The 57671-nt window shown below is 45.5% G+C and carries 42 protein-coding genes and 2 pseudogenes (2 of these 44 cut by a window edge); 23 read left to right on the forward strand and 21 right to left on the reverse strand.

Annotated features, from left to right (window positions below):
• From HRI96_RS09170 to ispF, 3 genes and pseudogenes are all read left to right on the forward strand, one after another.
• Positions 1-416, forward strand: partial view of a CarD family transcriptional regulator gene (locus HRI96_RS09170; RefSeq protein WP_210117072.1) — the 3' portion only. It extends 259 nt beyond the left edge of the window; the window shows 416 of its 675 coding nt (coding positions 260-675); the start codon falls outside the window, past its left edge; it ends in the stop codon at positions 414-416.
• Positions 388-1086 (forward strand): annotated as a pseudogene (locus HRI96_RS11875) (IspD/TarI family cytidylyltransferase); the annotation flags it as partial. The gene HRI96_RS09170 and the pseudogene HRI96_RS11875, both read left to right, overlap by 29 nt.
• Before the next feature lie 42 nt (positions 1087-1128).
• On the forward strand, positions 1129-1641 hold the full coding sequence (gene ispF, locus HRI96_RS11880) for a 2-C-methyl-D-erythritol 2,4-cyclodiphosphate synthase (RefSeq protein ID WP_346267175.1): 513 nt from the start codon (positions 1129-1131) through the stop codon (positions 1639-1641).
• On the opposite strand, the gene HRI96_RS09180 is transcribed toward ispF, so the two are convergent.
• Both HRI96_RS09180 and HRI96_RS09185 read right to left on the reverse strand, forming a co-directional pair.
• Positions 1593-5021 (reverse strand): SpiroCoCo family coiled-coil protein, encoded by a 3429-nt coding sequence (locus tag HRI96_RS09180; RefSeq protein ID WP_210117074.1) that lies wholly within the window; start codon positions 5019-5021, stop codon positions 1593-1595. The two genes, ispF and HRI96_RS09180, sit on opposite strands and share 49 nt — an antisense overlap.
• 82 nt (positions 5022-5103) lie before the next feature.
• Positions 5104-5787: an HAD family hydrolase gene (locus HRI96_RS09185; protein WP_210117075.1), complete on the reverse strand. Its 684-nt coding sequence runs from the start codon at positions 5785-5787 to the stop codon at positions 5104-5106.
• A 111-nt stretch (positions 5788-5898) separates the two neighbouring features.
• Between HRI96_RS09185 and HRI96_RS09190 the strand changes: the two genes are divergently transcribed.
• Positions 5899-6120, forward strand: coding sequence for a helix-turn-helix domain-containing protein (locus HRI96_RS09190; protein WP_430741161.1), 222 nt, complete (start codon positions 5899-5901; stop codon positions 6118-6120).
• 32 nt (positions 6121-6152) lie between these two features.
• Here the strand turns inward: HRI96_RS09190 and HRI96_RS09195 are convergent, their stop codons facing one another.
• From HRI96_RS09195 to HRI96_RS09225, 7 genes are all read right to left on the reverse strand, one after another.
• Positions 6153-7265, reverse strand: a complete 1113-nt coding sequence (locus HRI96_RS09195; protein ID WP_210117076.1) for a hypothetical protein — start codon at positions 7263-7265, stop codon at positions 6153-6155.
• A complete protein-coding gene (locus HRI96_RS09200) occupies positions 7262-7669 on the reverse strand; it encodes an ExbD/TolR family protein (RefSeq protein ID WP_210117077.1) in 408 nt (135 codons plus the stop codon). The genes HRI96_RS09195 and HRI96_RS09200 overlap by 4 nt, the downstream gene beginning before the upstream one ends.
• The gene (locus HRI96_RS09205) at positions 7670-8281 is read right to left on the reverse strand and encodes a MotA/TolQ/ExbB proton channel family protein (RefSeq protein WP_210117078.1); all 612 of its coding nucleotides are present in this window, start codon (positions 8279-8281) and stop codon (positions 7670-7672) included.
• A 23-nt stretch (positions 8282-8304) separates the two neighbouring features.
• Positions 8305-10023, reverse strand: a complete 1719-nt coding sequence (locus HRI96_RS09210; RefSeq protein WP_210117079.1) for a hypothetical protein — start codon at positions 10021-10023, stop codon at positions 8305-8307.
• The gene (locus tag HRI96_RS09215; protein WP_210117080.1) at positions 10020-13262 is read right to left on the reverse strand and encodes a tetratricopeptide repeat protein; all 3243 of its coding nucleotides are present in this window, start codon (positions 13260-13262) and stop codon (positions 10020-10022) included. Before HRI96_RS09215 ends, HRI96_RS09210 begins: the two co-directional genes overlap by 4 nt.
• A 64-nt stretch (positions 13263-13326) precedes the next feature.
• Positions 13327-14688 carry a hypothetical protein gene (locus HRI96_RS09220; protein WP_210117081.1) on the reverse strand — a complete coding sequence of 454 codons (1362 nt, stop codon included), beginning with the start codon at positions 14686-14688 and terminating at the stop codon, positions 13327-13329.
• A 218-nt stretch (positions 14689-14906) separates the two neighbouring features.
• A complete protein-coding gene (locus HRI96_RS09225; protein ID WP_210117082.1) occupies positions 14907-19544 on the reverse strand; it encodes a 2-hydroxyacyl-CoA dehydratase in 4638 nt (1545 codons plus the stop codon).
• 503 nt (positions 19545-20047) lie between these two features.
• Here HRI96_RS09225 and HRI96_RS09230 point away from each other — a divergent pair.
• The 5 genes and pseudogenes from HRI96_RS09230 (at position 20048) to HRI96_RS09250 (ending at position 25916) form a co-directional block, all read left to right on the forward strand.
• A pseudogene (locus HRI96_RS09230) lies at positions 20048-20936 on the forward strand (Rpn family recombination-promoting nuclease/putative transposase).
• A 23-nt stretch (positions 20937-20959) separates the two neighbouring features.
• A complete protein-coding gene (locus tag HRI96_RS09235; RefSeq protein WP_210117083.1) occupies positions 20960-21583 on the forward strand; it encodes a hypothetical protein in 624 nt (207 codons plus the stop codon).
• 362 nt (positions 21584-21945) lie between these two features.
• The gene (locus tag HRI96_RS09240; protein ID WP_210117084.1) at positions 21946-23079 is read left to right on the forward strand and encodes a formylglycine-generating enzyme family protein; all 1134 of its coding nucleotides are present in this window, start codon (positions 21946-21948) and stop codon (positions 23077-23079) included.
• 99 nt (positions 23080-23178) lie between these two features.
• Positions 23179-24774 carry a murein biosynthesis integral membrane protein MurJ gene (gene murJ / locus HRI96_RS09245; protein ID WP_210117085.1) on the forward strand — a complete coding sequence of 532 codons (1596 nt, stop codon included), beginning with the start codon at positions 23179-23181 and terminating at the stop codon, positions 24772-24774.
• Positions 24771-25916 (forward strand): M24 family metallopeptidase, encoded by a 1146-nt coding sequence (locus HRI96_RS09250; protein WP_210117086.1) that lies wholly within the window; start codon positions 24771-24773, stop codon positions 25914-25916. Before murJ ends, HRI96_RS09250 begins: the two co-directional genes overlap by 4 nt.
• 233 nt (positions 25917-26149) lie before the next feature.
• On the opposite strand, the gene HRI96_RS09255 is transcribed toward HRI96_RS09250, so the two are convergent.
• Entirely contained in the window at positions 26150-29548 is a 3399-nt protein-coding gene (locus HRI96_RS09255; protein WP_210117087.1) for a tetratricopeptide repeat protein, read from the reverse strand.
• A gap of 16 nt (positions 29549-29564) precedes the next feature.
• Entirely contained in the window at positions 29565-31067 is a 1503-nt protein-coding gene (locus tag HRI96_RS09260) for a fibronectin type III domain-containing protein (RefSeq protein WP_210117088.1), read from the reverse strand.
• 10 nt (positions 31068-31077) lie between these two features.
• On the opposite strand from HRI96_RS09260, the gene uvrC reads away from it, so the two are divergent.
• Entirely contained in the window at positions 31078-33039 is a 1962-nt protein-coding gene (uvrC, locus tag HRI96_RS09265) for an excinuclease ABC subunit UvrC (protein ID WP_210117089.1), read from the forward strand.
• A 4-nt stretch (positions 33040-33043) separates the two neighbouring features.
• Here uvrC and HRI96_RS09270 read toward each other — a convergent pair whose 3' ends face one another.
• Entirely contained in the window at positions 33044-33808 is a 765-nt protein-coding gene (locus HRI96_RS09270; protein ID WP_210117090.1) for a DeoR/GlpR family DNA-binding transcription regulator, read from the reverse strand.
• Between the two features lie 346 nt (positions 33809-34154).
• On the reverse strand, positions 34155-35303 hold the full coding sequence (gene dgoD, locus HRI96_RS09275) for a galactonate dehydratase (protein WP_256729206.1): 1149 nt from the start codon (positions 35301-35303) through the stop codon (positions 34155-34157).
• A gap of 333 nt (positions 35304-35636) precedes the next feature.
• Between dgoD and HRI96_RS09280 the strand changes: the two genes are divergently transcribed.
• Entirely contained in the window at positions 35637-36422 is a 786-nt protein-coding gene (locus HRI96_RS09280; RefSeq protein ID WP_210117092.1) for a class I SAM-dependent methyltransferase, read from the forward strand.
• A gap of 83 nt (positions 36423-36505) precedes the next feature.
• Positions 36506-37156 carry an HAD family hydrolase gene (locus HRI96_RS09285; protein ID WP_210117093.1) on the forward strand — a complete coding sequence of 217 codons (651 nt, stop codon included), beginning with the start codon at positions 36506-36508 and terminating at the stop codon, positions 37154-37156.
• Between the two features lie 153 nt (positions 37157-37309).
• Here HRI96_RS09285 and groL read toward each other — a convergent pair whose 3' ends face one another.
• Positions 37310-38941, reverse strand: coding sequence for a chaperonin GroEL (groL, locus tag HRI96_RS09290; protein WP_210117094.1), 1632 nt, complete (start codon positions 38939-38941; stop codon positions 37310-37312).
• Between the two features lie 421 nt (positions 38942-39362).
• Here groL and HRI96_RS09295 point away from each other — a divergent pair, with 421 nt between their 5' ends.
• Positions 39363-40178, forward strand: a complete 816-nt coding sequence (locus tag HRI96_RS09295) for an NYN domain-containing protein (RefSeq protein ID WP_210117095.1) — start codon at positions 39363-39365, stop codon at positions 40176-40178.
• Between the two features lie 102 nt (positions 40179-40280).
• On the opposite strand, the gene HRI96_RS09300 is transcribed toward HRI96_RS09295, so the two are convergent.
• The 3 genes from HRI96_RS09300 to HRI96_RS09310 all read right to left on the reverse strand — a co-directional run bounded on the left by HRI96_RS09300 (position 40281) and on the right by HRI96_RS09310 (position 42438).
• The gene (locus HRI96_RS09300; RefSeq protein WP_210117096.1) at positions 40281-41354 is read right to left on the reverse strand and encodes an endo alpha-1,4 polygalactosaminidase; all 1074 of its coding nucleotides are present in this window, start codon (positions 41352-41354) and stop codon (positions 40281-40283) included.
• Positions 41355-41459: 105 nt separating this feature from the next.
• Positions 41460-41873, reverse strand: coding sequence for a bacteriohemerythrin (locus HRI96_RS09305; RefSeq protein ID WP_210117097.1), 414 nt, complete (start codon positions 41871-41873; stop codon positions 41460-41462).
• 160 nt (positions 41874-42033) lie between these two features.
• On the reverse strand, positions 42034-42438 hold the full coding sequence (locus HRI96_RS09310) for a rhodanese-like domain-containing protein (protein ID WP_210117098.1): 405 nt from the start codon (positions 42436-42438) through the stop codon (positions 42034-42036).
• Between the two features lie 339 nt (positions 42439-42777).
• On the opposite strand from HRI96_RS09310, the gene HRI96_RS09315 reads away from it, so the two are divergent.
• Both HRI96_RS09315 and HRI96_RS09320 read left to right on the forward strand, forming a co-directional pair.
• Entirely contained in the window at positions 42778-43656 is an 879-nt protein-coding gene (locus HRI96_RS09315; protein WP_210117099.1) for a hypothetical protein, read from the forward strand.
• A 161-nt stretch (positions 43657-43817) separates the two neighbouring features.
• The gene (locus HRI96_RS09320) at positions 43818-44348 is read left to right on the forward strand and encodes an Rrf2 family transcriptional regulator (RefSeq protein ID WP_256729207.1); all 531 of its coding nucleotides are present in this window, start codon (positions 43818-43820) and stop codon (positions 44346-44348) included.
• 78 nt (positions 44349-44426) lie between these two features.
• Here HRI96_RS09320 and HRI96_RS09325 read toward each other — a convergent pair whose 3' ends face one another.
• Positions 44427-44795 (reverse strand): MliC family protein, encoded by a 369-nt coding sequence (locus tag HRI96_RS09325; RefSeq protein ID WP_210117100.1) that lies wholly within the window; start codon positions 44793-44795, stop codon positions 44427-44429.
• Positions 44796-45515: 720 nt separating this feature from the next.
• Here HRI96_RS09325 and HRI96_RS09330 point away from each other — a divergent pair.
• From HRI96_RS09330 to mazG, 8 genes are all read left to right on the forward strand, one after another.
• Positions 45516-46568, forward strand: a complete 1053-nt coding sequence (locus tag HRI96_RS09330) for an ABC transporter ATP-binding protein (RefSeq protein ID WP_210117101.1) — start codon at positions 45516-45518, stop codon at positions 46566-46568.
• Position 46569: 1 nt separating this feature from the next.
• A complete protein-coding gene (locus tag HRI96_RS09335; RefSeq protein WP_210117102.1) occupies positions 46570-47418 on the forward strand; it encodes an ABC transporter permease subunit in 849 nt (282 codons plus the stop codon).
• A 9-nt stretch (positions 47419-47427) separates the two neighbouring features.
• Positions 47428-49509, forward strand: coding sequence for a GldG family protein (locus tag HRI96_RS09340; protein WP_210117103.1), 2082 nt, complete (start codon positions 47428-47430; stop codon positions 49507-49509).
• Positions 49502-50572: a DUF4340 domain-containing protein gene (locus HRI96_RS09345; RefSeq protein ID WP_210117104.1), complete on the forward strand. Its 1071-nt coding sequence runs from the start codon at positions 49502-49504 to the stop codon at positions 50570-50572. Before HRI96_RS09340 ends, HRI96_RS09345 begins: the two co-directional genes overlap by 8 nt.
• Positions 50573-50902: 330 nt before the next feature.
• The gene (locus HRI96_RS09350; RefSeq protein ID WP_210117105.1) at positions 50903-51193 is read left to right on the forward strand and encodes an ArsR/SmtB family transcription factor; all 291 of its coding nucleotides are present in this window, start codon (positions 50903-50905) and stop codon (positions 51191-51193) included.
• Positions 51194-51216: 23 nt separating this feature from the next.
• Positions 51217-53313 (forward strand): heavy metal translocating P-type ATPase, encoded by a 2097-nt coding sequence (locus HRI96_RS09355; protein WP_210117106.1) that lies wholly within the window; start codon positions 51217-51219, stop codon positions 53311-53313.
• A 179-nt stretch (positions 53314-53492) separates the two neighbouring features.
• Positions 53493-54302, forward strand: coding sequence for an aminoacyl-tRNA hydrolase (pth, locus tag HRI96_RS09360; protein ID WP_210117107.1), 810 nt, complete (start codon positions 53493-53495; stop codon positions 54300-54302).
• Positions 54303-54461: 159 nt separating this feature from the next.
• Positions 54462-55385, forward strand: a complete 924-nt coding sequence (mazG, locus tag HRI96_RS09365; protein ID WP_210117108.1) for a nucleoside triphosphate pyrophosphohydrolase — start codon at positions 54462-54464, stop codon at positions 55383-55385.
• 330 nt (positions 55386-55715) lie between these two features.
• On the opposite strand, the gene HRI96_RS09370 is transcribed toward mazG, so the two are convergent.
• The 3 genes in view from HRI96_RS09370 to HRI96_RS09380 are tightly spaced (at most 52 nt apart) and all read right to left on the reverse strand, a layout consistent with a single transcriptional unit that may run on beyond the window.
• Positions 55716-56099 carry a PIN domain-containing protein gene (locus HRI96_RS09370; protein WP_210117109.1) on the reverse strand — a complete coding sequence of 128 codons (384 nt, stop codon included), beginning with the start codon at positions 56097-56099 and terminating at the stop codon, positions 55716-55718.
• A 1-nt stretch (position 56100) separates the two neighbouring features.
• Complete coding sequence (locus HRI96_RS09375; protein WP_210117110.1) at positions 56101-56295, reverse strand: type II toxin-antitoxin system VapB family antitoxin; 195 nt, start codon at positions 56293-56295, stop codon at positions 56101-56103.
• Between the two features lie 52 nt (positions 56296-56347).
• Positions 56348-57671, reverse strand: the 3' portion of a protein-coding gene (locus tag HRI96_RS09380; RefSeq protein ID WP_210117111.1) for an excinuclease ABC subunit UvrA. 1205 nt of this gene lie beyond the right edge of the window; only the last 1324 of its 2529 coding nucleotides appear in the window; its start codon lies beyond the right edge, outside the window; its stop codon occupies positions 56348-56350.

Consider the following 57671-nt stretch of genomic DNA (forward strand, 5'->3'; position numbering starts at 1 on the left):
CGGATTGGAAATTGCGCTACCAAATGAATCTCGACCTGCTCAAAAAAGGCAGCATCGGCGACATCGCCGTAATAGTCCGCTGTCTATACAACCGAAGCAAGATCAAAGAGCTGCCCATTTTGGAACGAAAGCTTTACGACAACGCAAAAAAACTTCTTGAAGACGAAATTTCATTTGCAATGGGAATCCCCGTCAAAGAAGCGGAATCCCTTCTCCACGAAAAACTCGAACCGCCCGGTCTTGCTCACGAAACCAAACGAATTATCGACAACATGGACGACGACGACGAAGTTTTTGACGACGATGCGGAAGATTCCTCCGATGAAGAAAACGACGATTCCGATGAAAAACCGATGACAGATTCCGTTGACGACGATGAAGAAGACGATGATTCGGACGACGGCTTTGAGGACTGAAATACAGGCGGATTTAATCATCCTTGCGGCCGGAAATTCAAGCCGCATGGGCGGAATAAAAAAAGAATTCCTTCCGATGAAAGACGGCACGGTATTATCACAAGCCGCCCGCGCCTTTTTAGAAGCCTATGATTTTGAGCGCATTGTGATTTCGTTCCCGCCCGGAAATTACGACGGCGCAAAGGCTGCATTTTTTGCGGACCCTGTGATAAATTCCTTATTAAAAAAAACTGAACTGTTTTTTGTCGAGGGCGGTTCTACAAGACAGGCTTCGGTTTTGAATTCCCTTGAAAAACTTGCAGAAGAAAACGCCTCCCCCGATTCCATCGTGCTCATACACGACGGAGCGCGTCCCTTCGTAAGCAAAAAGCTCATACTCGACACTATCGCCGCTGCCAAAAAGACCGGAGCCGCAGTCCCCGCCGTACGTCCCGTGGATACGCAAAAAGAAATCGGCAAGGACAAACTTATAAAAAGGCATTTGATACGTGAAGATTTGGCGGCCGTACAGACGCCGCAGGCCTTTTTGTTTGCGCCGATGCTTAAAGCGCACAGAAACGCCCTAAAAGACGGCTGCGTTTACACCGACGATACCGAAATATGGGGAAAATATGCAGGCGACGTGATAACCGTAGAAGGTGATCCATTGAATAAAAAGATCACATATCCTTCGGATATCGTTAAAGAAACGGAGAATCAAACGAAAAATATGATAAGAGTGGGACTGGGATACGACCTGCACGCGCTTGTCGAAGGGCGAAAACTGTTTTTGGGCGGAGTGCACATTCCTTTCGATAAGGGGGAAGCCGCTCATTCCGACGGCGACGTTCTGTTACATGCAATCACTGACGCGCTGCTAGGCGCTTGCGCGCTCGGCGACATAGGAAGTTTTTTTCCGCCTGAAGACGACAAATGGAAAGACGCCGATTCCGGATCATTGCTAGGCAACGTTTGGAATAAGATAAGCGCAAAAGGCTGGCAGCTTTGCAACCTGGACTGCGTAATTGCGCTTGAAAAGCCTAAATTTTTACCGTACAGGGACGAAGTAAGAAAATCCATAGCTGCGATACTCGGCACGGACGAAGACAGAATCTTTGTAAAAGCCAAAACCGGCGAAAAATTAGGAAAAATAGGCCGAGGCGAAGCGGTGGAAGCGTGGGCAAACTGCCTGCTTGTTCAGTCGTCAGGCATGTCGAGGATCAGTTCTATTTCCGTTTCGGAATGATTCATGCGCCTTGCTATCTCTGAAATTTTCCAGCCTTGCCGCTTCAACGTTTTTATGGCTTCGCGATCCTGCGGGGTTATTCCCGGAGACTGCTTTCCGGGATTCTTTTCAAGATCCGCCTTAGTAAGCCTTGCCAACAGATTGAATTTGGTATCGATATCCTGCGAAAGCTGGTGCAGCCGGGCTTCGCTCCGCCCTATGCCGTCGCGTTCGCTTTTTATGGCGTCGGTCTTGCGGTCGGCTTCTTCCAAGATTTCACGCAGCGAATCGAGTTTTTCTACGGCTTCGTTTATCCGCCCGTTGCTTGACAAAATCAAATCCACATTTTTTTGAACGTCTTCGATTTCCGCCGGCAATGAAGACGCCTGCCGGTTACAATTTGAAAGCCTTTGTTCAAGTTCGCGCAAATTTTCAAATGTTTTGTCCACGTCGGACGCAACCCGGTCTATGACTTCATTTTTCTTTTCAAGGCGGTCGTAGCGGTCGGAAATTCCTGAAAGCGTATTTTGGAAATTGCGCACCGATATCTGTATTTCCTGCAGGTCGTCGCTGGCCGTTTGCAAATCCTTGATTTTAGTATCCATGTTTCCGGACAAGGCAAGCAGCTTGTCAAATTTCGACTCGATATTTTCGATCTGGCTCCGCCCGGAATTAAAGCGCAAGAGTTTTTCGTTAATTTCATTGTCAAGCTTAAGAAGGCTGTTGTATTCCGCCGTCAGTTTTTCGGCGTCGCTTCGGTAAAGATCAATCTTATTGAACCGGTTATCCAATTCCGTGAGCCTGTCGTCCAATTGCTTTTTCATCTGCTCGGCTTTTTCGTAAAGCTGCATTTGAACTTCTATGCTCTTCAATTCCTTGTCAAGTTCGCTCATTCTGGTCTGAAAATCATTTGCATCGTTTTGCATTTTCATGACCATATTTGCCTGACGGACGCGGTTTTCTTCGCCCGCCGATTGGATTTCGGTTCTCAAGGCACGGATTTTTTGTTCGGAATCCGTAGTTTGAGACCGAACTCTCTCCTCCGTAGTTTTGAGCATCTCTTCATACATTTTCTGCATTTCCGATACAATATTTTTGGATCGGTCTTCGTATTCGGAAATGGAAGTTTCGGTCTTATCGTCCAAAGACTCTATGCGCTCCGAAAGTTCGTCGAGCTTTTTTTGCCTTTCCGAAGAATATTCTTCCATGCTGCCGTCGAGAACGCCTTGAGCTTCTTCTATTTTTTGAGCGGCGGCGTCCTTCATGCCTAGAAGCTGTTCTTCAAACAGAGACCTGGCTTCGTCAAACTGCTGTCTCAAGTGCTGTTTCCACGTATTGAATTCGGACATTGCGGCGTCTATCGAAGAAACTCCCGTCTTTTGGCGGCTTTCCACGCCCTCTTCAAAGGCTTTAAGATCTTCAAGTATTTCCTTTTCCTTTTTTTCAAGCTGAGAGATTATTCTTGCGTTATATGCTTCGGACGCTTCTTTTAGAGCTTTTTCGGAATCCGAAGAAGCCTGCTGCAAATTCACACGGTACTGTTCCATAAAACCGGTCATTTCGCTTCGAACCTGTTCAAGCTGCTCCTGAATGTCTTCGCGCGCCAAAGTTATATCCGAAGAGCTGCGGGTCAAAAATTCCTTGTTGCGCTCCTGAAGCGCAAGAAGTTTGTTTTTTAAGTCTTCCGTATAATTGCTTTCCACCGCGTGTCTTTGGTCTTCATACTGCCCCGAAAGTTTTCCGAGCCGGCTGTCAAAATCCTGTTTCCATTCGTTAAGCTCGTCGGAAAGTTTTGTAGCGCTCACTCTCAAATTTGAATCGAAAGAATCTTCAAGTCCGTGAAGTTTTTCGCTCACGCTGTTTACGGCGGATTCTTTTAGGGCGTCTAAAGATTTTTCAAGGGCGGAAAGTTCGGCGGCTATTCTGTCAGAATTATCCTTTATCGAAAGCTCAAAATCACTTTGACGCTTTTGCTGTGCGGCTGAAAAATCCGTAAAATCCGATAAGATGCGGTTCTGAGTCTGATCCATCGCCTTACGAACCGCACTTTCAAGGGATTCAAGATCCTGCCCGGACATTTCAAGATTTGAAAGTCTGTATAACAAGTCCTTTTTATATTCTTCGATGCGGGCGTCCAAATTTGAAAGAGAAGCCGTTACGGCGGAAAGTTTTTCTTCGGCAGACTTTGCAGCCGAGACCGCGCTTTCATTTATCAGATTGATCTTTTCTTGTACGGAATTTTTATACGATTCCAAGTTGCGCTCTGAAATTTCTCTGTATTTTTCATATGCGGCTTTTTCCCTGTTTTCCGCATCGGAAACCGCTTCTAAGAACATAGAATTGTAACGCTCTTGCAATTGTGCAATCTGAGACTCCAGAGAAGCTCTTATACCTTCGAGAGTCTTTCCGTTGCCGTCCGCTTCTTCGGCAAGCTCTTGTGTCGTTTGACGTATTCGGTCTGCGCTCTCGTCAATTCGGCTGTTTAATTCCGCAAACTTTCTTTCAAGCTGTTTGTCGAATGCGAGATTCTGTTCTTCCAACAAGGATTCGTATCTTTCCTGCAGACTTTTTTCACGCTGTTCCGTTTCGGCCATTGCCTTAGTTAAAAAATCCGCCGTATCGGAAAGCTGTTTTTTAATTTCCTCGGAATTTCGGTTTATTTCGGTCTTATAAGATTCGCAGCGCGCGGAAGCCTTTTCGCTCAGATGTTTAAAAACGGTGTCTTCAAGCTGAGTCGCTTTTTGGGCGGCGGAATTATACGCGGACGCTATGTCGGCATTCAGCTTTGCAAGAAGTTCTTCGCTCCGTTTTTGGGCGGCGCCGGTCGATTCGTCAAGTTTTTGAGCGCGCAGCTGATAGCGATTCAAAAGTTCGCTTCCTATCGCCTTGAGCTGTTCGGCGTTTTTGCCTGCAAAATCCGCGGTAATGACGGACAGCTTTTTTTCAATGGAATCCGCCGTCTTTTTTTGAGCGTCGAAACGCGCATTTACCTGATCGATGACGGAAGACGCTTTTTGTATGCGAAGAAGGTTTTCTTCAACCCGCGCGGACATATCGACGAGTTTTGCAAGTTCGTCTTCATATTCGGAAGTTTTTTGCTTAAGATTATCTACAACGGAAGTTTTTTCGGAAAGATTTTCCGTCATCTGACGAAATTCCGCAAGCTGCTTTTCAAAGCGTTTAACGGCAGCCGCAGACATAGTCTGCTTTGCGTCAAGTTCGGCGCCTACCGTCATAAGCGCATGATTTTTATCTTTGAAGTATGCGTCAAAATCGGACATGCGCTTGTCCGCGTACTGACGAACCTTATCCATCGAATTATTGTCTTTATCCAAATAACGGAATACCAATACAACGCCGAAAGATAATATCAGCGACAATAAGATCGTAAATACTCCCACTTTTACCCATCCAAACAACAACGGAACTTCGCCCTGCATTCAAGACATAACGAAGTCCAAAGTATTTATGAATCCGGGAATTTCAATTTCCCGGCGTTCCTTCCAATATGATGTCCTGAAACTTCCTGTAATCGGCAAAACAAATATCGGCGCTAGGACATTTTATATGAAACAGCCTTCGATACCACGGTTCAAGATAAGCGGTCTTCATCCCGGCGTTTTTTGCGCCGTTCACATCGAAACGAATACTGTTTCCTACGTAAAGTATTTTTTCGGGAGGAACCTTAAGCACCATCGATAAAATTCCGAACGGATATTTGGACGGTTTAAGAGCGCCGATAGTTTCCGTTCCTAAAACAGTTTCGCAATACGGTATAACTCCCCAGACAGCTCCCTTTTGTTCGGGCGGAAAATCGGACAAAATCGCAAGCCTGTAACCCGCTTCTTTTAACTTACGGAAAGTCTCTTCAACATTTTTGTAAGGGGTTAAAGAATCAAAAAAAGGTCTAAGCCCCTTGTACACAATAGTGTCGATCTTTTCTCTTGCTTCCGCAGCGGTACACTTCATCTCTATTGCCAAAAGCCTTGCCTGATATTCAAAAAAATCCGCCAGCGGAGCCGTCCTGTGAAGAATTTTTCTTACCTTACCGTACTGTAAAAAAAAACGCAGATGAGAAAGGATATATGGAAATATTTTTAAGTTAAGCCGCCAGGAAGGATACAGAGTACCGTCTATATCAAAAGCTATTACCTCAAAATCTTTCATTCTTTTATTATATAATATCTTACACGGATATGTCGAGTTGTAAAAATATTAAAGACAGAAATGTCGCCTGAATCCGTAAAACGTGCAAAGATAAAGGCGGAGCCGGGTATTATGGCCATAAGATTAGCCGAACTTCGTGAAGAAAGAAACGTAAAACAGTCGGAAATGACAAATTTTACTCAGTCATCGGTTTCAAAAATCGAAAAGAGAAAAGATATAAAAATTTCAACATTGATAGATTATCTGAATAGTTTGGGGATGGGGCTTGAAATAATTACTTATCCTAAAATGTCGGATTCAAAGAGCATGGAAAAAGTTTTGCTAAAAGTGTAGGAAACTTAGCGCGGTTTTCAAAACCGATAAAGCTATTTTTTTACGATCGTAAGATCGAATACTGCCGTACTTTCGGATGAAGATTGCGCAAAACGCCATTTTGCGATCTGTTCCTTTATTTCAGTTTGAACTGCAGGCGACAAAGACGAAGACGGCATAGTTATTCCGGATAGCAGAACGTTCCCGTTAGGCAAGATTCTAAACTTGATTTTCAGTTCTAACGACGTTTCAATAGATTCGGCATTCTTGTTTGAAATACGAATCACAGGTTCCTTAGGCTCCAAAAGCCGGCGCACGCTTCCGTCCGTCATCGCTATAGAAATTCCGGACGATTTGCCGTCAGACGAAGCGTAAGAAGCGGCTCCCAGCAAAGCGGTAGACGTAACGGAATTTCCCGAAGAAGAAAAAGAGCGCGGGCGTGCCGATCCTATACCGCTTAAAGATTCTTTTACGCTGCCGGAAACGTTCAAATTTTCCTGAGAAAACCGCGAATCTGACGATGACGACACGCCCGCTGCCGGCTCGGAAGCGGAACTTGCAGCGCTTCCCGAGCTCCCGCGCACAGCGTCGGAATCTGCAATCCGCTTTTGTACGGCAGCGCCTTCGGGCGCAGATCCTGAAACTACGGTATTTACGCCGCCGTTAAAAACGCTGTCGTTCCATGCGCTTGATTCGGCTTTTTTTCGAGAAGAAAGCTGTTCGACTAAAAGCTCTTCATTGCTTTTAGCATATTGGGGTTTTGAAAGCGTATACTTCGGAGCTTGCGTAGCTTGCCGGGCAGGCTGGCTTGAAGACGAAGGCGTTTTTGAAGCGGGCGAAGTCCGCAAAGGCGAAACCTGCGGCGAAGTTTCACGTGCCGACTCTTTTTGCGCGGGCTGCGAACTTTGAGCGGAATATGGGCGAGTCTTTTCGGAAGACGCCGAAGGCTCCGCAAAAGTTTTTAAATTTTGCGGTTCGGTAAGCGTTATACGAATTTCTTTATATTCGGGAGCGAAAGGTTTAAAATGCACCGACAACGATAGAATGCATAAGACGATCCAAATACAGGCCGTCGCCGAAAAAGCAAGCTTTCTGCCTTTTGCATTAATATCGTCGTCTTCATGGATAATAAAAAAATGATCGGCAAGCCTTCGCACAAAATTCATTTTTTAGTCGTCCTGAGATTTACGGCGGAAAATCCGTTTTTCCTTAATACGTCAAAAATGCGCACGATAGTCCCGTTGGTAACTTCGCTGTCGGCTTCAAGGGTGACAGGATATTCTTCCCTAGGCTTTTCTCCGGTGTCAAAAGCGGCAAGATTTTCATCCAAAGCCTTGTAAGAGACTTTAAGTTCGTTAAAATACATATCGCCGTTTTTTTCCGCAGTGATCGTTATTCCGGCGGAGGCGGCCGATTTCGCTGTAGAACTTTCAGGCAGGGCGACACTTATGCCCGGCAGCACCGCAAAAGTCGTCGAAACAAGAAAGAAAAGTATGAGCTGGAAAACTACGTCTATCATGGGAACGAGATCGACGTTGGCTTTTAAACCGTTTCTTCGTTTTACGCGCATTTAGCGAATCCTTCCCGACAAACGCAATAAAACCGACGTTACAGCAGATTCCATTTCCGCAATGCGGCGGTTTACCCGCGACACAAAATAATTGTGAAATATAAGAGCCGGAATTGAAACGGAAAGTCCGGCCGCAGTTGTAAGGAGAGCTTCTCCGATCGCGCCTGCAAGCGAAGCGGGATCTCCCATAGAACCGCCCGCGCTCAAAACGCCGAAGGCTTTAATGTTGCCTGTGACGGTTCCGAGAAGCCCCAGTAAGGTGGAAATATTCGCTATGGTTCCCAGCGGCGTGAGCAAATGCTCAAACTGGGGTATCACGGCGTTCATTTCGGCAGAAACGGCTTCTTTTAAATCGTCTTCAGCCCAACGGCGGCATTCAAGAGCCTTTTTTATAACTTGCGCGGCGGGAGTTCCGGCGGCGACACAATCCGCTTGAGCTGTTTGAAAATCGTTTTGCATAAGACTCTTATCAAGCAGCAAATTCAATTCGCCGTCGCGCTTTTTAATCGAAAAAAAATAATAACTGCGTTCTATTATGATAAAGGTTCCGGCGACTGCACATAAAAAAATGGGAATCATCAACAGCCCGCCTGATCGCAATAAATCGAACATCACATCACCTCGCTGAATATATTTTAGAAAAAGAATTTTACCAAAAGGGCGGCACTGCCGCTCCTTGCGCCGTATTTACCGGCGTAGGTTCTCAGCCTGCCGGCAGCCAATTTTACAATATCATCCACTTGCACCGCAATGCGGACTGCAGAAGTAAAACGAACAAAACTTGCAAAGTCAATTACAGGAGTTTTATCGGCGCCCTCACCCGCTTCAAATCCCAGGGAAAGGTCGGCTCCCGTGCGGGCGTCGGAGCTTTGCACGGACGCGGCGAATTCCGCCAAATGCCTGCTTTCAAGCACCGGAATGTCCTTCCACTCTGCAGTCCACAAAGCCGAAAACGTAAATATTCCCGCATAAAACGAAATATCCGCCTTTGTTTTCAAAAGCTCGCGCTCGGTTTCGGTAAATCCGTACATTCCGGACGGCAAAGCTCTCTCGTAATCCGGCTGCCAAACGCCGTTGCCGAATGCGGTTTTACGGTATTCGGCGGAACCGTTAAAAGTAAGATTTGCGTTTACAGGAAAAGCCGTCCGAACATAAGCATACCAGTCCGTAGTTTCCGGAGGAATAAAATTTAGAACGGCAAAGCCGTACTTCTTTTCAAGCATGGAATACGTTTCCTGCACTGAAGATATTCCTCCTTGAGCTGAAAACACGAACGGGCCGCTCATAAACGACGGTTCCGCTTTTATCTCAAAGCCGAGCGTAAAAGGAACGATAATTTTACGATCGCTTCCGATCGCAGTTCCCGCGACGGCGGAAACTTCTTCAAAAACGGTAAAAATGCCGTTCGACCAGCTTATGTCCGCTCCAAGGCGGCCTCTGTGAGCGGCCTGCGCGTCAAATTCCGAGGACGTTATGTTTTCATCACCCGCAATATTATTCTGCTGTTTATAATCCGCTAAAACTTTCAATTTAACCTGTCCTATTTCCCAAGATGCGCGGACAAAGGGATCCAAAAGGAATATCGAAGCGCCTTCTTCAGGAGCCGAAACGGAGGACGAATTCTTTTTTCCTGCATAACGGCCGTACCACGAAGCGCCGGCGGAAAAAGTCAGCTCAAAAATATCCGAAGGATGAAAACCCGCTTCTACCCTTCCGCCCAAATTCCGTTTTGAAACGTCGTAAAATACGGGAGAAACATTTTGCATTCCGTTACCGTTTTTTTCATACGAGCCTGAGAATTTCCAGACGGAAGAAGGCAGCGTAAAAGTTTTATCGCCGTAAATCTTAGTCATTTCGTCAAAAAAACCGTCGGAGGCGTCTTTTCGGGAATATCCTGCGGAGCTTTCATGAAAAAAGCCCAGCGAAAACGGGTTTTCGCCCGAAGATCGATAAACCGAAAAATCGCCTGTAAAAAACTCAGGATAACCGCCGCCCACAAGCCCTTCCACAAAGATATCCTTTTCTTTTGTTTTTTCGCCGGCAGTTTCCGTAAGCGGATCTTCTCTCAAAGGATAATCGGGCAGCCGCACAAAGTTTCCGGACGCAGTATTTTCATCGACAATCACGTCGGAAAAATCGGGCAGAGCGTCTTTTACCGTAAGAACTTCGTTACCGGAAACAACCGTTTCCATATCGGGCAAGATTATCTCTTCCGTATGCGACGCTGAAATGCATAAAAAAAGCAAAGACGCAAATATAAAAAATTTAACCGGACAGCCCAAGCGGCCGTTTTTTATCTCGTTCACACTGATATTCATAAAATCAAAACCTCGTCTTTTCCATCGTTTTTTCACATTCGGTATTTCTCCACAATACGCTTAGCTCCCGCATTTTGCGCGCTTTCGGGATAAAGCTTTTCAAGCAGAGAGGCCGTCTCTTTCGCGTTGCCGTACTGCGACGCAGCGTCAAAGGCTTCAACGGCGCCGTACAAAGCCGCCGCCGCAGAATCTTCATAGGCGCTCATGCGGTAATAAGACGCCGCGTCAAGATACAGCTTTGCGCTTTCGGCATTTTTTTCCTGGCGGCGGCGGTACGAAGCGAGCAAAACTGCGTTTTTAGCGGCGAACAGACTTTCCGAGTCAAGATTCTTTTTCTGTACGGCAAGAAGTTGTGCGGAAAGCGAGATCGCCTTTTCCTGCATATCGGGCGATTTTGAATACAATGCGGCAAGTTCCGTACCGGCTTTGCGGCCGGCAGGCGTGTCAATTCCGCCCGAATTTTCATATTCGGAAATTTTTTGCACGATTTTTATATCGCTTCCGGAGACGAGCTGTTCAAGCTCTTTGATTTGCTCATCGATTTTGTCGTCTTTCGCCTGCCGGCCGTATTCGGATAAAAGCCTGTTCGCTTCAGCCAAAGCGGATCGGTAATCTCCCGTCTGCCTGTAAAGCAAACACAAATTCTTTACGGCGCCATAGCGGTATGCGCTTTCGGGCACGGTGCTCAAAAAAAGCTCGTATTGAAGAACAGCCTTATCGGTAAAACCTAAAGCGGCAAGGCTTTCCGCACAAAAATACATAGCGGCATCGTAGAATCTTCCCGACGGGAATTTTCTTATATACTCTTCAAAACGATTGACGGCGGCATTATAATCCTTTGCGGCGTAATAAAGCTCGCCACGCCGATACGAGGCGTCTTCCGAAAGCGCGTCAAGGGAAAAATCTTTTATTATGGAAGCATACAGCGCATCCGCTTCTTTTATCTTTTTGTCTTTTTCATAAATTTGCGCAAGCACATACCTGCACTGCAAGGCAAATTCATCTTTTTGCACGGAATAGGGTTTTAAAAGCGACGCGGCTTTTTCAAATTGTTCCATGTCCGAATAAATTCCCGCACATAAAAGAGAGGCTTTACGTCTTTTATTCGGCGATATTGAAATTTTAAGCGCCTCTTCGGCCGCGCTTTCCGCGCCTTTGAGGTTTCCCGATTGGACGGCGGCGGAAGCGGACGTCATATAGGCGTTCCACGCCAGTTCGTGCGAAGGATATTGCCCGGCAAAGGCGACGAGCGTCTTATATGCCGCTGCGAAGTCGGAATTTCGGTATTGTGCGTAACCGCAGTAAAATTGCGCAAAAGCCCTGTATTTAGGCTTTGCATCTTTATCTGAAAGATATTTTGAAAATTCTTTTACAGCGGAATTCCAGTCGCCGAGATTAAAATCGGCGAGAGCCGCATAATAAGGCGCTTCCGCAAGGAGAGACAGTCTTGCCGAAGCTGAAGCCTCTTTATTTTTCCCCGTGCGTATCAAAAGATTTACGTAATTCAAACGCATCTGATCTGACAATAAAGAATCCTTTTCCAGATCCGAAAATACAGCCAAGGCTTTTTCAAGCGGATCTCCGTTTTTTCCGTCATTGCCGCCGCTTTTTCCCCCTCCGCCTAAATCCGATAGGACAAGAGCGTATAAAAGCCTGCTTTCACCGCTGTGTTTCCATGCGGCGCTTCCCTCGATTTCGGTTTCAAGTGAAGAAACCGCAGACGCCGTATTTCCGGTCTTATATTCGGCAAAGGCCTTCCAATAAAGCGAATCGGCGTCAGGGCTTTTTATGCGGGAAAGGTATTTAAAACAAGCGTCCCAGTTTTGACGCAAAGCCGAATAACGGGCAAGACGTTTTAAAACGTCTTCATATACTAACACTATAGAATCGTTTTCACAGCCTGCAGATTCGCCTGAAACAGCAAACGCACCGGCGACGCCGTTTTTATTTCCGCCGTCAGGCGCCTTGCTTCCAAAGCTTTTTTTTGCCGATTCCAATTCTTCCAGAACCGGTAAAAGATAAGTTTCTGCGGCTAAAGCTCCGGCTCTAAGATTTTCGCCGGCAGAGTTTTCAACCGATCTTGAATTTGCGCTAGCGCCGCCGGCTATTTTGTCCGCTTTGTCCGTCTTGCCTGCCGCAGATCTTTCCGTTCCGAAACCCTTCAAGATCAGCTCCGCATCGTAAACGGCTCTTATGTACCGCACGGGTTCCGAGGCGTTTTCATTTATTGAAGAAAGATAGGCTTTTGCCTTAGGATAATCTTTCGATCGGAATGAATCGATGGCAAGTCTCAGCCAAAATTCATCGATAATATCAATATCGCGCCCAAGTCCAAGATCCGAAGAATCCGGATCGGAAAAATTGGAAAACTTTTTGCCGACAGACGAAAGTATTTCTCCCGGATCCTTTTTTACTTCTGCGGGATGTGAAGAAGACAGCGTATACGCTTTTTGCAGAGCCGAAATAACTAAAGGGCGTTCGCTTCCGGCAAGAACTTTTTCATAAAGATCGTAAGCCGCTCTATAATTTCCGAGAGCCGCTTGGCAGTCTCCGGCGTACAGCGTAATTTTATCGTTTACGGGCGGCGAAAGCGCGGCAAAAGACGGATAGATTTTTAAGACCTTTTCAAACTGCCTTGTACGAAAGTACGAACCGGCAAGGAGGACGGCGGCTTCTTCATATTCTTCAAGGGAATAAAGCGGCCCGTTTGCGATAACGAATTCAAAAAGAGGAACGGCGGAAAAATAATCTTCCTGAAAAACGCAAGTTTTCCCCGCGTAAAAAAGCGAAGAAGCGTAAAAAAAACTTGATTTTTCATTTTCTTTTGAAAGCGAAGCCGCTTTGTAAAATAAATTTCGCGCGGAGGAAAGATCTTTCAGCGACAAGGCTGTGCGGGCAAGCCAGTATGAAGAGGCGGTTAAAAGTTTTTCGTCATCCTTCGCGGCCGATAAAGCCTTTTCAAGAACGTCTTCGGCTTCGCTAAAACGGGACAATCGGAATAAACTTTCGCCTTCAAAGACGAGAACCTGCGGTAAAAACACCGAAAAAGGATAATTTTTTAAAAATATTTCCGATCGGGAAACGGTTCCCGGATAAAAGCCGCTGTTATAAGCCGCCTGTATTTCTCCGAACAAAAAAACCTCGGTCGGAACCGCTTCGGATGAAGATATGCCGGCTGCGGAAGTTTTAAAATTACCCGCGCCGTAATCTGCCGAAGAAAAAGCAGGAACTTCGTCCCGCACGGTTCGGGCGCCGGACTCAGCTTCGGCAGCCAAGGGAACCGTCGCCCCCGAGAACGCTAGAGCCGCAAAAACAATTCCTGCAAGGCCGCCTGATAACCTACTCTTCAGTTTGCGGGAAAAATCTATCCTCCGTTCCGACCCTGACAAGATGCACAAAATCATTTTTATATCGCTGCATAAAATACGGTAAGGACAACTCCTTAGCGTTTTCAAAAACCGTACAGTCAAAATGTCCTCCGGAATCAAAAAAAGGAAATATCACCGCACAATTATTGAACGGCCGAACTTCCGGAACTGTTTTTGCAGTGCTTCTGATTGCCGCCAAATAACAAAAAGAAGGCTCGGTCGCAGACAGCACATACAGTATTGCCTTAAGTTTTGACACGGCATAGCCGGTATCCTTTATATATCCTGCGGTATTGACTATCGTACCGTTTATCAATTCCGCGCTGAACGGTTCTATCGTTACGTCTACGCCGGAATCCTTATACAAGTATTTTTTATTCGTATATACCGATAAGGACGCCGCCGCAAGATTTCTTGTCCAATTTAAAGCGAAGGACAAGTCGTATTTATCGTCTATTATCCCTTGCAGGCCTACCGGTTTAAAAGCGACCGTGGGCACAAGCAAAGGATCTCTGTAGGTATAACTCCCCGTCAACGGATAGATTAAACCGTCCACTACCCATTTAACAAATCCGGCGTTGGAAAGTGACAGTTTTCCGCTGTCTTTTTTCGTTTTTTCTCTCGCTTTTCCCGTAAGAATGGAAACAGGCCTTCCCGATTCGTCATACATGGCGTCGTCGGCAAACACGATCGAAGGAAGATTTTCGCGGATAACCTGTATCATCTGAAGGCTGCTGTGATACATTTCGGGGGAAACGAATACGTAATTCCACGGGATGACGGATCTTGTCCACTCATAAAGCTGCTCGAACGAAGCGGTGTAAAAACTGCTGAAAGGAAGCGCAAGCTGAACGCCCCTGGAAGCGTAGCTGTTAAATATCACCATATCGACAAGGGAAACCCTGCCCAAGGGCGAAATCTGAACGAAAACATCGCTGTCGGCGGAAAAATAATGCCTTATGCTCACGGGATTTCCTGTAATCTTGTTTCTGACAAGAACCCAGCTTCCGCTTATGTCGCCCGGATACTCTGTTTTTATTACGGTTTCTACGCCGCTTCTTGAATAAACGTCTACGGGGATTTTCGTTTCGGGAGAAACATAGATAAAAACATCCGTATCGTTTTCTTCGGCACGGATCTGAAAACGCCGGCCTTCATAATTCGCCCTTATTTCAGGCCTCCGGCCGTATAAGAGCTCTACGGATTCAGTAAACCAGGTGTCGGTAAGCTCTCTGCGAATCTCTGCAGAATCAGGAACGTTAAAACGGTTGTAATCCGCAAACGCAAGAGGCAAAGAAAAAAAGATAAAAAACAATACGGCAAGACGTTTCATACAAACTCCCATAATCGGCGAGGCTTCGGCTCCGGGCAAAAGTGCGCAGTTCAATAGTTTTCAACTAAACCGCAGTATTTTGCGGTCGAAGTTACACGCTTGCGGTCGAAGCAGCCTCTTCGCGGCCGGCGCCGGCACAAACATACCAAGGCTTTTCAGAGCGCGCACAAAGCGGCGGAAACTCTCGCTCTGCCGCCGCTCTTAACCGGGTTTTACATCTAATTCCGATCTTCTCCGACAACTACGGGAACGTTTATCTCTGCCGTCATCGGAACCATGGATGTGTCTACAGGATCGGTATCGATGAGTCCCATACTGCCTTCCGCATAGCGGACTTCGGGCTTTACCCAACCCTTTTTAGTATACACAAGCCCCTCTTCATTTTCATCAGGATGAGAGCCTATCGGAGCGTTGGACAGTAAAAGCTTAAGGCGGTTTAACTGATTTACTTCGCTTGAACCCGGATCGTAATCGATAGCGCTTATATTGGATTTCGGGAAACGCCTTCTAAGTTCCTTTATCATGCCCTTGCCTGTAACGTGATTCGGCAGACACGCAAACGGCTGCACGCACGCTATGCTCGGCACTCCGGAATGTATCAATTCCACCATTTCGGCCGTAAGGAACCACCCTTCTCCAGTTATATTACCGAGCTGAACTATATCGTCTACGCCCTTCATGAGATCGTATATAGAAGACGGCGGTTCGAATCTCCGGCTCTTTGCAAGATAACGCTTCAAATCCGTCCTGTAAAGCTCCAAAAGCCATACGGACAATTTTGCGTAAAATTTTGTCTTTTTGGCAAACGCCAATTTTTCATGACGGAAAATACCGTTGCTGAAAGAATAAAACAAAAAGTCCGCCAGATCCGGCATAACGCATTCGGCGCCCTGGGCTTCGATCGTATCTACAATTTCATTGTTCGCCGTAGGATGGAATTTTACGAGAATCTCCCCTACTACTCCTACCCGCGGTTTTTTGACCGGCAAAAGCTCAAGTTCGTCGAATTCCCTTATGATCTTTTTCAGCAATCGATGATATTTTGAAACTGAAAGCGATTTTATGGATTTTTCGGCTATGGCGTTCCATTTTTCATAAAGCCTATTGGCGGAACCCGGTTCGGCTTCATAAGGCCGCGTGCGGTATAACACGCGCATAAGAACGTCGCCTATCATAAGAGCCATGAGCGCGCGGTGCAAAAGAGGCAGCGTAACTTTAAAGCCCGGATTTTTTTCAAAACCCTGGGCGCTCAAAGACAAAACCGGAATATCCGACCAGCCCGCGTCGTTCAGAGCGCGGCGGATAAAACCTATGTAATTAGTCGCACGGCAGCCGCCGCCGGTCTGCGTTATTATGAGACTCGTGTGATCAAGATCATATTTTCCCGACTCCAGCGCGGCGATCATCTGTCCGGCTACAAGGATAGAAGGATAGCAGGCGTCGTTGTTTACGAATTTAAGTCCCGCCTCAACGGCCTTAGGATCTACGGCGTCTAAAAGAACAAAATTATAACCGCAATAACGGAACGCCTTTTGAATAAGGCGCATGTGAATGGGAGAAAGCTGAGGGCATAAAATTGTATGCGTATACTTCATCTCTTTTGTAAAGATCTTGCGCTGGTAAGAGGCGGCCTTTATTACGGGTTTTTTGTTGTTCCGCTCGCGGGCCTTTACGGCCGCGATAAGACTGCGGATTCGTATTCTGACGGCTCCGAGGTTCGAACCTTCGTCGATCTTTATGAGCGTGTACATGTGTCCTTTGGAATGCATTATCTCGTCCACTTGATCGGCGGTAACGGCGTCAAGCCCGCAACCGAAGCTTGTAAGCTGTACCAGTTCGAGGTTCGGCATCTGCGAAACAAAGGCTGCGCATCTGTATAAGCGGTTATGATAAGTCCACTGGTCGACTATGCGTAAAGGTCTTTCAATCGCGCCGAGGTGCGCCAAACTGTCTTCCGTAAAGACCGCAATTCCAAGTCCGCTGATCATTTCAGGAATTCCGTGATTTATTTCAGGGTCAAGGTGATAAGGTCTTCCGGCAAGCACAATGCCGTTTGCGCCGCTTCTTATGATGTCTTCTACGGCGGCTTCGCCCGCCGCTTGTACATCCGCACGGAATTTTTCCTGCTCGGCCCATGCGGCGTCTACGGCCTTGTTTATTTTTTCCTGCGTTAGCGCCGGAAAATGGATTTTAAATTCTTCGTACAGACGCTCGGCAAGCCGTTTTTTATTGTATATAGGCAGAAAAGGATTCATATACAGCACATCCTTGTCTTGGCGCAGAGCGTCTATGTTGTTGCGCAGAACTTCAGGATAACTTGTCACAATAGGACAGTTATAGTGATTGCCCGATCCTGAGTCTTCCTGTCTTTCATACGGAGCGCAAGGATAAAAGATGAATTTTATTCCCCGGCTTAAAAGCGCTTCTACATGTCCGTGCGATATTTTACCCGGATAACATACTGATTCCGACGGAATGGACTCAAGTCCTTTTTCATAAATCGTGCGCGAAGACCGCGGAGACAGCTGAACGCGGAATCCCAGCTCCGTAAAAAATGTAAACCACAAGGGATAATTTTCATACATATTGAGAACGCGCGGAATTCCGACTTCGCCCATCGGAGCGTCTTCAATTTTAAGGGGAACGTAACCGAACAAACGCTTATATTTCCAATCAAAAAGATTGGGCAGTTTGGAATTTCCAAGACTTTCAGCCTTCGAAGCGTTTTTATTGCTTGCGTCCACTACGTTTCCGCCAATTTCAGCTCCGCGCTCGCACCTGTTGCCGGTTACAAAATGGCGTACCTGAACCGCATCGCCTCCGGAAGAAGTTTCTTTGCCAGGAGCTTTTAAAGTCGAAAAAGTATTTATCGTCAAAAGACAATTATTTTGGCATTTTCCGCATCTTGTAAGTTTTAAATCCACTCGGAAAGAATCAAGCTGCTCGAGGGTTGATATTTTGGATCTTATCTCATGAGTCGTCCCTTCAGGCTCGCCGGGTTTGGGTGCCGTCATATCGCGCCATTGGTCGATCGCTATGAGCGCGGCTCCGTAAGCGCCCATAAGCCCTGAAACGTCGGGACGGAACACTTTGACGCCTGAAATTTTTTCAAAAGCGCGAAGGACGGCCATATTCTTAAAGGTACCGCCCTGAACAACGACTTTCGTGCCGATTTCACTTGCTCTGCGCAATTTTATTACCTTAAAAAGCGCATTTTTTATAACGGAATAAGAAAGGCCGGCCGAAATATCCGCGACGGAAGCGCCTTCTTTTTGAGCCTGTTTTACGCGGCTGTTCATAAAGACTGTACAACGGCTGCCTAAATCCACCGGATGTTTTGCAAGCAAGGCAAGCTGGCTGAACTGCTCAACGTTCATGCCCATAGTGTGCGCAAAATTGTCAAGAAAGCTTCCGCAGCCGGCGGAACACGCTTCGTTTAACTGAATGGAAACGATCGCGCCGTCTTTCATGCGCAGGCACTTCATATCCTGTCCGCCTATGTCCAAAAGAAATTCCACGCCGGGAACAAAGAATTCCGCCGCCCGGTAATGAGCGATCGTTTCAACTTCCCCCGAATCTACGTTAAGCGCCGCCTGAAAAAGAGCTTCTCCGTACCCTGTAGAAACGGCGCGCGCTATATAAACGTTTTCAGGAAGTTTTTTATACAGATCTTTTAAAACGCGCACGGCCAAATCTACGGGATTGCCGGCATTGACATCGTAAAAATCCCAAAGCAGACGGCCGTCTTTATCCAGCAAAACGGCCTTTGTAGTCGTGGAACCCGCGTCGAGCCCCAAAAACACAGGCCCTTGAGCCTTTTCAAGCTCCGAACGCCCGGCCTTTTCTTTAGAATGCCGCTGTTTAAACTCTTCAAGTTCTTCTTCGTTCGAAAACAGAGGTTCAAGCCTTTGAACTTCGTTGAGTTCCGCGCCGACTAATTTTTTCAGATCGTCGCGGAAAGATTTTATCGTGGGAAAAACCTTGTTTTTTTCGCCCGAAACCGCCTTAGGCAGCATGTCCGCTGAAAAAGCGGCGCCGGTAGCGACAAAAAGCTGGGAATTTTCAGGAACTATCGTAGAATCGGCGTCGAGCTTTAACGTAGCGATAAAGCGTTCCCTAAGCTGATCCATAAAATGAAGCGGACCGCCTAAAAAAGCCACTTTTCCGCGGATAGGTTTTCCGCATGCAAGGCCCGAAATCGTCTGATTCACAACCGCTTGGTATATGGAAGCGGCGATATCTTCGCGGCGCGCGCCTTCATTGATAAGAGGCTGAACGTCCGTTTTGGCAAATACCCCGCAGCGCGCCGCTATGGGATAAATTGTAGACGCGCCCTTGGCCAATTTATTAAGACCCGCGGCGTCCGTTTCAAGCAGCGCGGCCATCTGGTCGATAAACGCGCCGGTTCCGCCCGCGCAGGTTCCGTTCATGCGCTGTTCTACGCCGTTGTCAAAATACGTTATCTTTGCGTCTTCGCCACCGAGTTCTATGACAACATCCGTCTGCGGTATGAGTTTACGAACGGCCGTCGTAGCGGCGATAACTTCCTGAATAAACGGAATATCAAGCCACTGCGACACGGAAAATCCTCCGGATCCCGTAACCTTTGCGCTTATAGTCTGATTTTCGCCAAGCGGAAGTTCGGCCGCGACAACATCAAAAGCTTTGGAAACCACCGTAATAATCGTGTTGCGAATATCCGCACGGTGGCGCTCATACGCGCTGTAGAGAATATTATTGGAAGGTCCGAGCGCGACGATCTTTACCGTCGTCGAACCGACGTCTATGCCAACCCGTACGGGCTGAGTTACGGGAGAAAAGGAGGAAATTTTTTCTCCCACCGGTTTAAAATCCATATATATCCTTAAAGTTAGAAAACTGCAAAATAATAATCCCGAATACTACCGTTTATCCGAGTGATATACATTACCGTATCGGCCGACAGTATATCATAATAAATATATCTGCAAAGCGCTTTTTTTTCAAGAAGATAATGTTTATCCTCTCCTTTCATTCTACAATTTTCTACCATATGTCAAAGTATGATAAAATCTTCAAAGAAAACCCAAACCGCCCACTCAGGCGACAAGTTTTACAGATAAAAAGTTAAAACGACCGTCCAAGCATCTTGGCTCGGGGCGATTTTTTGTGCATACGAGTTTTGCGATCCCCTGCGTCTAAATATTTATACCATTTCTTTTTAAACCTGCCGATCTATGCTATAATGTAACCCGGATCATGTGGGAACTGCACGTTTCGCACAATTTTTAATTCGGAATTTGCCTTCCGGCAAACTTGATAACATACGGCTTTACCGACGTCCGTGCCGGAATATATACAGCTACAAAGAGGGCTTGATATGAGTACCTCAAACAGAAAATACAAAGACTCAGTGTTCGTCGACCTTTTTTCCGAAGACGAAAAGGCAAAAGAAAACTTTTTATCGCTGTATAATGCTTTGCACGGTACGAGCCTTACGGCTATAGAAAAGTTAAAAAATATCCGCCTCGATCAAGTTTTGTACATGGCATTCTATAACGATGTATCTTATCTTGTAGATAATAAAATAATAGTCCTTGCTGAGCACCAATCCACGATAAATCCCAATATGCCGCTGCGTTGCCTTGAATACATCAGCCGACTTTATGAAACCCTTTTTGAATCAAAAGAAAAATACAGCCGTAAACTCTTAAACATTCCTACTCCTGAGTTTTATGTTTTTTACAATGGAGAAGAAACTTTCCCCTGCGATAAAATATTAAAACTCTCGGATGCTTTTACAGAAAAGACAATGGAAACTAACCTTGAGTTGACCGTTAAAGTAATAAACATAAATCGACAAAGCCGCCCCGGTATTGGTAAACTGTAAAACAATGCAGGAATACAGTATATTTGTGGAAACGGTGCGGAAATGGAAAGAAATAGATAGTCAAAACGGTTTTGAAAAAGCCGTTGAAGAATGTATAGAGAACAATATTTTGCGTGAATATCTAAAACGCAAAACGAAGGAGGTGCTCAATATGTTACTAGCCGAATATGATTATGAAACCGATATAGCCGTACAGCGAGCCGAAGAGCGGGAAATCGCATTTGCCGAAGGGATTGAACAAGGAATTGAGCGGGGATTTTCCGAAGGCTCATACCGAAAAGCCTTAGAGGACGCAGGCAATTTAAAACAGCTTGGTGTTTCAATTGATATTATCGCTAAAGCCACCGGTCTTACCAAAGAAGAGGTGGAAAACATATAACCGTCATCCCTTAAACTTTTATTATGGCGGCAAAAAAAACTTTAATGAAAAAGAATTTTTCAAGAACCGGCTGCGGCTTGATTTTTTCGGTAATTTCATGCGTTCTTTTTTGGTTGCCCTATCCTTACAAGGAACGGCATTTTTTATTCAGCACGATAAAACATCTTTCGCTTCATCCTACGCTAGTCACGGGAACGGTCGCGCTGGCATTTACGGCCTGCCTTTACGCGCGCGGTATTTTTCGTTTAAAAAAAAGTAAATTCATGTTTATTCAGTTTTTGATAAATCTTACGTTGTTCGCAACTCTATTTGAAATATTTATTTCTCCGGGGAAGGAAACTGCAACTTCCGTGTCGCCGTGGACAGCCGCATTTTTTGCCTTTACCGCAGCAACCGTTCTTTTCGGCGTAAAAGAGATTGCAAAGACGGTATTCCTTTTGTTCTTTTTGCTGGTCATGTTTTTAAGATTAAAACTTGTCAGCGACGCGATGGGAATATTCGGCTATGCGGCGTTTTTGTGCATGCTCGCGGGGTTTTATCTTCAAGGATCCATAAACGTCCGTAAAATGAGGGACGAATGGCTGTATCTTACCGGAAAAGAAAACCAGATAAAGCTTGAAAGTCCGAAAATCGAAAAATCGCCTTAAGAAATTATCCGGTCCACGGAAATCAAAGTTTTGCCTAAAACTGTCGGACATAAACTGGCAAAAATTGACAAAATTGACAAAATTGACATAAAGCTTGACTTCCGTGGGAAAAAGCGGTATATATAGATGTTTCAGTCATCCTGAGGAAGCGCTGATTAAAGCGAGGAGCGTATTTAATCAGTGTTTCTCTAAGTTAGTCCCACAATTTATAATTACGAGAGACTTATGTACGATACTGCCAACGTTGGAACAACACAAATTTTCTCAAGGCAAAAAAACGCCTCAAGCAGAATGCACACGTATGCACTCCGTCCGTGGCGTTTTTTTTGCTGTATGTCAAATCTTTTTAAGAAGGAATTACAATGAAAACACATAATTCAAAGACCAAGGCATATGCCTTTTTGGGAGCGGCTTTTGTGCTGCTCATCGCACTTATGTTTACCGGCTGTTCAAATAATGCGGGAGGAAACGCAGGCGCTAGTTCCGGAGACGGTAGGGATGGCGGCGGCGGGATGCCCATACCGCCGGATGCAGGCTCTTTTGAAAATGCAGGCAACTTTGTAAAAATAATTCCTCCGACAACCGGTACCGAAGGCATTGCTCCCGATCCCGGCTCCTTACCCGGACCTGAAAATTATTGGAAAGGCGTATTTATTGCGGGACGGAAGGTAAAATTAAGCCCCTACAAGCTGGGCAAGACAGAGGTAACGTATAAACTTTGGAAAGACGTCTACGATTGGGCGGTAAAACCTGAAAATGGCTATACCTTTAAAAATGCGGGGAAAAAAGGCAGTTCCGGAACCGGAAGCGAAGATGAGCCCGTAACAACTATAAACTGGCGGGACTGTATTGTGTGGTGTAATGCGTATACGCAAATGACGACAGGATCCGATGCCGAATGCATATACCGCAAAAGCGAAACCGATACTACGGTATTAAAAAACTCAACAGTAGAAGCTGATTGCGATGCCGCCTATGCCGATATGGATAAAAAAGGCTATCGTCTTCCTACAGAAGCCGAGTGGGAATATGCCGCCCGCTGGCAGGGAAGCGATAAAACAAATGCGGTACAATACGGCGATGTATGGCTTACCAAACTTGACAGTGCAAGCGGAGCAAAAGACAAGTGGAACACGGATGAAACAGGAGAGGTTGCGTGGTATTATAATGATAATGCAGACAATAAAACCCATCCTGTAGGAGAAAAAAGGGCGAATACACTTGGTTTATATGATATGTCGGGAAATGTCTTGGAATGGTGTTTTGATTGGTATAATCTAGATCCTGAATTAAACGATAACGCTTATAAGAGTGAAGGTATTGTTACCGATCCTCAAGGTCCCGCGTCGCCTGCGCCGGAGGACAAACGCCGTGTTGTACGCGGCGGCAGTTGGCGTGACAGTGCAAGGACCTGCACTGTAGGCATACGGAACCACGGCGACCCTAGTGGAAAGAGTATATATCTTGGCTTCCGCTTGGCGTGGCGCCCCTTATAGATAAAACTTGAAAGTCCGAAAATCGAAAAATCGCCTTAAGAAATTATCGGTCGAATTATTATTGAAAAATTTAACCAACATCTATATGCTGTAATAAATATGTCCGGCATCGCTGAACCGCGCAAAAAGTCGTCTTTAACTTCTGCGGGTATAAAACTTTCCGTATTAATCTTGTTGTCAAGGCTTTTGGGGCTTATTCGGGAAATGACAAAGGCTTCCTTTCTCGGAACGGGTCATCTGGCGGACGCCTTTTCCATAGCCTTTTTGATACCAAACTTGTTCAGACGCCTTTTTGCGGAAAACAGCATATCCGTCGCGTTTATTCCGACTTTCCGAGGATACGTAGAAGAAAACGATCCTGCAAAAACTAAAGAATTTATAGCGTCAACTTTTACAGTCGCTTCTTTTATTACGGCAATATTCGTTACGCTCGGCATGATCTTTACTCCGTTTATAGTTAAACTTTTTTTTAATAAAACCGACACGCAGACATTGCAGGAAACAATTATCCTGACAAGAATAATGTTCCCCTACCTTTTCGTGATTTCTACGGCGGCGTTTTTTCAGGGAATACTTAACGGCGTAAACATTTTCTCACCTTCGGGCGCAACCCCGATTCTGTTCAACATTGTCGTCATCTCTTCAACTTACATATTATCGCCGCATACGGCAAACCCCGCACGAGCTATGGCCACAGGAGTGGTCGCAGGCGGAATAATACAGGCGCTTTTTCAGCTGCCGTTTGTTTTAAAGACAAATTGGAAGCTTAAGTTGGCGTCTCTAAAACGATCGTTTTCAAATCCGGGAACAAAAAAAGTTATGACGCTCATAGGGCCTACTATCGTGGGAATGGCCGCATACCAGTTAAACGACGTAGTTTCTACAGCTTTGGCAGGCAAGGCGGGAACGGGAATAGTTTCGAGCCTGCAGTATTCTCTTCGCCTTCAGGAACTTATTTTGGGAATTTTCGCCGTTTCCATAGGCACCGTGATTCTTCCGGATTTATCGGGGCTGGCGAAAAAAGAAGACTGGGAAAACTTTAACAATATGCTGCTCAATGCCGTAAAAATCATAATGCTCATAACGATTCCTGTAACTTTTTATTCTCTTGTTTCGGGACGGGAGATAATTTCACTCATCTACAAAAATAATCGCTTTAATCAAATGTCGGTTATGCTCACCCTCAGAGCCTTTAATTTTCACATTTTAGGACTGTGTTTTATCGCCTTGAACCGCGTAATTGCGCCGGCGTTTTACGCCCAAGGGTGTACGAAAAAACCGACCATGGCGGGAATACTCGGTTTTGCCGTAAATATCTTTCTGGCGTTTTTGCTTGTCGGCAAGATGAAAGGCGGAGGCATCGCGCTCTCCTTGACGATAGCAAGTTTTGCCAACACCGTTTTTTTATTTGTGTTTTTAAACGGAATAAAAACAATCTGTGTGGCAAAGATCGTAAAGTCATCGCTTTTATATCTTGCAAAATTGACTTTTTTTTCTGCAACAGCGGCGATTCCCGCGTTTTTTACGCTGGAATTTCTAAGAGTTCACTTTTCAGGCCGTGCAAAACTCATAGCCTACGGGCTGCCGCTTGCTATAACGGCGGCGGTTTTCAGCACGACGGGAATAATTTTGCTTGTAATCAGTAAAGACAATATAGCGCGAATAATCATTCACAAGATCGGGAGAAAAAAATGACCGCAATACAGGACGACCGGTTACAAAAAATATACGCTCAGAGAAGGGCAAAACTTGCCGCACAGATGAAAAAATACGGGATAACGGCTGCAATTTTTGAAGATACGGAATCCAGACGCGACGCGTGCGTAAGATATTTTACCGGGCACCCGGCAGACGCCTTATTCATATTCTTTGACGACGAAAAAAATTTTTTAATTCCGTGGGATGAAAATACCGCCAAATGTCACGCTCACGTCGATAACATTATCGCCTATTCTCAGTATGAAAGGCAGAGTACAAGGGCTGTAAAAGCCGTTTTAAATTCCATGAACATTCAAGGAAAACTCGTAGCGGAACTTCCGGACTGTACGCCGTATCCGCTTTTTTTGCAATACATAGACGCTCTTTCAGGCTGGGATGTTCGATGCAGGGAAAACAGCCTGCACCAGCAAGCACGTTCCATGCGTGCGATAAAGGATGATTACGAAGTCGAGTGCATAAAAAATGCCGCTCGCGTTACAGATAAGATTATTGATCTTATCGAAGAAAAAATAAGATCCGGCGATATAAAAACGGAAACGGACGCGGCGCTTTTTATCGAAGCGGAATGCCGCAAAAACGGATGTGAAAAAACGGGGTTCGACACGCTTGCGGCAGGCGGCACCCGCAGTTTTGCCATTCACTGCTTTCCCAATTATACGGACGGGCAATGGCCTACAAACGGACTTTCCATCTTAGACTTCGGTGTGGTTTACGACGGTTATACGAGCGATGTTACGTTGACCGTAGCAAAAGGAAAACTTTCGGCCGCGGCGGAACGGCAGATAAAGTTGGTGCAAAAAGCTTACGACGAGTGTTTAAAACTTTATAAAAAAGACGTTCCGGTTATCACCGCGTCCGCAAAGGCGGAAGAAATATTTTCAAAAGCCAAACGGGCGATGCCTCATTCTTTGGGACACGGGATCGGTCTTGAAATTCATGAAGAACCCTTTGTGAGCAAACGCGCTTCCGCAGAAAAAAAGTTTATTCCTGGGATGGTAGTAACGCTTGAGCCGGGATTATACAACCCCATAACGGGCGGCGTCCGACTGGAAAACGACATATTGATCACCGAAACAGGAAACACGGTTCTGACCCATTCAAGAATTATACGAATGTAAAAACGAGACCTCGCGCATACAAAAACTGTTTGCAGAAAATATCGATTTTCGAAAATGCCGCATTCGTGCGTATCTTGCGCACAGTTCGATAAACGAGTTTTCGAAGAAAACTCGAAGTTTAAGTAACGCCATGGATGGCGACAAAATATGTAAAAGCGATATTTTGGCTTTGCCAAAATTCGTCATAACCCGATGTACATGGAGGTACATCGGGTTATAACTATTTCAGACGTTCAATTTAAACCTTCCTTCGCCTCTTTTAAAATCGCGCTCAAAGCCGCAGCAAGCGTTTTATCGGTAAGTTCGCCGGACATTTTTGTCATAATATCCAATACGGCTGAAGTTAAACCGTCTCCCGAAAGCTCCGAATCCTGCGATTCTTCGGCTGATTGTTCCAGCGCGGGATCGGCTCCGCGTATTTCCTGTGCGGCTGCAAGAAGCCCCTGCCTGCCCTCAAGTTTTGAAACCACATAGTCCATGCGGACCCTATCCGTGCTTTCCAGAAAGACGGATTTTTTTTCAGGCGGAAGGCTGGAACTGAGCGTTTGAAGCCGTTGAAAAAGTTTAAGAAGTTCCGCCTTATTTTCCGCCGTTTCGTCCGTGCAGGAATCTTCGGATACGACAGGAACGTCGTCAAAGCCGTCTTCCGGTAAAGGCGGTTCTTCAAGTTCTTCAGACAATTCCTCCGGCGCCAATTCTTCCGTCGACGGCTCTTCTTCGGCGTCGAAATTTTCGTCAGATGCAGCAGGCAATTCGGCATCTTCCTCCGGCACAGGTTCTTCGTCGGTCAAAACATCGTCTGCCAGGGTTTCGGCGTCCTCATCGGTAAGGGAGCCGGTTTCTTCTTCATTCTCGAAGGAATTTTCGGCGTCTCCATCGGACACGGCGGGAAGTTCGGCGCTATCGTCAACAGATAAAAGATCATCGTCTTCCGTATATTCCAAATCATCACCGCCGGCGGGTTTTTCCATGTCGTCATAAATAATATCCGAATCGGACGGCTCTTCATCGTCAGCGATCAAATCTTCAGGAGGAATGAATTCCGTGTCTTCATCCGCCGCCGCATCTGCAATTTCCGCGTCGTCCGCGCCAATATCTTTTTCATCGGACAAAGCGACATCGTCTTCGGCTAAAGTTTCTGCGTCCTCGTCGCCAAGAGCTTCTTCAGATACGACGGGAAGTTCGGCATCTTCTTCCGATAAAGAAGGTTCTTCAAGTTCTTCAGGCAATTCCTCCGGCACCGATTCTTCCGTCCACGGCTCTTCTTCAGCATCTTCGGCCAAGGTTTCGGTGTCCTCATCGGTAAGGGAGCCGATCTCCTCATCCGCAGCTTCCTCGTCCGGTTCGGAGACGGCATCTTCCGGCAAGAACGCAGTTTCTTCGTCAGCTGAGGCGGGAACGTCGTCAAAGTTGCCTTCCGCAGGCAAAAGATCCCCATCTAACGTTTCGGCATCCTCGTCGACGGTCTCGTCATAGTCGGAACCGTCATCGGCTTCATGAAACTCGGCGGGAATATCTTCATCCTGCGCATTTTTTACACTGTCCGCAGCTTCCTGCGCAGCTTGTGCAGCTTCCTGAGCTTCCTCTGCCGATCTTTTTGCTTCGGCAGCGGCCTTTATCGCTTCTTCGGAGGCCTCTTGTGCAAGACGGTCAAAATCTTCGGATCCTTCCGCGTCTGAATCGTTGCCTGAATCGGTCTTTTTACCGCCGGCTTCGTCTTTTTCATAATCGTCATCCGTAAATCCGCCAAAATCTTCTTCCGGCTCGTCAGCGTTTGCAGGGTTTTCTGAAGCGCCGTGAGAAAGAGGCCTGTCGGAGGCCGTTTCGGGAAGCGTCTGGGGGCTTGACGGTTTTCCCAGTCCCAATATATCGTCGTCTTCGATATCTTCCATTTCAAATCCGCTTTTTCCGCCGGAGGGTTCGTCAAACGGGCCTCTTCTTCTTTGCGGTTTTCTGTCAGGCTCAACGGGACCGCCGTCGTCAACCAAATCTTTAAGACCTATGGGTTTTTCGTCGTCTTCAATGTCTTCATCATCCGCAAACTCAAGGTCTTCGTCTTTTGCAATAACAGGATGTTCGGCGCCCCATGCGTCAAAATCAAATTCCTCGGATCCGAAACCGCCGCCGTTTTTGTCTTTATAAGAATTTTCAAAAAGCGACTCGTCTATATCCATTGAGACGGCAGGAATATCATCTTCAAAATCAATTTCCTCCATTTCTTTTTCTTCTTCCGCTTTTCGAAGATTTTCTTCAGTCACTTTTTCGCCGAGCCGTTTTACAGCCTCAAGAGCTATGGCATTGTATCTGTCATATTTTAAAACCTTATGATAACAGGCCAACGCCGTCGACGCCGGATCGGAAATTTCTGAAATGGCTGCGGCAATCAAAAGTCCCGCCGGTTCCGTGGGCTTTATTTTGAGGTATCTGTCTATATAACGTCTGGCCTTTGTTATATTGCCGATCTGTTGGCAGCGAAGAGAAGCGTCCCTTAAATAATCGACATACGAAGGATTTAAGGATTCAATTTCACTGTATGTCTCTTCCGCTTTGCCGTCGTTTCCTACGCAAAGATAATACTGGCCGAGCAAATTAAGCGCCTGCAATCTCTGGGGATATGCTTTCAGAACTGTATTTATTCTTTTTAATGCGGCTTCAAAATGTTCCGCACTCAAAAGCACGTGAGCGTACTTTTCTTTAATGTCGATATCGTCCGGTTCTGCGGATTCAAGCTGTTGCATAAGCTCAACCGAACGCGCCTTAACGCCGAGTTTTTCATTCATCAAGGCTGCTCCCAAAACGGCTTTTTTTGATCCGGCGTCAATTTCAAGAGCTTTGTTATATGAATCCAAGGCCGCACGGTAATCGCTTTGGGAAGAAAGACAACGTCCCATAAGTATGTGCAAATTCACATTCTTCGAATCAAAATCAAGAGTTTGGCTTAACATGCGTTCCGTAGTCTTTCTGTGTTTTGTGCGCAAAAGAAGTTTCGCATATTTTTCAATGGCTTCCTGCCAGCCAGGCCGCGCCCGCAACGCCGCCTTGTATGCCGCAGCGGCGTTATCGTTTTGTTTTAAAGCTTCAAAGCTTTCCGCCAAATTTAAATTCAAAACAGGATGATTCGGATCGATCTTAAGACCGCGACGGTATATACTGACTGCAGCGACGTGATCGTTACGAAGCGCGTATATCACGCCCATATGGTTATAGGCAAGAACATCGTTGGGATTTTCTTCTATTGCAGCACGAAAATAGCTTAAAGCCTTTTCATACTCGCCCATAAATTTATATGTAAAACCGAAGTTGTAGTTTATCTGCGGATCCGACTTGTTGATTTTTTCGGCTTTTTGCAAAACCGAAAGCGAATCTTCAAACCTTTTCATGCGCCGGTAAATACCGCCGAGATCTACCAAAGCGTTAAAATTATTGGGATCGATTGCTATGATCTTTTGATAATAAGGCAGCGCCTTTTCATCGTCTCCGCTTTTGACATACGTAGAGCCGAGTTTAAACATGATAGTATTGCTGTCGGGCCTTTTTGAAAGCAGAGACTCATACAGCCTTATTGCAAGAGAGAAATCTCTTGCTCTTGTCGCGTTATCGGCTCTTTTAAGGATAACTTCAGTATTTGACATATGCGCTCCTGCACGTTCATTGTTTTTTCGGACGGGCAAAAACTTCCTTTGAAAGCATCCCGTTTATTCTGTCATCATAAGCCGACCACGACGATACGGCAAAATAATAGATCACACCGTTTTTAAGCCCCGTAAGTGTAAGGCTTGTGGCCTTTCCCGTATTTATAGGAGAAGCGCCTTCAAGCGCATACCGTCCCAAATACTCACCGGGGCGTTCCCCATAATATACATAATATCCGCCCGCACTGTCATCAGCGGAATGGTCCCAACTTAAGGTAACCGAACCGTCGCCAGCTTCAGCCTGAACGAAAAGCGGCGGCAGCGGAGGCGAGATTTCATCGTAGTTTAAAATCACCTGTGTAACCGACGGAGTCGTACGTCCGCCGCCGTCAGGATACAGCTGTACCGCAAGCTGAAAAAATCCTCCCTTTATTCCCGAAACGGGTTTACCGCTTTCAACATGTTCCCACTGAGGATAAGAATCCGTCCAGCCGAATTTGTTTTCGCCGCCGCGCACATAAAGCTGAACTTCCGTCTGAGGAGGAACGTCCGCAATCGCTTCCACCGAGGTAAGAACCGACCCCTGTTGCACGTGCATCGGTTCCGTTTCAAAACGGCCGCCGTCAATCTTATACATATCGCGTACGGTAACAAAATCTTCTTTTGCATCGTCGGAGATTTCCCCCGGCAGCGCTTTTACTATGCGAAAATCATCCATACGCCCCGTATACTGCGGGCACAGCGATATATCGGCAGGCACTCCCAGGATCATGCGGTAAGTATCGCCTCCTTCGCGCCCCGTGGAAGTAATATACTTTAAATCTTCCGTTATGCCGTCAACCCTGTATTCAAGCAATCCGAATTCTTCGTCGTAACTGATTTTATGGTAAGACCAAACGTCCGGAATTATTATTTTTTTTCCGGAAACCACAGCTTCGCCGTCGTTTTTCGAATATCCTTCAAACACATTCGAAAATTTCCACTCAAGCCGATTGTTAAAAAACGTCGCCGTAATAGTCTGGTATATCGGATAACCTGCTACGGTTCTGGAAGATCGCCACGAAAAAAGCCTCTCGCCGTTTTCGGCGATAGACGGAGCGATCCAAAACTCTATGGAAAAAGAGCCTATTCTTCCCGCCCCGCCGAACATTGTTCCGCTTTTACCCGACAATAAAATTCCTTTTCCCGTACCGCGGCTTAACGCTGCGCGTTTACCCATGATACGGTTATCCGTAAGAACAAGATCGTTTGCAGAGATTTCATAATTTCCGACGGAATCGGTCATAGCAGCATTTTCAAAGTCAAGAAACAGATCCGTAAAATCCGAAACGGGAGGCGAATTGCGCGAAAGTTCTATGCTTGAATAACCGAATCTTCCTTTGCCTTCAACAACGCCGTCCGCCTTTTGAATGCTGCCCCAGCCTTCCTTTCCGCCTAGAGTCAACGTTTTTGGAACTGCAAAAAGATTATATACCAAAAACACTGGACAAACGCTTACCAAAATCAGTATTTTTTTCATAGTGAATATTATGAGCGCAAATACGGTATATCAACAATTACATCAAACCGCATTGCAAGCCCCTTCCTCCAGCGGAGTTTATCTTTGGCGGAACCCTGAGGGAACCGTCATTTATGTCGGCAAGGCAAAAAACCTCAAAAACCGACTTTCGTCATATTTTTCAGGACGCAAGGATATTAAAACGCGTTTACTCATTTCCCGCTCTCAAACTATTGAGTATATTACAACAGCAAACGAATATGAAGCTTTTCTTCTTGAAAACAATCTCATAAAAACGCATAAACCGCGGTATAATATAGATCTAAAAGACGGAAAATCCTACCCCGTTCTTAGGATTACCAACGAAGAATTCCCGCGTCTGTTTAAAACACGGTATATACAGCATGACGGTTCAACATATTTCGGTCCGTTCCCCGATGTGGGCGCTCTTGACACCTTTATAGACACACTTTACAAGCTTTATCCCATAAGGCACTGCAAGGTCTTTAAAAAGCGCCAAAACCCCTGCATGTATTACCACATAGGACAATGCAAGGCGCCGTGCTGCTCAAAAATTTCAAAAGAGTCCTATAATGAATTTTTCGGCGAAATTTCAGGCCTTCTTGAAAGAAATGATAAAGAACATCGCGATAAACTCACGGAGGAAATGAAAAAGGCCGCAAAAAATCTTCAATTTGAAAAAGCCGCTAGACTTCGCGACGGACTTAAAGCCTTTGCCGTAATGCAAAATCAAAACATAGTCGAAGACTTTGGAACGGAAGACCGCGATTACGTAGCTTTTTACAGAGAAGGAGAGCTCGTGTGTTTTACCGTTCTTAAAATACGCGGCGGAAAGCTCTTAGGCCGCGACAATTACAGAACTGTAAGCTTGAACGAAGACGAAGAGCTTATCCCTGAATTTATAAATGCGTATTACATACAAAAAAGCGACCTTCCTCCTAATATTTTCGTGCCGACAAGCAACGCGCTGCAATTTATTTCACGCCGCATAAAAGAAACTCTAGACGCCGACGTGAACATAATTCCTATTGAAGACAATATGGAAAACGCAAGCAGGCACAAGGCCGCCATGAATATGGCCTTTGAAAACGCCCATGAAGACACGATAAGAAGACTGCGCGAACGAGGCGATATTCCCGCCCTTGAAGAACTAAAAGCCGTCTTAGGTCTGGAACACCTGCCCGTTCGCATAGAAGGTTTTGATATTGCTCACATAGGCGGAAAATTTCCTGTGGCAAGCCTTATAAGTTTTTATAACGGAAACCCAGACAAAAAAAATTACAGGTATTTCAGACTTAAGACAACCGACGGCGTTATAGACGATTTTGCTTCAATGCGGGAAGCCGCCACAAGGCGTTATACGCGTCTTGTAAACGAACAGTCAGATCTGCCCGATCTCATATTGATAGACGGAGGAATCGGGCAGGTGAACGCCGTAAAAGGAGTTCTTGCCGCTCTTAACCTTGACATTCCCATTGCAGGCCTTGCAAAACGCGACGAAGAAATTTACCGCCCGGGAGAAAGCACACCGATGTCTTTGCCAAAGCACAGCGACGCGTTGCGGCTTTTGCAGCGCATACGCGACGAAACGCACAGGTTTGCAACGAGCAGGAACCAAAGGCTCCGCACAAAAGAAAACACGGTAAGCATTTTCAGCGAACTTCCGCATGTAGGAAAAAAGAGAGCCGGCATCCTTTTAAAGGAATTTACTACCATTGAAAACTTTTACACGGCCGGCTCCGCACAAATTACAAAAATTCTCGGCGTAAGCGACGATCAGGCCCAAGAGATAATAAAGTCTGCCCGGGAACTCGTTGCAATCCGTACTCAAAAAAAAGAAAAAACAAAAAGAATTTTACAAACGGCGGCCGCGACCGTTCAAAAAGCGGAAATTTCACAGTACGCATCGGATCTCGCTTCAAAAGCCTTGCTCGCTGCAGAAGGCGAAAAAGAGTATTCACACGAAGATTAGGTTTTTATTCCGCGATTATTATTTCAGGAGCCTCAGGTTCGTTTTCAAGCAGCTGGCCGCCGGTTCCGTCCGTGATCACAGCGTCTATGCGATCGGCGCCGACGGCCTTAAAATTGCATACGACATTTATCTTATTTCCTGCAGTTACGGCGAAAACCTTGCCGGTAGTTCTTTCTATCATAGTCTTGGTTATGAGAGCTTCTTCGTAAACAGTAACGGTAAGTCCGTGTTTGATCGAAAATCCGTCCAATCCTATAAAACTTTTATTTGCCCAAATATTCTGAAGCGAAAGCGAAGACATAAAGCCGTTCATGCTCCTTGACTTTGCCCTAAAAATTCCACCGGTAAAAATAATGTTCGCCTTTTCTTCCTTACCCAAAAACCGGATTATATCAACATTGTTGGTAATAATCGTGATCTGTTTGTTGGTCTTTAAAAGACTTTCAACTACGCATACGGTGGTGCTTCCGCCGTTTACGCATATGATATCGCCGTCTTTGACAAAACTTGCGGCCTTTTTACCGATCGCACGTTTTTCTTCCATGAATTCGTTAATCTTTTCCGAATAATCGATTTCCTGCAAAAAATTTTGGGAAAGAACGGCTCCACCGAAGCTGCGTGTTAAAAGTCCGCTATCGCTTAAAATTTTCAAGTCGCGCCTTATAGTAAGCTCGCTTACTCCGAATGTCTTTGCAAGCTCACTTACCTGTACATGCCCGGAATCTTTTACGAGAGAAATTATTTGCTGTTGTCTTTGCGCGGGAATCATATGGCTCCTGATAAAATTAAAAGAATTTTAAACCGCAGTTTAAAAACGCCGCTAAATAAGCGCAGTTATAAACCGACGTGCTTCCATGAATTTCAGTTTACGGCGAATGTCGGCAAAGCCCAAATATCGCTTATGCATATTTTGTCTGCATTCGCGGCGATAATTAGCCGACGAATCTTTTAGGATAAAACGCTTTATCTATATAAAGGCTAAACCGAAATCCGCCTGTTGTCAACAATTCTCTTTGTAATTACATTAAAAGAAAAGCGCTTCGGCGTTTTTCGTCTCCGGACTTTAGCCGACGGCGATATTTCAGACAGCGCTTTTTATCATACCTCCATTTCCGTCACCATTCCGCGATGGTTCCGTCATAGTTGCGCCATATCGGATTTTTCCAGCGATGACCGATTTCAGCGGCTTCCAATACTTTTTCTTTATTTACTTCAATACCGAGCCCCGGCGCCGCAGGTATCGAAATATAGCCGTCTTTAAACTTGAATACTTCAGGATCTTTAAGGTAATCAAGCAAATCGGCTCCTTTGTTATAATGTATGCCTAGGCTTTGTTCCTGAATGCATACATTCGGAGTACACGCATCGAGCTGAACACAAGCTGCAAGAGCGATAGGCCCAAGGGGACAGTGCGGCGCCACGGACATATCATAAGCTTCAGCCATTGAGGCGATTTTTTTAACTTCACTGATTCCGCCCGCATGAGAAAGATCGGGTTGGATTATATCCGCATAACCGTCTTCAAATAAATTCTTGAAGTCCCAACGGCTGAACATACGTTCACCCGTCGCAATAGGCGTAGAAGTATGATTTGCAATTTCGCGAAGAGCTTCATTATTCTGCGGAAGGACGGGTTCTTCAATGAACATAAGATGATACGGTTCAAGTTCATGCGCCAAAACTTTAGCCATGGATTTATGAATACGGCCGTGAAAATCAACAGCTATATCCATTTTATTTCCCATAGTATTGCGAATGGCTTCAACCCGCTTACAGACAGCCTCCACTTTTTCAAAGCTGTCAATGTAATGCATTTCTTCAGTTGCGTTCATCTTCACGGCAGTACAACCGCTGTCCCACAACGCCCTTACGCCTTTTTCCAAATCATCGGGACGATCTCCGCCGACCCAGCTGTACACACGCAATTTGTCGCGGCATAAGCCGCCGAGAAGTTCATAAACCGGAACTCCGAGATTTTTTCCTTTTATATCCCATAAAGCCTGGTCAATACCTGCAATGGCGCTCATTACTTCGGGGCCGCCGCGGTAAAAACCCGTACGATACATTGTCTGCCATAAATCTTCAATTTTAGAGGGATCTTTTCCAATAAGATAACGGCTGAAATCTTCAACAGCAGCTTTTACAACATCGGCGCGTCCTTCAATTACAGGCTCTCCCCATCCGCAGATGCCTTCATCCGTTTCAACTTCCAAGAACAGCCATCTCGGAGGCACGATATAAAGGTTCAATTTCGTAATTTTCACAATTACCCCCTTTTTTATGTGACAAAAATCAATTATACATAACAACGGAATACCGACGCTGTCCGCTGCGTTTACGCGGCCGTTTTTTAACACAGGCTTTGCAATACATCTGATTCCCTCATTGGATTCTTCACATTCATATGCGAAGCCCGTTTTCCTAATCTCCAACTTGTCAAGTTTTATTTTCCAGTAAAAAAAACAAAAAACATAGCAATAAAGAATTCTAGAACACAATATACCGAAAAACTTTTTCCAGAATATTTAAACATGTAATCTAAACAAAATACGGATCTGTGCTATACTTTATTTTATAGATTACTTTAAGGATTGAAAATGAACGCGGACATACAGGTTTTATCTCCGAACGGAAGAAAAAAAGAATGGTTTGAAAACGAAGATTTTTGGAACAACTTCGCTCCCATAATGTTCGACGCGCAAAGATGGGCAGAAGCGCCGACCGTCGCCGACAGCGTATGCAAGATTGCGGGCTTAGGCAGAGGAAGCAGCGTTTTGGATGCGGGCTGCGGCCCCGGACGCATAGCGATAGAACTGGCGCTTAAGGGGATTTCAGTGACAGGCGTGGATCTCATACAGTCGGAACTGGATGCGGCTGCTGAAACCGCCGCGGCGGAAAACGTGAATATAGAACTCGTAAAAGCCGACCTCCGCACATATACATCTGAAAAAAAATTCGATGCGGCGGTCAGTCTGTACACTTCGTTCGGCTATTGCGAATCTGTCGAAGACGATATGAAGATTCTGGAGCATATCTGCGATACGGTAAAAGACGACGGCTGGTTTATCTTGGAATGCACGAGCCGGGAAACCGCCATTCTTTATTTTACCGAAGGCGAATGGTTTGAAAGAGCCGGAAAGACCGTTTTGACCCAATTTTCCGTAAAAGGCGCATGGGAAGGACTTCTCTCAAAGTGGATCCTGATCGACAACCGTACGGGCGCAAGAATCGAACACGAATTTGTGCAGCGCCTTTATTCCGCAGTGGAATTAAAGCGCATGATGGCGGCGGCGGGTTTTAAAAGCGCGGAAATTTACGGCGATTTTGATTTTTCCCCTTACGATCAAAAAGCTAGAACTATGGTGATCGTAGCAAGAAAATAGCCGCGTCTTTTGTGCATGTGCCTTTTGCATACGTATCTTCTGCGCCGCTGCAATAAATCGATAAATCTGATATATTTTCATCTATGGACAAAACAAAACCTATCGCAGCTCTTTTTGATCTTGACGGCGTAATACTCGACACTGAATCTCAGTATTCGCTTTTCTGGAAAAACATAGGCAAAACCTATCTGAATAATGAAGGCATAGTAAATCAAATAAAGGGAACTTCGTTAAAGCACATTTATGAAACCTTTTTTCCGAACCGAGAAAACGATCGAAAAAAAATAAGCGCCGAACTTGAAGAATTTGAAAGGAATATGAAAATGGAATTTATTCCGGGCGCACAAAATTTTATCGGGGAATTAAGATCCCGAGGCATAAAAACGGCAGTAGTCACAAGTTCGAATTTAATAAAGATGCAGGCCGTCTACAAAGCTCAGCCTGAAATAAAATCTCTTTTTGACAAAATTCTTACCGCCGAGCAGTTTACAAAAAGCAAACCGGCTCCGGATCCGTATTTGCTGGGAGCTAAGGTATTCGGCACGGTTGAAAAAAACTGCGTCGTATTTGAAGATTCTTTTAACGGACTTAAATCCGGACGCGCCGCAGGAATGAACGTTATAGGACTTGCAACTACAAATCCAAAGGACGAAATCTCACCTTACGCCGACTTGGTAATAAACGATTTTACCGAGCTTACCTTGGAAAAATTTTACAGCGTTCTGGAACGGTAAATTTGAAGCGGTAACAGCGATAAAAAGGCGCACAAAATCTCGAACCGTAAAAAAACCCCGGCAAATTGCCGGGGTTCTATCTTCATTGCTTATTATCTTTGCACAAAACGCGCAAAGAATGCACGAATTGCACTATGCAATTTTAGCGGAAGTTTAGTACATTCCGCCCATTCCACCTGCGGGTGCAGCCGGAGCCGGCGCCGGAGGTTCGGGAATATCCGTTACGGCGCATTCCGTCGTAAGCATGGTACCCGCAATGGAAGAAGCGTTTTTCAAAGCCGAACAGGCAACTTTGGCGGGGTCGATTATACCTGCGTCCATCATGTTGACCCATTCTCCGGTATAGGCGTTGAACCCTACTCCCTTCTTTTCGGATTTTGCACGATCTGCAATAACAGCTCCGTCCCAGCCGGCGTTGTCAGCTATCTGGCGGATAGGTTCTTCAAGAGCGCGTTTTACGATCTTAAAACCGACCTTTTCGTCTTCGGTAAGTTCTTCGGGGATTTTGTTTAAAGCTTTGGAAGCTTCGATAAGCGCAATACCGCCGCCTGCAACGACGCCTTCTTCCAGAGCAGCCCGTGTAGCCGCAATGGTGTCTTCTACGCGGAACTTCTTTTCTTTCATTTCAGTTTCAGTGTCCGCACCGACATTGATAACGGCAACGCCGCCTGAAAGTTTTGCAAGACGCTTTTGCAGCTGCTCTTTATCATAGCTGGAAGTCGTCTTCTCAATGGCATGTTTTATCTCTTCAACACGGTCGGAAATCTTTTTCTTTTCGCCTGCACCGCCTACGATCGTGGTATTATCTTTGTCGATCTTTACGGATTTTGCCTGACCGAGCATGGAAATATCCGCTGTTTCAAGTTTAAGGCCGACTTCGTCGGAAATAACCTGTCCGCCAGTCAAAATAGCGATATCCTGCAGCATATCCTTTCTGCGATCGCCGAAGCCCGGAGCTTTTACCGCACAGCATTTGATCGTTCCGCGGATAGTGTTCAAAACCAAGGTTGTAAGAGCTTCTCCGTCCACATCTTCGGCAATAATGACCAGAGCGCGGCCGGCATTCGCAATTTTTTCAAGAAGCGGCAACAAGTCTTTCATCGTTGAAATCTTCTTGTCATAAATCAAAACATAGGCGTCTTCATAAGCCGCTTCCATAGATTCGCGGTCGGTCACAAAATACGAAGAGATGTATCCGCGGTCAAACTGCATACCTTCAACCGTATCTACGGTCATCTCCATGTTTTTTGCTTCTTCAACAGTGATAACGCCGTCTTTTCCTACTTTCTGGATTGCGTCGGCGAGCAGTTTTCCGATCTCAGGATCATTGTTTGCCGAAATTGTAGCAATATTCGTTACGTCGGCTTCGCTCTTGACAGGCTTTGAATTCTTGCGGATTTCTTCAACGGCAAGTTTGACAGCCTTGTCCATACCGCGCTTTACGCCTATGGGCTGCATTCCTGCGGCAACCGCTTTTAAACCTTCGCGAACCAAGGCGTATGAAAGAACCGTCGCCGTAGTAGTACCGTCGCCGGCATCGTCGTTTGTCTTTGAGGCTACTTCTTTTACAAATTGAGCTCCCATATTTTCATACGGATCTTTAAGCTCTACGTCTTTAGCAACCGTAACGCCGTCTTTTGTGATAGTCGGCGCGCCGTATTTTTTGTCCAGCATTACCATACGTCCGCATGGGCCGAGGGTAACCTTTACCGCCTCTGCGATCTGTTCCGCACCTGAAAGCAGCTTTTTACGAGCATCTTCGTTAAACAATAACTGTTTTGCCATTTCAAAACTCCTAATTTAATATGAACATCCCGATTTTTCGGACATCTATAATCGATACCATTAAAGATATAAAAATTAAAGATAATAGGCAATAATTTTTTAAAGATTTTTTTCCATACAATTTTAATGCAGACCGCCGCTGGAAGTATATGAGGATGAAGCAAAAGCCGGGCGAAATTTCCGATTAAAACTTCAAGTCCTATAATTTTAGGGCGGCTTTTTGCGATAAAATCGCAAAAACCAGGCTTTTCGGGGTTCCGCTAACGCTCCATTGGCGGCAAGCCGCCAACGCTAACGCGCCCCTTCAATCCTTGCCGCTCCTTGCCGCGGTCACACACGGACGTGCGACTTACAAGGCTGAAATTTCAGCTTTCAAAAAGCCGATGGAAATTCCTCTCATAAGATGATATAATGATAAAATATGATAGACATCGAAGGGCAAAAAAAAATTGCCGTGCTTATTGACGCGGACAACACTCCTTACAACAAACTCGCCGCCATTCTGCAGGAAATAGCCGTACACGGGCACATAATAACAAAGCGCGCATACGGAGATTTTTCTTCTACGCATTTAAAACACTGGAAAGACGTTTTAAATGAAAACGCGATCCTGCCGGTACAGCAATTTTCTTATACAAAGGGAAAAAATTCTTCCGACTCGGCGATGATAATAGACGCGATGGACTTGCTCTATACCGAAAAATACGACGCATTCGTTCTGGTATCCTCGGACAGCGATTTTACAAAGCTCGCTTCAAGGCTGCGGGAATCGCAGGAATTCGTATTCGGCGTAGGTCAAAAAAAGACTCCCGTATCTTTTATAAAGGCCTGCGACGATTTTATATACATAGAAAACCTTACCGAAGAACCTGAAACGGCGACGGAAACGCCTGTAAGCCGCCAAGAAGAAAACCTCCAGAAAAGAGCCCCTCAAGCGGAAACCGCCAAGCAGGACTCCAAAAACAGAGCCAACAGAATGTCCGACCGTCAATTCCGGCAAATCTACCGGCTTTTAACCAACGCGTATGAAAAATATGCCGACGATAACGGCTGGGCGAACGTATCCGCCGCAGGTTCCCTTTTTAAGCGCATGGATCCGGGATTTGACACACGCGACTTCGGCTTTAGAAAACTTTCGGATCTGATCGAATATCTTAAAGACGACTTTGAAATAACAAAGGTGGCAGGCGCGAACGGCCGCGGCATGACGATCCTTTACCGCCCCAAAGCGATGTAAAGATTTCCGCATAAACCCGGCTTGCGGCGCACAATTCGCCGCGAGAGTCCGATTCCGCCCGAAATTTATACGTATAAAATTCCAGGATTTTATACGTACGCCTTAATCCGCCTTTCCCTCAAAATATTCATAGGCGTCGATGATATCCAAATAAACGCCGTCAAATCCGGCGTCGATTATCTTTTTTGTGTAAGAATTATCGGTTCTGAAGATTATTTTTTGCCATTCTTCATCCCAATATCTTACCTTGTAATTTCCGCTCCAGTCGGGATTTTCACCGCAAAGCCATTCAGGCGCGGAAGGCATGATCTTGCTTTTTTTAGTCCATGAAGGGTTCCAGTACCACCTGTAATCTTCCGCTTCGCCTATGCTCATGTAAGCTATAACAAGCCTCGTGCCGCCGCAAGCCTTTTTTTTCAGCGATTCAATCTGATCTTTTTTGAACGGTATTTCCGTACCGTTTACAAAAACGTCCATAATGATCAGGTCGTAATCCGTTTTTGCAAGCGCCGCAACAAGATCCGAACCGTCGGGATTGTTACTTTTCATGCCGATCACGTACAAAAAATTTTTTGCGTCGGAGAGATTTTTTATGTCGGCGGAATTTTTCAAATAGGGATAATAATGCGGGTCGTAACCGCTATTTTCGGGTATGATGTCGAGAATGCGGTTGGGAGCCGCAAATCCTACGTATGATTTTGAGGAATTTTCCGAATAAGATTTTTTTATATTCGCTTTTGACTTTGTGTAATCGATGGAAAGAACGCAAAGTCCGCTTTTAAGATAAGCGTCGCATAATCGGGTAAAATACGTGCGTATTTCAGGTTTTGTGACCGATCCCGCTTTAGGATATCCGAAGAAGGTGTCTTCCCTTCCGGTTCCGTTTATTGCAGAAAAATACGCAGCGTCAGGGCTCGTAAGCGGAATTCCGTATTCGTCGGTTTCGTCGTCTGCGTTCCATGCAACTTCCTGGGCGTTTTGAGGGATCACAATAAAGCCTTTATCAAATCCCCTCGCGTAACCGGCAATGTTTATTACAAAGGAACGCATAGCCTTGCGATAATCGGAAATCGTGTTTACGGGAGTTTTGGCGGCATCGGAGGGTACGCAGGGACTCGCCGCAAAGAAAAAGATCGGTAAGGCAACGGCGGCAAGCTGCAAATAAAATCTATACATGATGTCTCTCCGGAATAAAAAGATAAGCGAGTAAACATAAAAGGCTTACAGGCGTTCACATCAGGCAGAGCTTTCTGGCAGCGTGCTCGATCACAGCCCTTTTTTTTATTTTTTAAGCGAAAAATAGTATTTTGCCATTTCTTTGTCGGTTATCAGTATGTGGTCAAAAAGCCAATCGCGCAAAAAACGCACAAAATTATTCGGAACAAACTGTTTTCCTTGCGTATAGGCGTTTACGGACGCCAATATCTCTTTGACGAACGATTCGTGCCTTTGCTTGTGTTCCGAAAACCTGGGATACTTTATGCCCTTCATCAAGCGCTCTTCATCTCTAAAATGAATCATAACATAGTCGACGAGCTCTTTCATAACTCCCCGAAACGCTTCGTCCAGTCCGTCTTTTTCTCCCAAACACGCGTTATACAACATATTGGTTAAATGCACCAAATGTCTATGCTGTTTATCTACTATTTCAATCCCTACGTCAAAGGAAGGATCCCACGTAATAAAATCATTCATTATAATACCTTTTTTACATGGATATTTTACATAAAAAGAGAAAAAAATCCAGAGTCGGCATTGAATTGTATCGGCGCCGGATTGCGCCGGACGCATTTCGCCGCACCTGCACCGCCCCGCCGGCGCGGTCGCACAGTTCCGATGTTCTTACCCCGGCAATCTACTTTTCTATTTTGCCCTTCCAATTCATTATACCGCCGATCTCGATAATGTTCGTGTAACCCATCGCCGAAAGTTTTTTGGCGGCGTCAAGACTTCTCCGTCCGCTGCGGCAGTAAACAAGAACTTTTTGATTTTTATCTTTGATAACCTGTTCGGCAGTCTTTTCGGTAATGGTTTCGTTTGTGAGAAGCACGGCTCCGGGAATATGCCCCTCCCTGTATTCTTCGGGACGGCGGACGTCGACAAGTATAAAATCGTTTTTCGTATCTATGAGTTTGGCAGCTTCATCCATTGTAATCGATTTGAATTGACTTGCAGCCTTTTTTTCGTCCGCCTTGGCGGTACATGAAAAAAACATCGCAGCTCCCGCAAAAATAATAATTCCTATATTTCGTTTATTCATAATTTTCCTCTGCCGTATTTTCCAAGATCGCGCGCATCTTGTCAAATACCGAATGCATGATGCAAAAATCATTAAAAAATCGATCGCCGGCACGAACTATAATGTAAATCTCCTGTGAAAATTCCGTTATTCCGACTAATTTTGTAAAATTTGCCGTAAAAGCAGCATATTTTTATGATGTTCTATTGACATTACATCAAGCTTCGATTATATTTTAGCTGTAATAAATAAAGAACAACACAATCCGGTTGTACGTTTTTATTGCGGATCCGCATAAGCGGACTAAACAATATTCAGTGCCTGCATGCGCGGCATGTACGGGCACTAAGGGAGAAAAATATGAAAATTGCAATTATTTCTTCGCTTGCAGTTTTGGGCGCGGTTCTCATAGGCTGTGCGTCAACAAAAGCCGGCAAAGCCGAACAGTTGGAAAAGGCGCAGCACAGAACGGTTCAGCTTTCAAAAGGGGCGATGGATGTTTATGACTACGGAAAAGTAAAGCTTCACGCTTTTAAAACAAACGATCCCATAAGCGACGAGTGTTTTTTGGTAGAAAAAAAAGGACAGGCGTTCCTTATCGAATCTCCGGCCTTTTTTGATAATATTGCCGAGTTGGAAAAATACATTAAAGATCTAGGCGTAGAATATAAGGGAACTGTTATCGCATACCACGGAGCGGGCGCAACGTTCATGAAAGGAAGCCCCGTTTATTCAACAAAGAACGCTACCGATTATAACACCAACGGAGGAGGCGCCGCTTTAGTAAACAGCTTTGCGGGCGCTTTCGGAAGCGCATTCGATAAATCCATATATAAAACGACAAATTTTATTGAAGGCGATTCTTTTACGCTTGCAGGCGTAAAAATGAGAATTACAAGGACCGGTGAGGCCTTTGACATTGAAATTCCTGAAATAAACGCCGTGTACACTCACATGCTCGGCCACGACAGCCATTCAATCGTTGCGGGAGCGGCCCATGCCATGATTGCGTCGCTAAACGGATATATTGAAAAAAACATCAGCCTCATTCTTACATCGCATTACGCACCGGAAAACCTTGATGACGTAAAGACAAAAATAGCGTATTTACAGGATCTAAAAGACATTGCTTCAAAAAACTCAACCGCCGCGTCATTTAAGGCCGCCGTGCAAAAAAAATACGGCGCGTATTCAGGTCTGAACTATCTTGATATGACGGCGAACTTCTTTTATAAATAGTACAAACTATCGACTTTATCCTAAAACCATTGGACACAGGATTTAAAACCGCCGCGCCGACAGATTGCGCCGAGCGCGGCGGTTTTGTCCGTTAAAACGCCGATGCCTTTGCAAATCCGCGGCGGCTGCGCCGTTCTCGCTGCTGCCGCGACGCAGCGGTCATGTTTTATTTAAAGAATATTTCCGGTACAATGATAGAAGTCGGGCATATAAAAGATAAAAAAACGGTGTCCGTGGAATTTAAACGATGCGGGGTTTTTATGAAAATAAGCGTGCGATTTACGGCCGCCGTCCACACACTGCTTTGTATCGATTATTTTGAAAACGAACGCAAAGTAACATCAGAATTTATTTCAAAAAGCACGGGCGTAAATGCCGTAATAATCAGAAAAATTCTATTGCAGCTGCAGAAAGCAGGTCTGATAACAACGGCGATAGGTTCAGGGGGCTCGCGCCTTGCAGTTCCGTTGAAAACCGTTTCTCTGCTTGATGTTTTTAAAGCCGTAAACACGGACAATGAAGAGCGCGAAGTCTTTAATTTTCATCCGAATCCCAACGAAAAATGTCCTGTAGGGAGCAAAATACGTAAAATTCTCGATCCGTGCCTTGAAAAAGCCGAAAAGGCAATGGAAATTGAGCTTTCAAAAACTTCACTTGCAGATCTTCAAAAAGGATTAAAAAAATCCCCTTGAAATGCGGCATTGCGGAAAATATCGATTTTTGAAAATGCCGCATTAGTGCGCATTATTTTGCACGCATATAATTTTGCTTTATTTTTTTACAGAATAATCTTCGTCTTTATTCCAAGAACCGCTGTTGTCCGAAACAAATACCGACAAAGAATCGCCTTTAAACCAAAATTCGCGAGAAATTTCATCGGAATAGCGCGCTCCGCTGGCTGAAATTACACGCGCACATGTAAATTTGTTGCCTTCAGAATCTTGAACCTTTATAAAATCAAGGCTCTGATCGGAAAGCGCGTAAAACTTCACAGAAAGTTCTTTGCCGGCCGCCGAAACGTATTCTTCGCTCCCTGTAACTATGACGGAAAGCTCCGAACCCTCTTTAGTGCTCTTGCACGAAACGAATACCACTAAAACAAAAAGCGATAAGACAAATGCGTAAACCGTTTTTTTCATAATGACTCCTTACAAAACGGCATACGAGGAAATTTCGATTTCCGAGAATGCCGTTTTCGTGCGCTCTTTGCGCACAGTAAATAAAAGAGTTTTCCGAAGGGAAACTCTAAGTTAAAAGACGCGGCGACTATTTAGCGGCGGCTTTTAAACACTCCTTACAAAACGGCATACGAGGAAATTTCGATTTCCGAGAATGCCGTTTTCGTGCGCTCTTTGCGCACAGTAAATAAAAGAGTTTTCCGAAGGGAAACTCTAAGTTAAAAGACGCGGCGACTATTTAGCGGCGGCTTTTAAACACTCCCATAAAAACTTTTGCAGAATCTGCAGCGGAGCTTCAAGCAAATTGCAACTTCCGAAAAAACGGCAGCTCTTCAGACGGCGCTTTTTACAACAGATCGCCAAAGTTAAATATATTCGGAGTTTACTTTATACGGCCGTTTAAGTAAAGTTCCCGTTCTCGGCGCAAGGCAACCGAGTAAACACGAGCCAAACGCAAGCAGCGGCAACCGACACCGCCCTCTCCGACCGGCGCAAATGCGGTGCGGGCAAGCCGGCCAAGCTCAGACGGCTGCGGGGATTTTAATTTTCGGATCGGCACGCATAAAGCTGAAAATTCGCCCGTGACGCCCGTGATTAAAAATATTTTGATATTGCCGTAACGTAGTTTTTATTAATATATTTATAGTTTATAAACTGAATTATTTAAATTGGGGGAAATTTATGATAGAAGTTTCACATGTTTCCCGAATTTTCGGAGATTTTTGCGCCGTAAACGACGTAAGTTTTTCAATTCCTACAGGCGAAATAGTAGGACTTTTAGGGCCCAACGGAGCGGGGAAAACTACGACAATGCGCATGATAACCGGATTTTTGGAAATGAGTTCAGGTTCCATAAAGATCGACGGAAAGGACATAAGAGAAGATCCGGTACGGGCGAAGCGTAAAATAGGCTACATGCCTGAAGCGGCTCCGCTTTACGGCGATATGATCACGGAAGATTATCTTCGCTACGTGGCGGAAATTCAAGGCGCGGACGCCGATAAAAAAGTTCCCGCCCTGTGCGACATCTGCGGACTTAAAGAAGTAATGCATAAAAACATAAACGAGCTTTCCCGCGGTTACAGACAAAGAGTCGGCCTTGCTCACGCTCTTATGAACGATCCTGAAATTTTGATCTTGGACGAACCGACAAGCGGACTTGATCCGAACCAGATCGGAGACGTAAGAAAACTCATTAAAGAAATAGGAAAGACAAGAACAGTCATAATTTCCACCCACATACTGAGCGAAGTGGAAATGATATGCAACCGTATAATCATTATTTCTCAAGGGCAGCTTGTCGCGGACAGCCCTGCGACGGAACTCAGAGAAAGATACGGGCATTCCCTTAATATAAAAATTACGGTAGGCAAAAGCACGGAAGACGAATTTGTAAAAGCCTGCGGATCGCTTTCGGGGGTTGCGGGAATTACCGTTTTGCAACAAGAAGGACAGAGCGAGATCGAAGGAAATAAAACAGTCTCCGCCCTCGTTTCCGTTTCGGGCGGCAAAGAAATTCGCTCTGAAATTTTCGAACTTTGCGTAAAAAATAAATGGATCCTGTATGAAATGACGCCCCAGTATAACAGCCTTGAAGACGTATTTAAAACGCTTACGACTTCGGATAATTCAGGCGAAACGGCCGATCACAAAACAAAAAACACGGGAACGGAAACAAAGCGGCGAAAAAAATCCGATACGGCGGCGATAAAAAATTCCGGAGAGGGGGTATAAGATGGATCTTTCTGAAAATATAAAAGACGGCGAATATCATAAGAATTCTAAGCAGGCTGCCGGAACCGCGCAATCTGCCGGCGCTAAACAGCCTGCAAAACATGAAAAATCAAAAAGCTCAAAAAGCGCTGCGAAACTTAAAAATTCGGCGGCGGCAATCATAATGAAGCGGGAACTTTATTCCTATTTTACAAGCCCCGTAGCTTATATAGTGACGGGACTTTTCCTAGTCTTTTCGGGTTTTATATTTTTTTCAACTTTTTTTATTGCGCGCAGAGCGGAATTGCGTGATTTTTTTGCCATTCTGCCCGTAATGTTCTCATTTTTCATACCGGCTTTGACGATGCGTCTTTTCAGCGAAGAAAAACGCAGCGGGAGCCTTGAAACATTGCTTACGCTGCCTGTCACAGACTTTGACGTAGTTATGGGAAAATTCCTTGCGGCCTTTTTAGCTTCGGCTGCGATGCTGGCGCCTTCGATTTTTTACGTGATAACGGCGTGCATTTTCGGTTCGCCAGACATGGGTCCTATAATAGGCGGATATTTGGGCGCTTTGTTTTTATGCGCCGCATTTTCTTCGATCGGAATATTTGCATCGTCTCTAACAAAGAATCAGATAATTGCGTTTTTTGCAGCTTTTGCAATATGCATTTTATTTTCGATGATAACCGTATTTTTGGTTATCCTTCCGGCCCCGGCCGTAAATTTTCTTTCGTTCTTTTCCGCAAACACACATTTTAACTCCGTTGCACGAGGAATAATCGATACTCGCGACCTGCTGTATTTTATTTCCATTACGGCGCTTTTTGTGGGTATGACCGTAAAAGCTTCAAAGAACGGCAGAAGGTAAGGTGAAAAAATGAAAAAATTTATTAAATGGATAAAATCTCCTGCAAGCGATTTTGCGCTTTTTGTCATAGTGCTTGTGCTTGCAAATCTTGTTGCCTCGCGTGCATTTATTCGCATAGACTTGACCGAACCCAAATCTTATTCTCTGTCAAATGCAAGCCGGCAGCTGGTAAAAACTCTTAACGAGCCTTTGAGCGTTCAAGTGTTCTTTTCTTCCAACCTGCCCGCTCCCTATAATTCGGTCGAACAATACGTGAGCGACATCCTTGTAGAATATAAAAACGCCGCAAACGGTAATTTCAGCTATCGCATACACGATATGGACAAAGAGGAAAGCCAAGCCCTTGCTTCGGGCTACGGATTGCATCAAGTGCAAATCCGCGAAATCGCAAATAACGAAGTAGGTTTTAAACAGGCGTGGATGGGCGTCGCGATAATCTATGCGGACGCCATAAAAACCATAGATTCCCTTACTTCAAGCGACGGTTTTGAATATAAGCTTACGACCGCCGTTTCAAAAATGATCGCCACGGCCGACTCTTTAGCCCTCCTTCCCAAAGACGACAAAATAAAATTAAAACTGTATGTTTCTCAGGAATTGGGGGACTTTAGGATAGGAGGCTTTGACCAGCTTGACCAAAGCGTAAAAACCGCCTTCGACGCCTTTAACCGCAGAAATCAAAACAGAATTGATTTTGAAAAAATTTCCCCTAAAGCGGCTGAAGTCGAGCCGATCATTGAACGCTACGGAATACAGTCGATAAACTGGCAAACCCAAGACGGAAACAGAGGGACAGGCGTTTTGGGACTCGTGCTTGAACACGGAGATTCTTTCAGACTTATTCCGCTCAGCATGCAGCGTTCGCTTTTCGGGTACGCTCTTATAGGCCTTGATTCTCTTGAAGACTCTCTTTCGGCGGGACTCCAAAGTCTTGTTTCAAAATCTATGGAAATAGGCTACATAACCGGCCACGAAGAAGCTTCTCTTGACGACAGTCAAACGGGAGCGGGCCTTTTAAGCGGCATAGTTTCCGAAATGTACACGTTTAAAGAAATAAACCTTTCTTACGAGGATATTCCCGTAAACATAAGCGCTGTCCTCGTAAACGGGCCGAAGTCGAAGTTTTCCGATGCGGAACTTTATAAGCTCGATCAGTTCATAATGCGCGGCGGAAACGTCATGTTCTTTTTGGATCCGTTCAACAGCATATCGTCTTACGGCCAGCAGCCGGTCTATCTGCCCATTGAAACGGGCTTGGCCAAACTTTTTGATTCTTACGGTATAAAGACCGGACATGACTATATACTCGATGAAAACTGCTATACCCAGCAGAATCAACCGGGTTACGGAAAAATAAATCTGTACTTCGCACCGCTTCTGCAAAAAGAAAATTTTGCAAACCATCCTATCACGAAAAATTTAGGCTACGTTATCTTCCTTCAAAACGGTTCCATAGACGTAACGGAGGCGGAAAAAAACAAGGATGTAAAAATCACTTATCTTGCAAAATCGTCCCCGAAATCATGGCTCATGAAGGACCGCATCGATTTGAATCCCATGAGCATGTATCCTCCTTCGGATAAATCCGTTGAAAAAGCCGAAAACCTTGCAGTTCTTCTTGAAGGTAAATTCAAGAGCGCCTTTGACGCTGAAGTAAACCCCGACGGTCAGGCGGCAAGCGCCGAAACGGAAATTTCCGCAAAAGGACATCTGGCAAAGAGCATTCAAAGCGGAAAAATCTTTATTTCAGGTTCTTCGGCTATGCTTACGCCCCAACTTATAGATGAAAACGGTACGGAGCCCGTAGCCATGTTTGTAAAAAACTCGATCGATTATATGAACGGCAACGAAGAACTTTGCACTATGCGGACAAAGGGGCTTTCTCTGAACGTCCTGAACGTAACCAATAAAAAAGCCGTAGCGGCGGCAAAATACTTTAACCAATTCGGGCTTGCCGTTTTGATCGCGCTGGCAGGGCTTTTGGTCTGGCAAAAACGTTCCGCACGCCGCAACGCAATCCGGAACCGTTACGATCCGGGCAGCACAAGGACTGTTTCAAAATCTAAAAAAGGAGATGCCCAAAATGACTAAATTAAAAATGCGAAAGTCCGTTCTTCTTGCGGCGATAGGTGTTTTACTCTGCGTATACATGATACAGCTTTTTGTTTTAGGTAGGAATTCCGTCAAAGTCCTCTCTTTAAAAGAGGAAGCGGCGGTTTACACAATAAAAGGGAACGGCATTGACGTTGTTCTTACAAAAAGCGGCGACGAGTGGCTCGTCGGAAGCAAAAATTACAAAGCGAACGAAGCTTTTTCGGACAACATCTATAAGGCTGTAAAAACCGTGAAAGTGTTGGACACTGTCTCTCATTCCGATTCCGAGGCCGCTCTTGAGCGATACGGCCTTGAAAGCGAAAAAGCTCTTACCGTTACGGCTTCGGATGCAAGCGGAAAGATTTTACGAACAATCACGGTAGGCAAAGAGTCTACTACCGGTTCGCAAACGTATGTAAGAATCGACTCGGGCAAAGATATTTACCTTGTTTCCGGTGCTCTTAAAAATACTTTTGAAAAAACGGTTGACGATCTTAGAAGCAAGCAGGTTTTCAGTTTTTCATCCGACGACATAGACAAGGTGACGGTTTTTTCAGGCTACGGAGCGGCAGGCGGTGAAGCCGGCAGCGGTGAGGCCGGCGGGAAAACAACTTCCGGTGCGGCCGGTGCCCAAAGACATTCGGCGGGAAACAAGAACGATAAGATCGGCTGGAGCGTAGAAAGGATAAAAGATTCTTCCTCCGATAAGGAGAAGGACAAAGACACCGTTACGGCGGAAAAACAAACGTCTTGGCGCTTTACCGGTTCGGGTATAAGCGATTCGGATGTGGACGGCGAAAAAATCAATACGTGGATAAATACGCTTTCCTCGTTGAACGTGCAAGATTGGCGCAGCGAAAACGCGGCCTTGCCGGACGTCAAAAGAACGACAACGACGATTTTTGTTGCGGGAAAAGAAATTACGGTTACCTTGTACCAAACTGGCGAAGGCGATGAAGCCGAATACATCGGAACTTCGTCTGAAACTCCCTACGCCTTTACCGTGTCAAAATACACGGCGAATAAATTCCAAAAATATCCCGAAGAATTCAAAAAATAAGATTTATATCGCAGCGAGACCTTGTAAAACCTTTACGGCAGGGCCTCGCTACGTATAAAACGCCTATGCTTACCCCTTCGCCGCGATCTTTAACGGGCAGAATTTTGTTTACCGTTCGTTAAAAAAAGTAACAAGCGTTTGAAAAAAATATTTATCATTGACAGATCGGTTTACGGGTTATATTATATTAAATATGAACAGATGTTCATATTTACATTTATCGTTAAGAAAAAGGGGTTGTTCAAAAACTTCAGTTTTTGGACAGTTTCCTTGATTTTGATTGCGACTTTTGAGGCATCCCCTAATTGCACAAGGAGTGTAAAACGTAAAATGCCGGATGAAGACTTACTTTTCGACCTCGCGGAATTGTTTAAAATTTTCGGCGATTCCACACGCATAAAAATTCTATTTTCGCTTTTGGTGTCCGCTTCGCCTGTAAACGACATTGCGGAAAATCTTAAAATGACGCAGTCCGCGATAAGCCACCAGCTTAGAATTTTAAAAGCGAACAAACTTGTAAAATACAACAGAGACGGAAAATCTCTCATCTATTCGCTGGACGACGAGCACGTTGAAAAAATTCTAAACATGGGCATGGCCCATCTTTGTGAAAAAATTTAACGGCCAAGGAGGCATGATAAGCTATGGACGAATACTATAAGAACGACGAAATTCAAAATGAAAAACAGCCTAGTGATCACGTTTCAAAAGATCACGCAGAAAAACAAAGCGGGCATAAGTGTTGCGCTCATCATCACAGAGACTCTTGCTGCGCCGATCATGCCGAGCACATAGAACACGGCTGCTGCTGCCATGACGATGATGAAGACGGCGATGAAATGTCTTTAAAAAAAATAATAGCCGCGCTTGCGATCTTTATCGTTGCGCTTACGGCGTCGAATATTCCCCCTGTAAAACGGCTCGCTTCAAATACTCCGCTCGAGTTTTTCGGAGCGAATGTCTTTTCTTTAATTTTTTTGGCGCTTTATTTTGTTTCATATATCATTGTAGGCCTTCCAGTACTAAAAAGCGCCGTAAAAAATATTCTGCGCGGTAAAGTTTTCGATGAACAATTTCTCATGGGGATTGCATCCGTCGGAGCCTTGCTTTTAGGCGAATATCCCGAAGCTGTAGCGGTAATGCTTTTTTACCAGATAGGTGAATATTTTCAGGATTACGCCGTCGACAAATCAAAAAATTCGATCAAGGAATTGATGAACCTTCGCCCCGATACGGCGACGGTACTGCGCAATTCCCAAGAGATTTCCGTTTCTCCTGAAGAAGTAGCCGTAGGAGAAACAATTATCGTAAGACCCGGAGAAAGAATTCCTCTTGACGGAATCATACGAAAAGGAAATTCCTTCGTAGACACTTCAGCACAGACGGGAGAGTCCGTTCCGCGAGAAGTCGTTGAAGGAGACGATGTGCTTGCAGGGTTTATAAACATGCAGGGCGTGATCGAAATAACCGTAAAAAAAATCTATTCGGATTCCGCCGTCGCCCGAATACTGAAACTCGTAGAACACGCTGTACAAAACAAGGCAGGGTCGGAAAGGTTTATAACAAAATTTGCACGCTTTTACACACCCGCGGTCTGTATAGCCGCCGTACTCATATCCGTTATTCCTCCGTTGGTAACTCATACAAGTTTTACCCAATGGGTGGCGCGCGCGCTCGTGTTCTTGGTAGTCTCGTGCCCGTGCGCGCTTGTGATTTCGGTACCGCTTAGCTTTTTCGGAGGCATCGGGGCATGCTCACGGAACGGAATCCTTGTAAAGGGAAGCAACTATCTTGAATCCCTCGCAAAAGCCAAAACAGCAGTGTTCGACAAGACCGGAACTTTAACAAAGGGAACCTTTGCAGTAAGCGCAATTCATCCTGACAAAAAATTAAAACTTTCGGAAGAAGAACTTATCGCGCTTGCAACTCACGCCGAATATTTTTCGATCCATCCCATATCAAAATCCTTGCAGCAAGCTCATCACTGCGAACTCTGCGGACACGTTGAACTCAAAAACACAAAAGAGATCAGCGGGCAAGGACTCTGCGTTACCATAGAAAATCAGGAAATTCTCGTAGGAAATTTAAAACTGATAGAAAGCCGCAACGTAGAAGGATTTTCTCCGTGTCCCGAACACGACAGCGGAACGATCATACACGTAGCGGTGGACAACCGATATGCCGGACACATTGTGATTTCCGATGAAGTAAAAGAAGAATCCGAACAGTCCGTAAAGGCTCTCAAAAAAGTAGGAGTAAAGCACATCTGTATGCTCACTGGCGACAGAAAGGAAACTGCAGAAGATATTGCGGCAAAGCTCGGCATAGATAAAGTTTATGCGGAACTTCTGCCCGAAGACAAGGTTTCGATTCTGGAAAAAATTCTAGCGGAAAATAAGGCGAAAAATGAAACCGTCATGTACATAGGAGACGGAATAAACGACGCGCCCGTTTTGGCAAGGGCGGACGTCGGGGTTGCCATGGGGAAGATCGGATCGGACGCCGCTGTCGAAGCCGCCGACGTGGTAATTCTAAACGGCGATCTTTTAAAACTTGTGCAGGGAATTCACACGGCGAAACGCACGGTGCGGATCGTTAGGCAAAACATCGTCTTTTCGTTGGCGGTAAAATTTGCCGTCATGATATTTGGGGCTATAGGTCTTGCAAACATGTGGGCCGCAGTTTTCGGCGACGTGGGAGTAACCTTCCTCGCGGTTTTAAATGCTCTGAGACTGCTGTAGATTTTCCTGCCGCGTACTGCCGTGGGCGCGGAAAACTTCGCGCTCACGGCAATTCGCCGCAGCTTTCCGGCTGTTCCCGCCGGAGGCAACGCCGCGCGATTGCCTAGTGTCCCCTGCCCCTCAAAAACGGCCGTATGTCGTATTTTTCAAATGCGACCGTTTATGATATAATCCTCTCCATGATAGCGCTCGTCGTTTTTCTCGGAAACTGCGGTAAAGAATATGAAAAAACACGCCATAATGCGGCGTGGCTGTTCGAACAATCCCTGCCGTTTTCATCCAAAATAAACTGGAAAAACAAATTCAAAGGAAACTTCGCTTCAATAGATACGCTCTCCCTTAAAAGCTGGATCCAAGATTCAAATATTATCGCGGGCACCAGGCCGGCTGCAAAAAACGCCGGTTCCGGCACAGCATCTGCGCCCGCAACTCCGGCAGTCGTAAATTCGGTCGGCATGAGGCCCGCCGCCGCACAGGAAAGTTTTTCTGCCGGTTCCGCCGGATCAAAGTCTCAGGTCTTAAACCTTCCTTCTTCCATAGGCGATAAATTCTATTTTCTAAAGCCCGAAACCTACATGAACCTTTCGGGGCAGAGCGTCGCGGAAGCCGCTCATTTTCTAAAAATAAGCCCCGAACAGGTTCTTATCGTTCACGACGAAATCGAACTTCCATTGGGCTTTGTAAGTTTAAAATGGAGCGGAGGATTGGGCGGACACAACGGGCTTCGTTCAATAAAAACGGAGCTCGGTACGGCGGATTTTTGGCGGCTCAGAATAGGCATAAGCAAACCTTCTTACGGCAGCGTTGCCGATTATGTTCTAGGCCGCTTTACTTCGGACGAGCAAATTCTTCTTTCGCAAATATTTTTGCAAACCGCAGAGCTTTTTGCAAAAACGCTTTTTTCGTCCGATCCCAAGCGGCTAATCCCCGAATGGGGAAAGCGCAAATTGGCAGACGCCGCAGGAGCGTGTGTACAAGACGCGCATTAATGAGGCTCTGCAGACGCCGCAGGTCTAACTTCGCCCGCTTAAAATATCGCAGTCGTATTAAACTGCCAGTTTCGGGTAAAGTCGAAACGCCGCATGTTTAAAATACGCCGCGGAACGTGCGCAAAACGCGCACTAATTCAGAATTAATTCGGAGGCTACATGAAAGACGCACCGCAAATAAACAAAAAAATACAAAAAGAATCAGCCGAAGCTGCTTCGTATAAAAGACTTTTCGACACCGTAAAATGCCTTAGGGACAAAGACGGCTGCCCGTGGGACATAAAACAAACTCCCCTTTCCATGCGCACGGATCTCGCGGAGGAAACATTTGAAGTCATAGACGCAATAAGCGAACAAGACGCGGAACACGCAAAAGAAGAGCTTGGCGACGTATTCCTTAACGCCGTTATGATCGCCTACATGTACGAACAGGAAGGCTGTTTTACCGTAGCGGATGTTTTGGACGCGGTTACGGAAAAAATAATCCGCCGCCATCCCCACGTATTTAAAACAAGCAGCGGCAGCACCTGCGTAACAAAAACGCCCGATACGCCGGAAGAAGTTCTTGTTCAATGGGACAGCATAAAAGAGCGCATAGAAGGCCGCAAAAGCGAAAATTCCATACTGGATCAAATTCCCAAAGGCTTTCCGCCGCTTTTAAAAGCCTATAAAATGCAAAAAAAAGCCGCAAAAAACGGATTCGACTGGGACAATTCTTCTTCCGTTCTTAAAAAAGTAAAAGAAGAATTAAACGAAGTCCTGGAAGCGCAAAAATCCGTTCAGGAAACGAAGGCTGCCTTTAAGGAAGGCGACAAGCCCTTAACCGTAGCTTCTACGCCTCAGGCGGACAAAGCCCAGCTCCGCCTAGAAGAAGAAATAGGCGACCTTTTATTTTCAGTGGTCAATTATTCGCGCCATCTCGGCGTGGATCCGGGCATCGCCCTTTCCCGCACAAACGAAAAATTTTATAAACGCTTTTCTTTTGTCGAACAAAAAATGAAAGAATCGAATCTGGAAATGAATCCGAGCCGTTTTAAAGAAATGGACCGCTTTTGGGATGAGGCAAAGACGCAAGACCTGTAACCGCGCCCGGCACAAAGACAAAAAAGTACCGTCGTTTTAGAATCTCGGTTTTTATTTAGGGCGGCTGCCCGCAAAGCGGGCACCGGGCTCTTGCTGCAAGTCCTCGCGGCTAAAGCCGCTGCGGTCTTTCCGCGACGATCCCTGCCGCAGGTTAAAGCTTTTGCTTTATCAGTTTTTTCAGGTATTTTCCCGTTACGCTTTCACCGTTATCAACAATCTCCTAAGGAGTGCCGCATGTCCGTGAAACACGATTTCTTTTTCAGCGAGGCTTTAATCTTTGAAAGGAACATTTGTCCTTACGCCTATTTCGCGCGCGAGGAGTTCGGCGACTTATTCTCCGGCAAATATTTTAAGAGCAAACAAATCGCGCATAAGTCCGAAATGTTTATCAAACGAAAATAAAAAGAGATTATTGTTAATCGCATTTTGAGCGATTATTAAATCGGGAATACCGACTTTGTTTATACCGTGCGATAGGTTTCGGGTCTGCATATCGATAATCTCGTCCCAGTCTATTTCGAGCTCTACTCGTTTAATCGCAAGCAAGAGCCGTTTCAATGCGTATTCTTTTTTCAGATTAATAAAAGGAAGCAATTCGGCAAGCACAAGATTATTGATACAAAGCGTATTATTATGTATCAACTCTTTGAGCACGGAAGAGCGTGCAGAGCCTCTAAAATATTCTATCCAGACGGAAGTATCGACCAATACCATCTTATGACCGTTTTCTCAGCGTTTTTAAGTCGATATTCAAATCAAGTTTTCCGTAATAGTCTTTCAGTTTTTGAAGTTTTTCTTTTTGTATCAAATTTTCAAGCGCGTGTGTTATGACCTCAGTTTTTGTCGTAATTTTTGTCAATGTCATCGCTTCTTCAAGCAAGATATCGGACAGATTCAGCGTTGTTCTCATATACATCCTCCGTATGCATATCATAACACTAAATCATATGCATAATCAATGTTTAGCTCGATGCCTTCTTTTTCAAAACCTGCGTAAGATAAGTGCCGGTAACGCTTGCCCGATTACGCGCGATTTCTTCGGGCGTGCCGCAGGCTACGATACGGCCGCCACGATCTCCGCCGCCGGGTCCCATGTCGATGATATAGTCGGAGTTGGCAATCACATCCAGATCGTGCTCAATGACAATGACTGTGGCGCCCGCTTCCACAAGGCGGTTGAATACCGAAAGCAAAACCTGTACGTCCAGCGGATGAAGACCTATGGTAGGCTCGTCAAACACGAACACCGAGTCCTCCTGCGTCTTACCCATCTCGCTCGCCAGCTTTAAACGCTGCGCCTCTCCGCCGGACAGTGCGGGAGTGTCTTCGCCGAGCGTCAGATATCCCAAACCGAGCTTATCAAGCGTCGAAAGCTTTTCATATACCTTCTTTTCGTCTTTAAAAACCGGCATTGCATCCTTTACGGTCATTGCCATAAGGCCTGAAATAGCATAATTACATTCTGAGTTTTTAGGCTTCCAGAGTACGGCGTCCGCATCCGGACCGTAACGTTTCCCTTTACAATCCGGGCAAATGACGGTGACATCCGGTAAAAATTGAACGTCAAGAGAAATTTGCCCGGTACCGTCGCATGTAGGGCAGCGTAATTCGCCCGTGTTATAAGAAAATGCGCCGGCTTCCCATTTTTTCGCTTTGGCTTCGGCCGTTCCGGCATAGAGCCTACGAAGATCGTCAAGTATCCCGCTGTAGGTAGCCACCGTGGATCTAATATTGATGCCGATAGGAGACGCGTCAATAAGATTTGCTCGCCGAATTCCTTCCGCTTGAATTTTCTTTACATGGGCAGGAAGCTTTCCTCCTTCGGCATAGGCCGTAATGGCGGGGATCAAACTTTCCAGTACCATCGTCGTTTTGCCGGATCCCGATACGCCCGTTACGGCCGTGAGTCTTCCCTTTGGAATGTCTACATTAAGTTCATGTACGGTATGGATCGGGAGTGTTTCCAGATGAATCTTTCCCTGCCGGAACAGCATCGATTTATCCGCACGCTTTCTCGTCAGGACATTTGCCTTTTCTGCGATAAACGGCGCGATTTTGGAATTCCTGCTGTGTGCAATTTCATCAACGGTTCCCTCAAAAAGTATTTTTCCGCCTTCACTGCCGGCGAGAGGCCCCAGTTCGATTATGTGGTCGGCCTGCTTTAACACGCTTACGTCATGGTCAACCAAAATTACGGAATTTCCGTCAGCAATCAAACTGTCGATCACTTCCATGAGCCCTTGGATATTTGACGGGTGCAGTCCGATGCTCGGCTCATCCAAAACA

This window comes from Treponema parvum (assembly GCF_017893945.1).
GTDB classification, from domain to species: Bacteria; Spirochaetota; Spirochaetia; order Treponematales; family Treponemataceae; genus Treponema_D; species Treponema_D parvum_A.

Bases quoted from the DNA above. Each gene is read 5' to 3' on its own strand.
- HRI96_RS09185 (WP_210117075.1), bottom strand. From the start codon at position 5,787: ATGAAAGATTTTGAGGTAATAGCTTTTGATATAGACGGTACTCTGTAT.
- HRI96_RS09190 (WP_430741161.1), top strand. From the start codon at position 5,899: ATGGCCATAAGATTAGCCGAACTTCGTGAAGAAAGAAACGTAAAACAG.
- HRI96_RS09195 (WP_210117076.1), bottom strand. From the start codon at position 7,265: ATGAATTTTGTGCGAAGGCTTGCCGATCATTTTTTTATTATCCATGAA.
- HRI96_RS09200 (WP_210117077.1), bottom strand. From the start codon at position 7,669: ATGCGCGTAAAACGAAGAAACGGTTTAAAAGCCAACGTCGATCTCGTT.
- HRI96_RS09205 (WP_210117078.1), bottom strand. From the start codon at position 8,281: ATGTTCGATTTATTGCGATCAGGCGGGCTGTTGATGATTCCCATTTTT.
- HRI96_RS09220 (WP_210117081.1), bottom strand. From the start codon at position 14,688: ATGAAACGTCTTGCCGTATTGTTTTTTATCTTTTTTTCTTTGCCTCTT.
- HRI96_RS09225 (WP_210117082.1), bottom strand. From the start codon at position 19,544: ATGGATTTTAAACCGGTGGGAGAAAAAATTTCCTCCTTTTCTCCCGTA.
- HRI96_RS09235 (WP_210117083.1), top strand. From the start codon at position 20,960: ATGGCGGCAAAAAAAACTTTAATGAAAAAGAATTTTTCAAGAACCGGC.
- HRI96_RS09240 (WP_210117084.1), top strand. From the start codon at position 21,946: ATGAAAACACATAATTCAAAGACCAAGGCATATGCCTTTTTGGGAGCG.
- murJ (WP_210117085.1), top strand. From the start codon at position 23,179: ATGTCCGGCATCGCTGAACCGCGCAAAAAGTCGTCTTTAACTTCTGCG.
- HRI96_RS09250 (WP_210117086.1), top strand. From the start codon at position 24,771: ATGACCGCAATACAGGACGACCGGTTACAAAAAATATACGCTCAGAGA.
- HRI96_RS09255 (WP_210117087.1), bottom strand. From the start codon at position 29,548: ATGTCAAATACTGAAGTTATCCTTAAAAGAGCCGATAACGCGACAAGA.
- HRI96_RS09260 (WP_210117088.1), bottom strand. From the start codon at position 31,067: ATGAAAAAAATACTGATTTTGGTAAGCGTTTGTCCAGTGTTTTTGGTA.
- uvrC (WP_210117089.1), top strand. From the start codon at position 31,078: ATGAGCGCAAATACGGTATATCAACAATTACATCAAACCGCATTGCAA.
- HRI96_RS09270 (WP_210117090.1), bottom strand. From the start codon at position 33,808: ATGATTCCCGCGCAAAGACAACAGCAAATAATTTCTCTCGTAAAAGAT.
- HRI96_RS09280 (WP_210117092.1), top strand. From the start codon at position 35,637: ATGAACGCGGACATACAGGTTTTATCTCCGAACGGAAGAAAAAAAGAA.
- HRI96_RS09285 (WP_210117093.1), top strand. From the start codon at position 36,506: ATGGACAAAACAAAACCTATCGCAGCTCTTTTTGATCTTGACGGCGTA.
- groL (WP_210117094.1), bottom strand. From the start codon at position 38,941: ATGGCAAAACAGTTATTGTTTAACGAAGATGCTCGTAAAAAGCTGCTT.
- HRI96_RS09295 (WP_210117095.1), top strand. From the start codon at position 39,363: ATGATAGACATCGAAGGGCAAAAAAAAATTGCCGTGCTTATTGACGCG.
- HRI96_RS09300 (WP_210117096.1), bottom strand. From the start codon at position 41,354: ATGTATAGATTTTATTTGCAGCTTGCCGCCGTTGCCTTACCGATCTTT.
- HRI96_RS09305 (WP_210117097.1), bottom strand. From the start codon at position 41,873: ATGAATGATTTTATTACGTGGGATCCTTCCTTTGACGTAGGGATTGAA.
- HRI96_RS09310 (WP_210117098.1), bottom strand. From the start codon at position 42,438: ATGAATAAACGAAATATAGGAATTATTATTTTTGCGGGAGCTGCGATG.
- HRI96_RS09315 (WP_210117099.1), top strand. From the start codon at position 42,778: ATGAAAATTGCAATTATTTCTTCGCTTGCAGTTTTGGGCGCGGTTCTC.
- HRI96_RS09320 (WP_256729207.1), top strand. From the start codon at position 43,818: ATGTTTTATTTAAAGAATATTTCCGGTACAATGATAGAAGTCGGGCAT.
- HRI96_RS09325 (WP_210117100.1), bottom strand. From the start codon at position 44,795: ATGAAAAAAACGGTTTACGCATTTGTCTTATCGCTTTTTGTTTTAGTG.
- HRI96_RS09330 (WP_210117101.1), top strand. From the start codon at position 45,516: ATGATAGAAGTTTCACATGTTTCCCGAATTTTCGGAGATTTTTGCGCC.
- HRI96_RS09335 (WP_210117102.1), top strand. From the start codon at position 46,570: ATGGATCTTTCTGAAAATATAAAAGACGGCGAATATCATAAGAATTCT.
- HRI96_RS09340 (WP_210117103.1), top strand. From the start codon at position 47,428: ATGAAAAAATTTATTAAATGGATAAAATCTCCTGCAAGCGATTTTGCG.
- HRI96_RS09345 (WP_210117104.1), top strand. From the start codon at position 49,502: ATGACTAAATTAAAAATGCGAAAGTCCGTTCTTCTTGCGGCGATAGGT.
- HRI96_RS09350 (WP_210117105.1), top strand. From the start codon at position 50,903: ATGCCGGATGAAGACTTACTTTTCGACCTCGCGGAATTGTTTAAAATT.
- HRI96_RS09355 (WP_210117106.1), top strand. From the start codon at position 51,217: ATGGACGAATACTATAAGAACGACGAAATTCAAAATGAAAAACAGCCT.
- pth (WP_210117107.1), top strand. From the start codon at position 53,493: ATGATAGCGCTCGTCGTTTTTCTCGGAAACTGCGGTAAAGAATATGAA.
- mazG (WP_210117108.1), top strand. From the start codon at position 54,462: ATGAAAGACGCACCGCAAATAAACAAAAAAATACAAAAAGAATCAGCC.
- HRI96_RS09370 (WP_210117109.1), bottom strand. From the start codon at position 56,099: ATGGTATTGGTCGATACTTCCGTCTGGATAGAATATTTTAGAGGCTCT.
- HRI96_RS09375 (WP_210117110.1), bottom strand. From the start codon at position 56,295: ATGAGAACAACGCTGAATCTGTCCGATATCTTGCTTGAAGAAGCGATG.